Here is a 56,657-nt window from a genome sequence, read left to right as displayed (position 1 = left end):
GCCCAGGGAGGAGGCTGAGGACTGGATCGTGCACGCGTGCTTCGACGCGGACTCGACGCCACCCGGTCTCCTACAGCTCCCAGCACCACGACCTGAGCCGGTTCTCGGGCAAGGAGATCATCGTCGTCGGGGCGGGCCAGTCCGCCCTGGACACGGCGGCGCTCGCGGCCGAGGCGGGCGCGCGGGTGCGGGTGGTGTCCCGCGGCAAGGGCGCCGTCCGCTTCGGCGGACCGCCGTGGCAGCAGCCGAAGCTGCGCCCCGACTCGCCCTTCGGGCGCGCCTGGTCACTGTGGGCGCTGAGCTACCTCCGGGAAGCGTCAGATGACGTCTTCGGCGGCAGTTCGGAGATGCTGTTGGAAGAGGGTGGGAGGAGTCACAACTGCCCAACGTGGAGGAGGCGTTCGGATTGCGTCCGATCTCCCGGTGCCCTTCGAGAGCTGACCTCGTACGGGCCGTACCGCCCATATCGTCCATACCGTCCGTTCGGTGAACGGCGTTGCTGACGGGATACCGGACGTCGTCCGGTTCACGCCGGGCCGTTGTGTCGTTCGATCCGTATTCTTCGGATCATGGCCGCTCCGACTGCATATTCACTTATCGCCACTGACCTGGACGGAACGCTGCTGCGCGGCGACGACACACTCTCCGACCGGTCGCGGGCCGCGTTGGCGAGGGTGACCGAGGCGGGCGCCCAGCACCTCGTCGTGACGGGCCGCCCAGCGCCGCGCGTGCGACCGCTCCTCGACGAACTCGGCGGTGAGGGGCTGGCGGTGTGCGGGCAGGGGGCGCAGTTGTACGACGCCGGGGCGGACCGGATGCTGTGGTCGGTGACCTTGGACAGGGAGCTGGCGGAGACCGCGCTCGGCAAGATCGAGGCGGAGGTCGGGCAGCTGTACGCGGCGGTGGACCAGGACGGTGTGGACGGGCTGACGCTCATCGAGCCGGGGTATGTGATGCCGCATCCAACGCTGCCGGCGCTGCGGGTGCATCGGCGTGACGACCTCTGGACGGATCCGATCAGCAAGGTGCTGCTCCGTCACCCGTCCCTGTCCGATGACGAGTTGGCGTCGGCGGCGCGCGGGGTGGTCGGTTCGCTGGCGACGGTCACCATGTCGGGGCCCGGCACCGTCGAACTCCAGCCATGCGGCGTGACCAAGGCGACGGGCCTCGCCCTTGCCGCCGCCCACCTCGGTCTCACCCCCGCCACCACCCTCGCCTTCGGCGACATGCCCAACGACATCCCGATGTTCGACTGGGCCGCCCGGGGCATCGCCATGGCCAACGCCCACCCCGAGCTGAAGGCGGTGGCCGACGAGGTGACGCTGTCGAACGAGGACGACGGGATCGCGGTGGTGCTGGAGCGGCTGTTCGGGGCCGCCTAGGTGCTGTGCGGCCGGCCGCTTGGGTCCGTGGCGAATCGCCTTGCGGATCCGTCTCCGTGCGGCGCATTCGCCGCAATGCCGACGCATGCCGCGGGTCCGCGATGGCCAAGACCTCGATCTCGGCCGTCGCGGAGCCCGTGGCGGAGCCCGGCGGACCCTGTCGCGGACCGGTCAGTAGGGGCCGTTCACGTTGTCGATCGAGCCGTACCTGTCTGCCGCGTAGTTGCAGGCTGCCGTGATGTTGGCGACCGGGTCGTAGGGGTCCATCGAGGTGCCCGGTACGTGGTAGGCCTTGAAGGTCGGGTCGATGACCTGGAGGAGGCCCTTGGACGGGGTGCCGGCGGCGGCGTTGGAGTCCCAGTTGTTGATGGCCTTGGGGTTGCCCGAGGACTCGCGCATCACGTTGCGGTGGATTCCGTTATAGGTGCCCGGAATGCCCTCCTTGGCCATGATGTCCAGGGACTCTTTGATCCAGCCGTCGAGGTTGTCGGTGTACGTCTTGGTGGACGCGGCCGTTGCCGTGGTCGTCTTGGCCGCTTCCGTTGTCGCTGAGTTTGTCGTCTTTATGGTCTTTGTTCCCACCGTCAGCTTCAGGCCCGCGGGAAGCGCTGCCGGGTTCGAGCCGATCACCGCGCGGTTCGCCTCGTACAGCTTCTTCCAGCCGCCGCTCGAGGGGTACTTCTGCGCGATCGTGGACAGGGTGTCGCCCGCGGCCACTGTGTGCGTCACCAGTTGGACGTCCGTGGTCGTGGCCTTGGTCGACTCGGCGGCGTGCGCGCCGGTCGCGCCCATGAGCGGGAGGGCGAGTGCGGCTCCGCCGGTTCCCGCGGCGATCATGCCGCGGATGAGGCGGTTGTTCTTGGGGCGGCGATGGTTGCCTCGTGCGGGCATGGGGACGGTCCTCTCCGGCGCCTGCGAGGTGAGCTGTCGGGTTCGGGCGGGAGCGGCCCGGCCGCGCGCTGGGCGCGGCTTCACCCCTAGCCGTTCCGGGTGTCCGGATCGGCGGTTTGCCTGGGTCCCCCGCTCCTGCCGTGCGTGGGTGGGTGGGGTTTCCGGGCGGTGGCAGGATTCGGCGATCCGCCCGGATCGGGGCTGAACGTATGCGAGAGCACATGTCGGGAACAAGACCCGAATTCGTTGCTCAGTCCGCTTTAAGCCCGAAAAAGAAGGGTGGAAATTGCCCGATTAAGGCGGAATGTGATCCTCAACTTGCCTTTCGCAAAGGGGAAGTCGAGAGAGCGGGCTGGCGCGTCGGATCCGTCCGGGCGTGACCTAACTCACGTGCCCGCGGGGAATTAAGCGGCAATGCGCTCAACTCGGGCATTACGGCACCTGGTGTCCAGGCGGGTCAATGCCTGGGAGGGACCGGGCGCGCCTCCCGCACGGAGAGGTCGGTGTCGAGTCGTCGTCCCGGAGGCGGCACGCGTCGTGCTTGAGGTAGAGCCCGTTAGTCCCAGTATTCGGGGAGTTCATGGCACATCAGGTGTGGGCGGGCTCGAACTCCCGCCCCTCGTACGCCCTGTTGATCCGCGCCGCGGTCTCCGCGAGTACGCGAGTACGGCAGTCCGCGTCTCTAGCCCGCTGCTCGGGGGATTCTCTTCTTCCAGGTCCGGTGGAAGACCACCTCGTCGCCGTCCTTGCAGATCACCTCGCAGGACGTGATGAAGTCCTGGGCGTCGCAGGTGGTGTCGGACGTCGTCGAGACGCGCGCGTCCCAGGCCAGGTCGGGGCGGTGGAGGCGCACCGACCATGCCGAGCGGGCGCGGGCCGAGAGGGGGTCCGACGCGTCGATCGTGTACGTCTCCCGGGCGTCCTCGGTGAGTTCGAGGCCGTCGGGGTACACGCGGGTGCCGCCGATGGGGGTCCCCCCGCTCGAGTCCACCTCCAGGCGCCAGGTGCCGGCGCCCACGTCGCGGACGACCAGGCGTTCCGGCCGAGGCTCGTCCAGCGTCGTCGTGACGGCCACGCCCAGGGGCTCGGACTCCTCGGGTTCCTCGAAGCCGATGGATGGCGTCGAGGGCATCGACTCCCTTGCCCGTACGGTGAGTTCGAGCGTGCTGCCGGTCGGGTCCAGGACGAAGCCGGCCTCCGAGCCCGGCTGGGGCCAGATCCAGGGCCAGTACGCCGAGGAGACGGAAAGCCGGATGCGATGGCCTGGCGGGACGGCGTAACCGATGGCGTTCAGGTCGAAAACCACGTCCTCCGTAGAGCCCGGTTTCCAGGGAACGGCCTGGTCGCGGCCATGGCGCGCTGACAGGTTCAGTGCACCTCGGGTGACCAGCGTCGAGGCTCCGTCCGGTGCCACGTCACAGAGGCGGGCGGTCACCTGGCCCCGAGGGGTCGAAGACGTCAGCCGCAGGGTGACTCTCGGGCGGCCCAACACCCAGGTCTCCTCCGGTACTTCGAACTCGAAGCACGCCGAACGCGCGTCCTCCTCCCGCTGGTCCGGAGGCAGATCCGCGTCATTCCCGAGGGGGCGGAAGCGGCCCGCCTCCACGCCCGTGTGCTGGGGGGACCTGACCTGGACCGGTGCGCCCTGGAGCGCGTACGAGATCGGGGTCACGGAGGGGGAGGGCCAGGCGGGGTCGCCCACCCAGCGGCCGGGGAGCGAGGGGTACGTCGTCGCCGGGGGGTGCGCGTCCATCACGTACGAGCGGAGGGCGGGCTCCGACATCACGCCCGTGTCCCTGCCGCGAAGCCAGTGGTCCCACCATCTCAACGTCTCCTGGAGGAAGCCGATCGCCGGTCCCGGCGGCAGGCCCCGGTCGGGGTACTGGTGCGACCAGGGTCCGATCAGTCCCCGTACGCGATCGCCCGGAAGGTGCTCCACGAGCCGCAGCACGGTGTCCCGGTACGGATCGTGCCAGCCGCCCACCGCCAGGACCGCGGCCCGGATCGCGCCGTAGTCCTCGCAGACGCTGCCGTGGCGCCAGTACGCGTCCCGGGTCTGGTGGGACAGCCAGGTGTGGACGAAGGGGTCCATCGCCTCCAGGCGCTTCACCCACATGTCCCGCCACATGGCCTGGCCCACATGCGCCGGGTCCGGCGGCCGGGAGGCGAAGGTGAGCATCGTGGACGCCCAGGAGTGCATGCCGACGGCGAGGACGGAACCTCCCCTGTAGTGCATGTCGTTGTCGTAGCGATCGTCCGTCGAGCAGACGGTGACGATCGCCTTGAGCGGCTCGGGCGCGAGGGCCGCGATCTGGAGGGAGTTGAGGCCGCCCCAGGAGATGCCGAACATGCCGACCTTGCCGGTGCACCAGGGCTGGGCCGCCAGCCAGTTGACGACCTCGACCCCGTCGGCCAGCTCCACCTCCGCGTACTCGTCCGCCGGTATGCCCTCACTGTTGCCGTGACCTCGGATGTCGACGCGGACGGAGGCGTAGCCGTGACCGGCGTACCAGGGGTGGCGCTGCCAGTCGCGGGGTGCGGTCCAGTCCGTGAGGCGGTACGGGAGGTATTCGAGGAGGGCCGGTACGGGCTCGTCGGTCAGCGGGCGCCACACGCGCGCGTACAGACGGGTGCCGTCCGGAAGGGGGATGAGGACGTCCTCATGAGCCGTCTCGTAGGGGAAGGACGTACGGATGTGCATGCTCATCGGGCTCTCGGGCTTGTCGAACGCATGAGGTTCGTCGAACGCATCAGGTTCGTTGAACACATCGGGCTCATTGGGGTGACCTCAGTGCCGGGCCTTGCGGGCGCGGCCGGGCTCGGCTCCGACGGCGCTTCGGGGCGCGGATGGCTGCCTCTTCAGGGTTCACTTGGTGTGTCGCTTTGGACGGTGCCTCCGACGTCGTTTCGGGGCGTCACTTCGAACGTCACTTCGAACATTGCCTTGGGTGTCGCTTTCGAGTGTCTCCTCGGACGGCTCTTCGTGAATCGTGATATGTCCGTTCGTATCAGCTGATCAAGAACATACCGTCAGTAATCCGATACCGCCCAGGTGTGGAGTTGCGATCCGCTGGGGGGAAGTCGGGAGGGAAGTCGGCCGTGGGGACGGTGGGCGCTCGTGGTGATCGAAACGTGACCGGATACGCTGAGTTGAGTGATGGCAGCGACACATCGACAAACCGTGTCATCGACCGATTGATCGACCGAGTTCGCCATGTGATCGTCAGCAGACAGGAGAACCTCTCGTGACCGTCGTCGGGCCGTTCGGGCTGAGCGTGCGGGACCAGGCTCTCGAAGCCGATGTCCAGGCCGGATTGGCGGCTGTGGAGGAGGGCTTGCTCGAAGTCACCAAGAGTGAGGTCCCCTTCATCACGGAGGCCGCGCAGCACCTCCTGCGTGCCGGCGGCAAGCGGTTCAGGCCGCTGCTCGTGATGCTCGCCGCGCAGTTCGGTGACCCGTACGCGCCGGGTGTCGTGCCCTCGGCCGTGGTCGTCGAGCTGACCCATCTCGCCACGCTGTACCACGACGATGTGATGGACGAGGCGGACGCCCGGCGCGGCGTGCCCAGCGCGAACACGCGCTGGGGGAACTCGTTGGCCGTCCTCACCGGTGACTTCCTCTTCGCGCGTGCCTCGCGCACTCTGGCCGATCTCGGGCCCGAGGCCGTCCGGATCCAGGCCGAGGCGTTCGCACGGCTGGTGACCGGGCAGATCCTGGAGACCGCGGGGCCGCGCGACGGGCGTGACCCGGTCGACCACTACCTGGACGTGCTCGCCGGGAAGACGGGCTCGCTGGTCGCCGTCGCGTGCCGGTTCGGGGCGATGATGTCGGGGGCCGAAGAGACGGTGGTGGACGTGCTGACGCAGTACGGGGAGCGGCTCGGCGTTGCCTTCCAGCTCGCGGACGACGTGCTGGACATCGCGTCCGACTCGCACGAGTCGGGGAAGACGCCGGGGACGGATCTGCGCGAGGGGATTCCCACGCTGCCGGTGCTGCGGTTGCGTGAGCGGGCGGAACGGCTTGGGCTTGCCGAGGACATCGCGCTGTGCGAGCTGCTCGATTCCGACCTGACGGATGATGCCCGGCATGCCGAGGCGCTCTCCCGGCTGCGGGCGCATCCTGCGCTGGAGCAGGCACGGCGGGACACCGTGCGGTACGCGGAGGATGCGCGGGCCGCGTTGGCTCCGTTGCCGGAGTGCGGTGCGAAGGCTGCGCTGGTGGAGCTTGTGGACGCGGTGGTGCATCGGGCCGGGTGAGGTCCGGTGCACCGGGCCCCCGGGCGGTGTTTGTTGGGTGCCCCGGTGCTGGGGCTGAGCTCGCGACCGCGAACCCGGCGCCGGCAGGGGCGCCCGGCGTGGGTGCCGGCCGAGGGTGGGTTGCGCGACCCGGCGCTTACGGGTGCCGCTCTCTGTGGGATGGGCGCCGCCCCAGCGGCGCGATTGCCCACAGCTGCGACGCTGCTGCTCCCAGCGGCGCGATTGCCCACAGCTGCGATGGCTGCGCCCCCAGCGCCCCGCGTCCTCGCCGTGCATGTGACGGGCATCACATAGTTGGAATGAGTCCAGGCTCGGATTCTGTCCGTACTCATGCACAGAAGCTGACGCAGGGGGTGTCGGCTGAGATACGGGGAGAAAACAGAATCATGGGATCGAACGCCACGTTCAGCACGCGTCGCAAGGGCCTGATCCTGACCGGTGTCGCGGTGGCCGCCGCGGCCGGTGTCGCTGCCGCTGTCATTCCGGCGGTCGCCGACGGGGGCAACAGCCGGGGCGCGAGCCACGAGCACGACGACCGGACCATCGTCACGCAGAGCGGCGTCATGGCCGGCAGCGGCGGCACCATCCTCGCCGCCAGCCTCAACGGCGCGAACGAGGTGCCCGTCCAGGGCGGCCCCGCCGTCGGCGACAAGGACGGCGCGGCCCTCGAGTTCATCAAGGTCAAGGGCAACAAGGTGTCCGTCGCCGTGACCTGGCGCGGCACCGGCAAGCCGACCCTGCTCCACATCCACCAGGGCGCCAAGGGCACAAACGGCGGCGTCAAGGTCGACTTCACCAAGCTGCTCGACAAGATCAAGGGACGCAGCGTCGTCGGTACCGTCAAGGTCGAGGACGCGGCGCTGCTCAACGCCCTCAAGTCCGACCCCGGCGCGTTCTACGCCAATCTGCACACCGCCGAGTTCCCGGGCGGTGCCGTCCGCGGCCAGCTCCACAAGGTGACCAGCTCCTTCGACTTCCGGAACGCCCTGGACAACTTCCAGGCGTCGGTCGTCAAGGGCAAGCAGATCTACGAGTGCAAGCCGGCCGAGGGCGGCGGATTCGCCTTCGCCCAGCGCGACGTCACGGCCGTGCTCGGCGGCCACATCGCACACTCGTTCGTGAAGCCCAACTCCGGCACGCCGCAGTGGATCGCCCCCGACCGCAGCGCGGTCACCGGCGCGCTGATCTCCAAGACCCCGAACGGCGACAAGAACATCCCCGAGCTCGACCTCAGGGCCACCCAGTCCGGCAAGCACCGCGGCCTGCTGGCCGGGACGCAGGAGATCCTGCGCCTCAACACCGTGGGCGGCGTCGCCCCGGCCGGGTCCTGCTCCCCGGGCGCGATCGTAGGTGTCCCGTACCAGGCCGACTACGTGTTCGTGCAGCGCTGACCGCTCCATCGGAAAACGCTGTCCGCTCCACCGCTGATGCCGAGGCGGCGCCTTCCCCGCTACGACCCCTACGGGTCGGGGGAGGCGCCGTCCTCTCATGTCATACCGCAGGAGTACGTGGAGTTGAGTCCGGAGTCTGACGCTTCTTGTCGGCCGGTTTGGTCAGATGGAAAGCACCACTCCTCACCGATTCGGGTGAGAATGGCGGCTAGGGAGTGGCACAGCGCAGGGCACGGTAGGCCGCCGCCGACGACGGAGGTAAGGCACACATGGCACCGTACGAATCCGATGACACGCCGGCCGGCGAGGTCGACGACGTACGCACCGGGCGACGCAAGGCCGCGCGGTATGTCGTCCCGGTCGTGGTGGTGGGGGTGGCGGCGGCGACCATCGGGCTCGTCCCGGCGCTCGCCGACTCCGGCGACCCCGACCTGCCGAAGATCACCGCACAGGAGCTCATCGAGAAGATCGCCAAGTCGGACGTGCAGCAGCTGTCCGGCACGGTCAAGATCAGCACCGACCTCGGCCTGCCCGACCTGGGCGGCCTGGAGAGCGGCCTGATGTCCGGAGCCGCCCAGGGCGACGACGGATCCACCGCCGACCCGCAGTCCAAGCTTCTCGAACTGGCCTCCGGTACGCACACGCTGCGCGTCGCGGCCGACGGCCCGGACAAGGCCAAGATCTCCCTGCTGGACAACGCGTCCGAGTACAGCGTCATCCACAACGGCGACGACATCTGGGCGTACGACAGCAAGTCGAACGAGGTGTACCACGCGACGGCCCCCGAGTCCGAGCGTACGAAGGAGAAGACGCCCGACGACGTTCCCGCCACGCCCAAAGACTTCGCCGACGAGATCCTGAAATCGGTCGACGACACGACCTCCGTGACCGTCGACGGCACCGCGCAGGTCGCGGGCCGTGACGCGTACAAGCTGCTCGTCAAGCCGAAGCAGTCGGGCACCACGGTCGGTGCGATCAGCATCGCGGTGGACGCGAAGACGGGGCTGCCGCTGAAGTTCACGCTGACCCCCGCGAGCGGCGGCGCGGCCGTCGTGGACGCGGGCTTCACCAAGGTCGACTTCGCCAAGCCGGCCGCGTCGACGTTCGACTTCACTCCGCCGAAGGGCGCGAAGGTCACCGAGGAGAAGGACGACCACAGCGGCCACCAGGCGCCGAAGCCCGGGGAGGACTTCTCCAAGGATGGCCTCGAAGGCCTCACCACCATCGGCGAGGGCTGGAACGCCATAGCCGAGTTCGACACGGGCGGCGAGGGCCTGCCCACGGGCTCGTCCGGCAACGGCGACGTCGACGGATTCCTGAACTCCCTCGGCGACCCCGTCACCGGCAAGTTCGGCTCCGGCACGGTCTTCTCGACCCGCCTGGTCAACGCGCTGATCACGGACGACGGCAAGGTCTACGCCGGCACGGTCACCAAGGACGCGCTGGTGAAGGCGGCCAACGCCGACCAGTAAACACGTTACGCACCTGAGGAATTGAGGGAGCCCATGGAGGAGCCGTCCGCCGCGGAGCCCGATCCGGTGGACTCGGGAGGCGCTGCGCCCGCCGAGGACGCGGTGATCGCCACCCGTGCGCTCACCAAGCGCTTCCGCGGCGGACAGCTCGCCGTCGACGGCCTGGATCTGACCGTCCCGGCGGGCAGCGTCTTCGGCTTCCTCGGGCCGAACGGCTCGGGCAAGACCACCACCATCCGCATGCTGATGGGCCTGATCGAGCCGACCTCGGGCACGGCGCGTGTGCTGGGGCAGCCCATACCCCGCGCCACCCGCGCCGTGCTCCCGCACGTGGGCGCCCTCATCGAGGGCCCCGCGCTGTACGGCTTCCTCTCCGGGCGCGACAACCTCATCCGGTACGACGCCGCCGACCCGACCGCCGACCCGCGCACCCGGCGTACGCGCGTCGGGGCCGCCCTCGACCGGGTCGGACTCGGCGCCGCGGCCGGCAAGAAGGCGAAGGCGTACTCGCTCGGCATGAAGCAGCGGCTGGGGCTCGCGGCCGCGCTGCTCCAGCCCCGCCGCCTGCTCGTGCTGGACGAGCCGACCAACGGTCTGGATCCGCAGGGCATGCGCGAAATCCGGTCCCTGGTCAGGGGGCTGGCCTCCGACGGCACGACCGTCTTCCTCTCCTCCCACCTGCTCGACGAGATCGAGCAGGTCTGCACGCACGCGGCCGTGATGGCGCAGGGACGGCTCATCACGCAGGGCGCGGTGGCGGATCTCGCGGCGGGTGCGCGGGGCCGGCTGGTCGTGACCACCCCGGACGCCGGGGACGCGGCGCGCGTACTGAAGGAACAGGGCGTCGCGGATCTCGTGGTGACGGAGAGAGATGTGACCGCCGAGGTCCCGGACCGCGAACTCGCCGATCTGAACGCGGCATTGGTCACGGCGGGCGTCCGGGTCCGCGGCTTCGGAGTGGAACGGGCCTCGTTGGAGGACGCGTTCGTGGCGCTGACGGGGGAGGGCTTCGATGTCGCGGGCTGAGACCGTACCCGTACGCGTACCGGAGGAGCCCCCGCGGGCGCCGAGTCCCCTGTGGACGTTCGGACTCTTCCGCAGCGAGCTGGTCACGACCTTCCGGCGCTGGCGGACGATCGCGCTGCTCGGTGTGCTGGCAGCCGTACCGATCCTCATCGGGATCGCGATCAAGATAGAGACGAGCGACGGCTCGACAGCGGGCGGTGGCGGCGGCGAAGGGCCGGCGTTCATCTCGCAGATCACCAACAACGGCTTGTTCCTGGTGTTCACGGCGCTGGCGGCGACGCTCCCCTTCTTCCTGCCGATGGCGATCGGCGTCATCGCGGGCGACGCGATCGCGGGCGAGGCCAACAGCGGCACCCTGCGCTATCTCCTCGTCGCGCCCGCGGGCCGCACCCGGCTGCTGCTCACCAAGTACGCCACCACGATGACGTTCTGCCTGGTCGCGACCCTCGTCGTGGCGGCGTCCGCGCTCATCGTGGGCGCGCTGCTGTTCCCGCTGGGCGAGCTGACCACGATCTCCGGGACCCGGATCAGCTTCGCGGAGGGGCTCGGGCGCGCCCTGCTCATCGCCCTGGTCGTCGCCGCCTCACTGATCGGCGTCGCGGCGCTCGGCCTGTTCATCTCCACGCTGACGAACAGCGGCATCGCGGCGATGGCGACGACCGTCGGGCTCCTCATCACCGTCCAGATCCTCGACCAGATACCCCAGCTGCACGCGCTCCAGCCGTACTTCTTCTCGCACTACTGGCTGTCCTTCGCCGACCTCATGCGCGACCCGGTGTACTGGGACGACCTGGTCCGCAACCTCGGCCTTCAGGGGCTGTACGCGGTGGTGTTCGGGTCGGCGGCGTGGGCGCGGTTCGCGTCGAAGGACATCACGGCGTAGGGCTCTGGGCGTAGGGCATCGCCGCGTAGGACGTCATGGCGTTGGCGCGGCCTCGGTCTCGTACGGGAAGCGGGCGAACGGCGGGTCCTGTGCGAAGAACGTCTTCGCGCGGGCGAGAGCGGCCGTGTCCTCGAGTACCTTCCCTCGCTTGCTGCCGTTGCCGAGCAGGACTCCGCCGAAGCGCATGCCCATGTACGCGGCCGAGTGGTTGAGGGTGCCGATCAGCGGGTCGGCGACCACGGTGTCCCTGTCCGCCATCGACGTGATGCCCCAGAGGGTGCGGCCCGCCATCGTGGCTTTGAAGTCGATGCCGGGAGTGCGCAGCCAGCCCGACCAGTAGTCGAGGTAGCGCTTGGTGTGGGCGGAGACCGAGTACCAGTACAGCGGGGTGGCGAGCACGATGTCCGTCGCGGTGAGCGTCGCGTCCAGCAGCAGGCCCGCGTTGCCCTCGACCGGGCGGACATGATCGCTGTCGTGACGCAGGTCCTCGAAGTCGGGCAGCGGATGCGCCGCGAGGTCCAGCCAGCGCTGCTCGACGTCTCCGGGCAGCTGCTCGGCGGCCTTGCGGGCCAGCAACTCGGTGTTGCCGTCGCTGCGGCTGCTGCCGAGCAGGAACAGGAAGTGGCGGGTCATGGGTCCCCCTGGGGTGCGCGTGATGGGCGGCTGGCGCCGACTACCTGCGTGAACAATATGTGCACACGCATTTACTGCCAGGGTTACTGGTCGGACCAGCCGGTTCAGGAGGCGGGCGTCCTGCGTCCGGCGGCAGGCTCAGGCGTCCGGTGTCAAGCCTCAGGCCTCAGGCTTCGAGCAAGGCCGCCCGCGCTCCCAGGCCCAGCAGGAGGGGCTCGGCGCCGTGCCGGGCCACGCACTGGAGGCCGACCGGACAGCCGTCCGTACCGAAGCCCGCGGGGATGCTCGTCGCGGGGTGGCCGCTGAGGTTGAACGCCCAGGTGAGAGCGGTGGAGTAGCGGTCGCCGGGGCCTTCGTGACCGTGCGGTGCGTTCGGCGTGGCCGGGGTCAGCAGCAACGGGGTCTCGGCGAAGAGCCCGGCGAGCCGCCGGTCGTTGGCGTCCCGGAGCGGTTGAGCCGTGGCGGGATCGGCACCCGGCGTCCGCAACGCCAGCCAGGCGGGACCTGGGTCCTCCAGCCGCACGTCCCGTGAGACCAGCCGCACGATCCCGGCCTCGACGAGCCGCTCCACCGCGCCGTACGCGAGGGCCACGATGTCGGCGTCGGTGTCGGCGAAGCCGAGGTCGGGCGACCAGAGGGCGGGAATGGGGGGCCGGCCGGAGTCCGGGTGCGGGTCCGGCGGCGGCTCGCCCGCCACAACCCGCCAATACGCGGCCGCGTCCGACACGTGGCGGGTGAGGATGCCGGGTGCCGTGAGGCCCGTAGGGTCGGCGGACGGGAGACGGCCGTTCGTGGTCTTGAGGCCGAAGACGCCGCACCACGCGGCGGGGATCCGTACGGATCCCGCGCCGTCGCTGCCCGTGGCCATCGGTACCAGTCCCGCGGCCACCGCCGCGGCGGATCCGGCCGAGGAGCCGCCCGGGGTCCGGTCGATCCGCCACGGGTTGGCGGTCCGTCCGTGCGCCCCGAGCCCCCACGTCTGCCAGGCCGTGCCCGGACCGGGCACCGACGTGGCCCCCACGGGCACGCATCCGGCGGCGACCAGCACGCCCGCCGTACGCGTATGCAGGCCGCGGCGCCCCTTCACACCGATCGGAACACCCGCGAGCGGCAGCCACTCGCCCGCCGCGACCCGCGCGTCCACCTCGGCGGCCCGCCGCATCGCCTCCTCGCCCCACACCTCGGCGAACGCGGAGAGGACCGGTTCCACCCGCCCGATCCGCGCCAGCGAGGCGGCGACCAGGTCCACGGCGCGCGCGCTGCCCGTCCGGACGGACGCGGCGATCTCCTCGGCCGAAAGGGACTGATACTCGTCCGGTTCCGGATCCAGTTGCAGTTCCATTGCACGTTCCATCGGGTTCTCGGGGGCTCCCTCGGCAGACTCGTACGACTGACTCGTACGACTGACTCGTACGAGTGACTCATACGACGGGCTCGTACGAGTCTCAGCGGGCGGGACCCCCGCCGGCTCCCGGTGGCTTCGGCGGCTGGGGGAGCTGCGGGCGGACCGATGCGGAGGGGCCGGTCGCGGGCGGCCCACCCGGCACCCCGCCGGTGCCCGCCCCGCCGCCGCCCCCGCGAAGCCTCGCGGCCTGCGCCACGGGGTTGCCCGGAGCCGCGGTCGACTGCGGACCACCCGCGGACGCCGCCGAACCCGCAGAAGCCGCCGGTCCAGCCGATGCCCCCTGCGCCGCCGAAGCCCCCCGAGCCGCAGCCGCCACCGAAGCCCCTTGTGTCGCCGTCGCCCCCTGGGCCATCTGCTCCTTCGTCAGGTAGGGGCGCGGCTCGACGTTCCAGGACGGGGCGTTCGGGTCGACCTCCTTGCGGACCACGCGTTCCATGAGGGTCGCCATCTCCACCGGGCCGATGCCGCCGGGCACGGGGGTGAGATGCTGCGGGATGCCGTACGCCGCGCGCTGGACGTCTCCGCGGACGCTCCCGTCCGGCTGCGGTACGAAACCGGAGTCCACGACGAGCCGGTGGTGCGGCCGGAGGTGGTCGGGGCTGAGGATGCCCGGGTTGCCGGTGACGGACACGACGATGTCGGCGTCCCGTACCCGTCGCAGGTCGTCACCGGCGTCGAGTTCCATCAGCCGGTGGCCCTGCTCGCGCAGGGTGTTCACCACGCCCTGGCCCACGAAGCCCTTGCTGCCCACGACCGCGATCGTCGGGTCGTCCCGCGCGAACGGTTCCACGACGCGGCAGATGCCCTCGGCCGTCGCGCACGCGTTGTACTGCGAACGTCCCTTGAGCAGGGCGTCGATGTCCTTGGCCGGGTCCATCCGCTCGACGAGCGGGCGCAGATGGGCGGGCGGCGGGAACTGGACGATGATCGCGCGGGTCGCGGGATCCTGGTTGGCGCGGTCGAGGACCTCGGCGAACTGCGCACGCGTGGTCCCCGGCGGCATCACGACGTGGTCCGCCGTGAAGCCGAGGTGCTCGAAGCTCTTCACCTTCTGCTCGGCGGAGACCTTGGAGGCCTCGAGGCGCACACGCCAGTCCGGCGGATCGGTGGCGGCGGGTTCGAAACGGATGATCGCCACCCGCTGCCCCGTGGGCTCCACGGCGTCACGGTAGGGCTGGTAGAGCTCCCTGGCCTGGCGCAGGACGTCGCGTCCCGACACATGCTCGGTCATCGTCGGCTCACCCGGCCCGGTCGATCCGAGCGAGCACCTGGGCGACGGGTTCGAGCGCGCGGCCCAGCAGCTCCTCCACCTCCCGCGCCGACAGCGGCTGGTCGCCGCTCAGGTCGTCGTGGTGCCCTGCCGGTCCCGAGGTCACGGTGATCCGGGTGAAGGTCTCGGGTCCCGTCGGGTCGTGGTACGAGAAATCCCCGAAGTGGGCGATCCAGTCGACCTGTTCGAGCTCCGCGCCGAAGCTGCGGCGCAGCACCGGCAGTACGGCGTTCGCCACTCCGCCGAAGTCGTCCGTGATGCCGCGGTCGTCGGGGTTGCTGGCCAGTTCGGACACGACGGCCACCGCCCGGCGGCCGTCCGCGGAACGGACCGCGCGCACCAAGGCGTGCGCCCGGCCGGCCCGGTGATGACGCCAGTCGACGACGTCCTCGAAGTACGGGGAGTACGGGGACGGGGAGTGCCGGTGGTTCATACGTACTTCTCCTCGAAACGTCATGACGATGAGACTCGGTAAAGGACGACGAGACTCAGTGAGTGTCGTACGTCTCCACGGCTGGCGCCGTCTTCGGGCGGTGGCTGCCCGCCTTGCACCCCGCGAAGGGGCCGCTGGGGGACCGGAGTTCGTTGAGAACGGGGCCGAGGTGGTCGCGGTGCCAGACGGCGGGCCCGGACGCGCCGGCCGCCGGGTCCGTGTACTCCTGCCAGGCGAGCCACAGCCCGTGCAGCCGGGCCACCGCCTCCAGGTGCTCCCACCAGCGCGGGCACCAGGGCTGCTGCGAGGTGACTTCACGGCCGTACACCGGAAGCAGCAGGTCGGCCACCCAGACGGCGAGCCCGCGCATCTCCTCGGCGTAGGCCTCGCCGTCGAGGTAGAGGATGAACGGTGGTGCGGAGACGGGCTGTTCGGCGGCTGCGGTGGTGGTCGTCATCTGAGCGTGTTCCGTTCGTCGGCGGCGGAGGTCGTCCCATGGGTCATCCGAGCGTGATCCCTTCGGCGGCGCGGGCGGTGATGGCTTTGACCTCGGCCTGCGCCGCGGTCGCGATGCGGTCGGCGCCGGGTTCGGCGTACCAGGGGCGCAGTCTGACCAGGGCGGGCTTGATGCCGGTGGCCAGGAGGAGCGCGGTGCCCTTGGGCAGGGCGCGGATGCGGTCGGCGGGCAGGATGCGTTCGAGGCGGTACGAGGTCGAACGGGACCGCCCTTCCTTGTTCTTGGACCAGCTGACCGTCGACACGTCGTGCTCGCCGACCAGCCGGGAGATCTTCTCCACGAAGTCCGCGTCGTCCAGACCCGCGCCGAGCAGCTTGATCGTGGCGGCCGACCAGAGCGCGTCCATGCCGGCCTCGCCCCACACCCGCGCGCCCTGCCGGTAACTCTGCAGCAGCGTCACGACGTTGATGCCGCGCGAGCCGAAGTGCGAGTACAGGTCGGGGAGATCGGAGATCCGGCAGACGTTGGCGGCCTCGTCGAGCACCGCCGCCATCGGCGGGTCGAGGCGTCCGCCCATCCGCTCGGCGGCGACGACTCCCGCACGCAGTACGGAGTCCGCGGCCGCCGCGATGACACCGGCCGCCGAGCCGCCGCCGTCCTTTGAGAGGAGGTAGAGTGTGTCGGTGGACAGGACGTGGTGCTCGGGGAGGAACTGCGGCAGGTCCGGGTCCGGTGTCACCCAGGCCGCGATGTTCGGGTCGAGGAGGCAGGCCACGCACTGGCGGGCGGTCTCGTAGATGCCGTCCCTCGTTTCCACGGCGCCCTGCACGGTGCCTTGCAGCTGGTCCGCGAGGGCCGCCATTCCGGCGTCCCGCAGCAGGTCGACCGGTGTGCGGTCCGCCGGGTCGGCCAGCCACGCGAGTACCTCGGGGATCTGCCGCTTGCCGCGGTGGGCCGCGTGGAAGAGGGCGGTGAGGGTGTTCTGCGCCGCCGAGATCCAGAAGTCGCGCTTCGAGGCGTCGTCGTTCACCGCGCCGACGAAGTGGCCCGCCAGGCGGCGGGCGCCCTCGATCGTGGCGGCGTCGGCCAGCATGTCCCACCACAGGGTGCGCGGGCTGTGGGCGATGCCCTGAGGGTCGAACGTCCAGACCCGTCCTACGCGTTCGCGCTCCGCTCGGGTCACGCTGTACACGTCCGCCTTGTTCGACGTCAGCAGCACGCTGCCGCGGGCGCGCAGGACGCGGGGGACCGCGATGCCGGTGGACTTGCCGGCCCGGGGGGCCATCAGGTCCAGCTCCACGTCCTCGTAGCTCGAGCGGAGCTCGGGGCCGCCCGGCTCCAGGTTGCCGAGCAGATTGCCGGTGTCGTCCGGGGTGATCTTGCCCGACTTGGCGAGGGACGGGCGGAGTTGGCGTGCCCGCTGGGCGGCGCCCTTGGGGAGGAGGCCTGCCAGTTCCCTGCGGCCGGCCAGGCCGGTGGGCCTGGTGACGCGGCGTCGTCCGAGGGCGATGAGTACGACGACGAGGGTGACGACCGTGCCGAACACGACCGCCATGCCGGTCGTGACCGCCGTGGCCGGCGCCGTCGGCCACACCGTGGCCGGGCCCTCCTTGATCAGGGTGGCGAGGGTGGACAGGCTGAACGGGGGTGGGTCCCAGCCGGCGCCGCTCGCTGCCGCGCCGATCGTCCCGCCCAGCCAGGCCCCGAAGAACAGGGTGCCTATGAGGAAGGCGGCACCTGGCACGATCCAGGGGAGGAAGTCCTCGCCGCTGCCGTGCGTCGTCTTACGTGTGCTGCTCATCTGCGGTCTCCCGTTGAATGTTTTTCGCCCCCGCCGCCCCTACCCGTCCCGTACCTGGGCCCGCGGCGGAGCCGCTGATGGATGCAGCGCCCCAGACCCCGCTCCTCGAACGCCGGAGGGGCTGACATTTCCAGCGCCGGAGATCATTCAGCCCGTCCGGCGTTTGAGGACGAGCGCGAAGCGCGACGCCTCGTCACCCCTTCGAAAGCGACGGTGCCTCCGACCACCGCGTGTTCGTGTTGTGCAGCGCCCGCTCCGTGTCCGTGATGGACACCTTGATCGGGATGCCGGGGCGACCGCCCACCTTGATCAGAAACCGGCCGCGGCCCGGCGGCTCCTCGTTGCCGCCCGTACTCGCCCACCCGGGCGGCGACGACCACGACGAGACCAGTTCGATCTCCCGCTCGGACATGCCCACGATCTCGCCGAGTTCCTTCATCTCCGTGCGGGGAAGCCCGGCGCAGACCACCATCCCCGCCCGCTCCACGAACCCGCGCGCCTTGGCGCGGTCGGACTCGGAGCCCAGCGCCTCCGCGTCCTTCAAGGTGTGGGTGATCTTCGCGTCCCCCAGGCCCAGCGACCGGTTCAGCCGGGTCAGCGCGTCGATCCGCTCGACGATGCCGGAGGCGGCCCGCAGGGGACGCCACAGCTCGTCGAGGACGGTGAAGAACCACCGCTGCGGAGCGAGCCCGGCATCGGCCAGCGCGTGCGCGGCGGCCACCGTGCCGAGACCGTCCGACCAGGCGGCGAGCATCGCGGCGGCGGTCAGCTGGGTGTCCGCCTCGCCGATGCGGGAGATGTCCACGCAGACGGCGGGCGAGGCCGGGTTGATCCGGGTCGAGGTCTCGGCGGCGAAGGTGTCGCCGAGGGGACCGTCCAGGACACCCAGAAGCGACCGGTGCAGGGGGTCCACCGCCTCCTGGTAGCGGGCCACGTTTCCCCGGTCCAGGGTCACCGCACGAACCCGGTCGGGGCCCTCGTCCAGCACCTTCAGCAGGTCCGGCAACAGCGGCGCCCGCCCCGGCTTCGTACGTTCCGCGAGGTGGTGCAGACAGGCGGAGAGGACGGACTGCTCGTGGTCGTCCATCGGACGGCCGCGGACGATGGTGATGAGCGCGGCGACCATGTTCAGCACGCGGCCGTGGGCCTCCGCCGCGAGCACACGCCCCCGCTCGCCCCCGATCCGTACCGCCGCCTCGCCCATCGCGCCCGGGTCGAGGACATTGATGCCCCCGACGCCACGGCCGATGGAGATCACCTGGCCGCCCAGCGCCCTGACCGTGTCGGCGTAGTCGGGCTTCAGGTCCCCAAGGACCAAGGGAGTGATGCCCGTTGCCGCCATGCCGATCAACATGCGGTTGACCAGCGTCGACTTGCCGAGGCCCGGCATGCCGAGCATGAACAGGGACGGGTTGGAGATGTAACGGGCCCGCGTGAACCAGGAGATGGGGTCGCCGCAGACCGTCGCTCCGGTGTGCAGATGCTGCCCGAGCGGGACCCCGGTCATCGGCGCGCCGGAGCCTGCCGCGAAGGGCCACAGGCCGCACGCCTGAACCGTGGTCGCGCGCCACATCGCGGGCGGGTCCACGTTCCCGACCTGGCCCCCGGCGGGGCCGTACCAGCCACGCGGCGGTGCGACCCGCTGCCTCTGTTCTGCGACGCTCACAGCGCCTCCCTGATCTGGTACGGAACGAGGGTGTGCTCCCACGGCAGCAGGCCGACCGGCAGCGTGCAGGTGAAGGCCGAGGCCTGCATGCGGTCCGCGGGGCGCATCAGGATGCGGGACGACGCCTGGAGGTTGCGCACGGTGATGCCCGCGTCCTGCAGCTGCTCCTTGTCGTCGACGGTGACCGTCACCATCAGCGAGAACTCCACGAGCCCGGCACCCGCCGCCTCCTCGGCCGCGGTCTGCTCGGCGGCCTGCATCTCCGAACTGGCCCGCGCCTGCACGAGACCGCGCCGCGAGCCCGCCATGAAGTGCGCGGAGCGACGGTCGGACTCCACGATGCGGGCGGAGGTCGCCGGGTCGATGGGACGGTAGATGAGGGAGACCCGCTTGCGCCGGGTTCCAGGAGCCGGCTCCAGCAGCCCGCGCAGGACGCTCGACCGGACCGTGCCGCGCGGCGCCAGCGTCAGCATCCATGTGCGCGAGACACCCGAGTCGTGCTGGTACGAGGTGACGGTCTCGACGGCGGCCGCCGGGCCCGCGTCGGCCCACTCCAGGCCGGTGGTGGCGTGTTCGGCGCGGGCGCTGAGCACATCGGGGGCGATGGCCGGGTCGTACGCCACCCGTACGATCTCGGCGAGCCGCTCGGCCGCCAGCGGATACGCGGAGCCGCCGCCCGCCGCGACCAGCCCGGACAGCAGGCCCGGCAGCCGCATCGACAGCTCGGTGATGATGTCCTCGATGTCGCGCTTGGGGCCGCCGGTCGGGCCGTATGTCAGCGCGATGTAGGTGTGCATCTCCGAGGACGCCGACGGATAGCGCTCGACGACCTCCTCCATCACGGCGCGGGCCGCGGCCGGGGCGTCGGGCGCGATGCGGGGGAGGACCTCGGACGCGAGGCGCGTCCCCGTGTCCGGGGCGGTCTCGACGACCACCTGGGCGCCGCGCAGACCCGGCTCGTGCGAGAGCCGCGCCAGCCAGTCGCCCCAGGACGCCACCCAGATGTCGACCTGCTCCGGGTCGACCAGCGAACCGCCGTCCGGCTCACAGGCCAGGACCACGGTGTACAGGCCGCGGCCCGGGTGGTGCAGCACGCCGAAGGAACGGTTGTAGGCGTCGCGGCCCTCGTACATCTTGGTGCGCGCGAGCAGGCCGGGCGGCTGGTAGCGGCCGCCGGGGCGCTTGGACAGCGGCCCGGAGACGTAGGTGTGCGAGCCGTTCGCCTTCCGCTTCATCCAGCCGATACGGACCGCGACGACCTGGTAGACGTTGCGGCCGTCGACCGTGCGCAGCGCCAGCGGGGCGAGGAACAGCCCGACCGGCACCAGCACGACGACCGCGGCCGCCAGCGAGACCAGTGACGCCAGCAGCGCCACCAGCAGTCCGCCGAAGGCGACGACGGTACCGAGCAGACCCAGGGGGCCGAGTCCGGGACGGCGGGGCCTGCGCCAGTTCCCGTACGTGGGACGCGTCAGGGCGTCGGTGGACATGGGGTTCCTTCTTCCGGCTCAAAGCGTGTGGTACGTACGGGGGTTGACGGGCGCCGGGGTTCGGGGCGGTCGCCCGCCCCGAACCCGTACGGCTGCCGGCCCAGTGGTTCACGAGGCCGGCGGCCTACTGGTTGTGGCCCTTCATGCCGTCGTTGTCGTTGAGCGAGTTGGCGACTTCCGACGCCGCCGCGACGCCGGTCTGTACGGCGACCGCCGCGGCCTGCACCGCGAGCGCCGCGCCACCCGTGGCCGCACCCGCGGCGGCGGCTCCGCCACCGGCGGCCGCGCCACCGGCGCCGCCCGCGCCTCCGGCTGAAGCGCCGCCACCGGCCGGGGCACCGGCACCGGTGGACGGGGAGCCCTGAGGACCGGATGCCTTACCGCCGCCCCCGCCTCCACCGCCCCCACCGCCCCCTCCGGCACCGCCCGCGGCGATGCTCACGGCGCCGGTGGCGATGTTGTTGGCCGCGTTGAGCGCGACCGTGCCGCCGGACGTGCCGCCGAGCGCCGCCGTCGCCGGAACGATCAGCTTGAGCAGCGCGGGCAGCGCGAAGACCGAGAGGATCAGCATGCCCATGCCCGCGATGTTCGCGTTGAGCTCCGAATCGCCGTGCGCGTTCTTGCTGTTGGTCATCGCCGTCGCCGAGTAGATGATCAGGGCTGCGGCGGGCTTGTAGAGCATCCACGCCGCAAGCCAGCCGATGTGCTTCTTCCACCAGCCCTCGCCCCACCCGGTCATCGAGGAGGCGGCGGCGAGCGGCAGGGTGCCGATCAGCATGATCATGACGCCGATGCGGATGTACATCAGACAGATCTGCACGAAGCTCGACAGCATCACCAGCAGGCCGAAGATGAGCACCAGGCCGGGCTGGCTGAGCGTCATCACCCCGAGGATCTCGGCCGCCTTGTCGCCGAGATGGGACTTGGCGTAGACGTCCGCGGCGTACGCGTCCGACGCCGCGCTGAGCGCCTGCGCGACGCCCACGGCGATCCCGCTGACCAGGATGACCTTCCACATCCCCATGAACGCCTGCTTCATGGGCTGGCCCTTGCGGTCCAGCGCCATGCGGATCGCGGCGAACAGGATCGAGGCCACGGCGACATAGCCGACCAGCCAGCTGGTCTCGTTGATGATGAGCGTGGCCGGGCCCTTGGCATCGTCCACCTTGATGCCGATCCAGACGCCGTTGAGCGCCTTGAGGACCTCCGAGGCGCCCTCGCCGATCGCCTTGGCGAAGGTCTCGACGGCACCGTTGGCGAGTGCCTCACCGGTCTCCCCGAGGCCCCATTTCAGGCCCTCGCCCACACAGTCGTAGACCTTCCAGGTGCACGCCATCTCACGCCTCCCAGGTGACGAAGCCCGAGGTGCCGCTGACCTGCGCCATCCCCGAATAGACGGTGCCGTCCGTGTCGGGCGCGAGCTTCCAGTCGCCGTCCTGCCAGCGCACGGTCACGGACGCGGATCCGTACGTACCGGCGCTGGGGCCGCGGAGCAGGAACATCACGGTGGCCTCCTCCTTGTCGTACGAGAGGACGGAGAACCCGGCGTACCCGCCGGCGTCGGCCTTGCCCGAGGTGGGCTTGTCCTCGTCCTGGGAGCGGCCGGCGATCAGCGCGTCCCGGCCCTCGCCGGGGACGACCTGACGCTCGACGACCTCGCGCCAGCCCGGGTAGCTGAGGTGGTCGGTGATCGAGTGGGCGGCGAGCACCGCCCCCATCGGCGTGTGTGCGTAGCAGGACCAGACAGGGCCGTCGTACGTGAGCGGGCCCGCGGACTTGGAAACCGGCACCAGGCCGGTGCCGTCGGCCTTCCAGCGGAAGTCCGCGGGCGCCTTGGCCGGCTTGGCCTGGTCACTGTCGTCGGTACGGCAGCCGGCGGGCCGGGCGTCCGAGCCGCCGCCACCGCCACCGCGGTCCGGGGTGGCGCTCGACGTCGGGCTCGGGTCCGCCGACGCGCCCGCCGGCTCCTCGTTGCCGTCGGTCACCAGCGTGAAGACGGCGAGGACGAGCAGCACCAGCAGGAACCCGGCCGACAGGATCCAGCCTCGCTGCTGCCAGAACGGCTGCTCCCACTCTCCGCTGCCCCCACGGGACCGGCCGGAGTTCAGCATGGGTACGCTCCCTTCGAATCAGTTCTGATCGGTTGCGGGTCGAGTCGGATCAACTGCCGGTCAGGCGAAGACGAAGGTGACGACGGGTCCCGCGGTGGCCACCAGGACACAGCCGCCGAGGACCATGCCGAGGCGGCCCATGTGCTCCGAGCCCTCGCCGCGGCGCATCGAGATCGCCATCATGGCGCCGGTGATCAGCACACCCGCGACGCCCGCCGCGGTGCCGGCCCAGGCGAGGATGCCGAGGACGTCGTCGACCTTGCCGGTCAGCGCGCCCGGCGCGTCGCGCGCGGGGTTGGGGACCTTGCCGTCCGCCAGGTAGATGTGCTCTTGGGCCTTGGCTGCTATCGCCTTGAACATGGCTTCTCCCCGATGTGGTCGGCTGCCGGCCGACAACGTGCGTGTCATGAGCGGTGCTCGCGGGTGAGTGGGGGCGCTGTGACGCCCGAGTTCCCGGTTGCACAGTGAGCTTGGCGACTGCTGTGAGTTCCAGCCAAGCGATGTAGTGATCCAGCACCTGTCGGTGACGTGTCCGTGACAGACGGGAACAGATCGTCATGACCGGGGTACTGACGGGACATCAGCCCTTGCCGACGTGGCGTCAGGTAGATGAACACGCGAGAACCCCCGCCCGGTGGGCGGGGGTTCGGCCGACGCGCCGGGTACGCCGGCTCAGTACACGAACGACACAATCGGCCCGGCGGTAGCGCCGATGATGCACGCGCCCATCACGACAGCGAACTGGGTCAGATGCTCGGAGCCCTCGCCGCCGCGGAGGGAGATCGCCATGCGTGAGCCGATGATCAGCAGCCCGGCCACGGCGGCGACGGTGACGAACCAGGCCATGTAGCCGAGGACCTGGTTGAGCGGTCCGGTGACATCGGAGTCGGGCACGTAGGGGGCGGCGAGCAGCGTCGCACTCGCCGCGTGGACAGCGTTCACTGAGTTCTCCTTGGGGACTAGGGCCTGTCCGGCGGATCAGGTCGCAGGGAAGCAACGGCACCTCATAGGCGCCGGTGAGCGGGGCTTGGTGCGTGCAGCTGCAAGGCGGAGGAGGGCGGCGACGCGATGGGGGTGCCCCCGCGGTGGGGGTACCTCCCGCGCGAGCGAAGCCGAGCGTGGGGGAGCATTCGAGCGTCGGGGAGTCGGCAACCGACGACAACGCCGCAGATGGGCGTGCCAAGCCCCGCGTCTGCGGCATGATCCGCCGGACAGGCCCTTAGGCCGCGCCTCCGGTCAGCCGGGCCAGCGGTGCGGTCTCGCGCGGCAGCGGCACGGTGAGGTCGCCGGTGCGCCACGCGGGCATCCACGGCACCCGGTAGACGTCGATGACCGAGCCGATCACCTTGATGCGCTGGGTGAGTTGACGGGGGAGCCGGCCGGGCGCGTCCGCGACCAGCACGATGGCGTCGAGATCGAGTCCCGGGGGTGCGTCGCCGCGCCGGAAGATGTCGAGGGTGTGTGACACGGCGTCAAGTCCGGCCGCGTGCGTACGCCCGACGAGGAGGACGGACCCCGGCTCGCCCTGATCCGGGCGGGGCCAGCTGCGGCCCGCGTCATGGCCGCCGAAGACGGCGGCGAGCGTCGAGGCCCCGGCTCCGCCGTGCGTGGCGACCCAGGCGAACCGCCGCGCGCTGACGGCGCCGCGGCCGGGCCGCTCCTCCTCCTGCGGCCGACGGGCCTCCGTCTCGCCGCCGACGGGCCCGCGCACCCAGATCTCGGGCCCAACCGGCCCAACCGCCTCAACAGGCCTGTCAGATCCGTGCCGTTCGTTCCGTTGCATCGCCACGCCCTGCATCGCCGCCTCCTGCATCGCCACTCTCATCCGCCATCTCCTCGTCGCCCACCGATCTTCACGGCGCCCGAACAGGTTAGGTAACGGGGCGTGAGTTCCTGGGACGAGCCTGTGACGTCGTGGTGACGCGGGAAACGGGTGTGAGCCGAGAGACTCAACTGCGTGAACACGACGGGATCTTGAGGCTGAGGGGAGCCGATGTCCAACGGGGGCGGAAGCACCATGACCTGGGTGGTCGGCGGCTGTCTGGCCGCGGTGATCATGCCGGTGGTGATGATGGTCGCGGTGAGCGGATCGCCGAGCGAGGCGGATACGGGGTCGGGCGCGGGGGGCGGTCTGAAGGACGGTGCCGTTCCGGAGGCGTACGTGCCCTGGGTCCTCAAGGCGGGCGCCCTGTGTGACGTCATCAAGCCGGCGGTCGTCGCCGCGCAGATCGAGGCCGAGTCGGGCTGGAACCCCAACGCCCAATCCCCGGTCGGCGCCGAGGGGTTGTCGCAGTTCATGCCGGGCACCTGGAAGACCTGGGGCCGGGACGACGACGGAAACGGCCGAATATCGCCGTACGACCCCGGAGACGCGATCATGGCGCAGGGCCGTTACGACTGCGCCCTCGCCAAGCAGGTCGAGGGCTACAAGAAGCGCGGCGAGGCACACGGCGAGACACTCGACCTCGCGCTCGCCGCGTACAACGCGGGACCGGGCGCGGTGCACCAGTACGGCGGCATACCCCCGTACACCGAGACCCAGAACTACGTCGCCCGCATCAAGTCCCTGATTCCCAAGTACGAGTCGGTGGACGACCCGCCGGGCAAGATCCCGGCCGGGCAGCAGATGGCGATGCCGCTCCCGGGCAACCCGCCCGTGACGTCGCCGTACGGCATGCGCATGCATCCGACCCTGCACGTCTACAAGCTGCACACCGGCATCGACTTCAGCGCCCCGGCCGGCACGCCGCTCAAGGCGGCCCGGGACGGCGAGGTCACCTTCGCCGGCTGGTCCAACGGCTACGGAAACCGTGTGGTGATCTCCCACGGAACCATCCATGGCGACCAGATTTCGACGACCTACAACCACATGTCGGCCATCAGCGTCAGTGACGGGCAGAAGGTGAAGGTCGGCCAGCGGGTCGGCGCGGTGGGCTCCACCGGATTCTCGACGGGACCGCACGCGCACTTCGAGGTCATGCAGAACGGCAAGTACGTGGATCCGGCACCCTGGCTGGGGCTGAAGTGAGGAGGGGGGCGAGGATGAGGACGAGTACGAGTACGAGTACGAGTACGAGGACGAGCGCGAGTACGAGGACGAGCGCGAGTACGAGGACGAGCGCGAGTACGAGGACGAGCGCGAGTACGAGGACCAGCGCGGGTACGAGGACCAGCGCGGGTACGAGGACGAATACGGGGATGCGTACTGGGGTGCGTACCGCGACGCGTACGAGGACGATCGTCGCGGTGGTCGTGTCCGTCACCGGGCTGCTGGCGTTGACGGGCTGTGGCTTGCGGGACCAGCGTGACGCGGTGGGCGCGCCCGGTTCATCACCCTCGGCCGAGCCGTCGGTGGCGCCCAAGGCCCCCCTCCCGTCGGGGAAACCGCTGGGCGCGGACGCGCGGGTGCCGAGCCCGTCGGGAGTCGACGGGGCGGACGCGACGGAGGTGGCGGAGGCGTGGGCGGAGGTGGCGTACGGCCATGACACCAAGTACGACTCCGGTCCGCACGACGCCATGCTGCGCTCCGCGCGCTGGTTCACGGCGAAGAAGGCCGCCGCCGAACGGTCGTACCGGCCGGCGAGCGGGGCCGGCGAGGAGTGGAACACCTGGGCCGACCACAAGGCGTGGACCACGGTGGGCGTAACGTCGGACGACGACGGCGACGGCCCCGTCGACACGGACGTCCTGGCCTACCGCGCCCTCTTCGTCGAGGGCACGGCCCACGGCCGCGACGGCTGGACGGGTACGGGTCCACGGGCGAACGTCTTCCTCAAGCTCACGCGCGCGGGCCGCGGGCAGCCGTGGCGCGTCGCCGACGTGACAGCGGTGGAGGCCGCGGTTCCGCCGTCCCCGACCCTGTCCCCGTCCACCTCTGCCTCGACTGCCTCCCCTGATCACCCCGAGTGAGGGAACCATGTCTCGACTCAGCCGCGAACAGAAGCGGGAACTCAAGCGGCAGCGCTCGGCCGGTGCCGTCCCCGGGGGACAACCGGCCGCCGGGGTGACGCCGATCGAGGTGCGTGTACCGGCGTCGGGCGGTGCGAGTGGCGCCGGCGGGGCGGTGTCCCCTGCGGACGGTGCGGCCACGGTCGGCGGTATGCCGGTCGTCGCCGCTCCCGGCGAGACCCTCCAGACCGCCGTCCTGAACTACCTCCACCGCCTGGCCCTCGCCACCGGCCACCCCGTCCTCGCCACCGTCCACGACGAACGCATCGGCTTCGTCGTACCGCTCCAGGTACAGGTGGACGGCTCCAGCCGGTATGCGGGGGAGCCGGTACGGGTGGGGAGTCCGGCGGAGCCGCGGGCGCGGGACCGAGTGCAGCAGCGGCAGCCGCAGGCTGAGGCTGAGGCGCCGGTTCCGCCCGCTCCGGTGTCCGGTGAGCGGGAGTCGGAGACGCCGACGGTCCGGCGCCGGGACAAGGCGACGTATGTGCTGCGCGCGGTCCCGGAACCGACACGGGAATCTGAGCCCGCGCCCGCAGCGGCACCTGCCCCTGCCCCTGCCCCTGCTCCCGTGCCCCGTGAGTGGGCGCGTGAGGGCGGCCCGGCGGAGACGGGCGTGCCCGCGGCGCCCGAAACGCCGTCGGCTCCGCGCCGGGACAAGCCGACGTACCTGCTGCGCGCGACCCCGGAACCGACACCGAGCCCTGAGCCCGCGTCGCCGCCAACGTCCGCACCCGCGCCAGCGCCAGCGCCCGCGCCAGCGCCAGCGCCCGCGCCCGCGCCAGCGCCCGCGCCAGCGCCCGCGCCAGCGCCAGCGCCCGCGCCAGCGCCCGCACCCAAGCCCCAGCCCCAGCCCCAGCCAGAACACCAGCCCGAGCCGTTCCCGGCACCGGAGCCGGTGAGGCCCGCGCCCGGCAGTCCCACCCCATCCACCTTCGTACTGCGGGCGGTGCCCGAGTCGGCGGCCGGGGCCGTGGCGGCTCCGAAGGGGGAGTTCGGGCCCGCTCCGGCCGCCCATGCGGCACCCGCGGCGGAGGAAGTGCCCGTGCTGGAGCCCGAGCCCGAGCCCGAGCCGAAGCCCGCTCCCGTACGCGGCTTCGACGCCGTCGCCGAGGCGGTGCTGGCGCCGGAGCCGGTCGCGGAAAGGGAGGGTGCGGGGGCGTTCCTCGCGGAGCCCGTGGCGCGGATCAACGAGGCCGTGAAGATGGGCCGGATCGAAGCGGCGGCGGGCATGGCGGAGCGTGCCGTCGCAGAGGCGGCGCAGTCGCTCGGCGAGGAGCACCCTGAGGTGCTGAAGCTGCGCGAACTGACCGCGTACATTGCCTACTTGGCCGGTGACGCCCTCAGGTCGTTCCACCTGTCGCTGGACCTCGCCAGGGTCCGCCGACGCCACCGCGACCCGCGCGCCGCGTACGGCAACGTACAGAGCGCGGCCGCGGCCTGGCGCGCCGTCCGCGACCCCCTGCAGGGCCTGAACCTGGGACGCGACCTGATCGGCGTATGGACCGAGCTCACGGCCGACGGCGGCCCCGCAGCCGACGACATCGAGCAACTCGAATCGGCCCGCACCCGCATGGGCCGCCTCGCGGAACGCGCCCGCGCACTGGCCGACAACCCGTACACGCAGAGCCCCCGAGCCCATGGCCAGTAACGACCGCACCCCCGAACGAAGGGCGCAGACAGCGCAGAGGACGGGTACGGCGCGGAAGGCGGGGGCGGCACAGCAGGCACAGAGCAACGCCCCCGGCGACCGGGCCGACGCCGCCCGCCGTCGCTCATCAGGCCGGCGCGAGCCGCGCCCACGCACCGAGGTGCACGTCAACGAGCTGACGGGCACGATGAGTTGGCGGACGGTCAAGCCCGGCGGTGCCGGCCGGAGCGGCCCGCACAGCCCCCGCACGCGCGCCGCGTCGCACGCGGGACCCCGGGGCGCCGCACCCATCCCGACGCACCCGGCCGCCGTACGGGCCGCGGTGAGCGTCCGGCCCGAGACGCTCACCCCGGACCAGTTGCACCATCACCTGGCCCAGGTCGGCGCCCTGCGCTCCCGCGTCGCGGCCGACGTAGCCATCGCCCCGCGCCTGCCGACGGCCGTGGCGGCCCGTATGCGCTCGGGCTCGACACCGGCAGCGGCGCACGCCCTCACCGCGGAACGCTCCTCTGCGGCAAGGGAGTTGACTCGCCAGGCCCCCTCGATGCGGCCTGCGCCCAGAGCCCCGGGCCGCTGAGAGGATCCGGCTCCGGCCTGCCCGTACTACTGCACGCAGAACTCGTTCCCCTCCGGGTCCGCCATCACGACCCACTCACCGCCCGGTTCCTTGACGTGCCGCAGCACGCTCGCCCCCAGCCCCTCCAGCCGCTCGACCTCGTCCGCTCGCCGCCCGTCGCCCGGATGCAGGTCGAGATGGAGGCGGTTCTTGACGGTCTTCGGCTCTGACACGCGCTGGAAGAGCAGCCGTCGCCCGAGTCCGGTGCCGCTGGCCTCGTCGTACGGGTCGTCGGGATGCCGTACGGCGACCAGGTCCCGGAAGGCGAGGCGGGCGTGGAACTCGACGGTGGCTTCGCGGGGCAGCGCGCCGAGCTCGAGGAGCCGCTCGATGAAGGCGCCGTTGTCCTCGGCCTCGTAGTGGAGCGCGGCGGCCCAGAAGTCGGCCTGCGCCTGCGGGTCGGCGCAGTCGATGACGAGCTTCCAGTGCACCGGTGCGGGTGTCTTCTCAGTCATGCCACCAGTACATCGCCTCAGTCCGGGGCCCGGGCGTCTATGCGGAAGCAGCTTCGGTCTCCCGGGCGTCATACGCCGCCCGCGCAGCCGCGATCTCCCCTTGGTGCTCCTCCGTCCACGTCACCAGGGACTGGATCGTCGCGTGCAACGTCCCGCCCAGCGGCGTGAGTTCGTACTCCACCCGCGGTGGCACCACCGGATGCACGGTCCGTTTCACCAGCCCGTCCCGCTCCAGCTGCCGCAGGGTCACGGTCAGCATCCGCTGGCTGACGCCGTCGATCTCCCGGCGCAGCTCGGTGAAGCGCAGGCGCCGGTTCTCCAGCAGCGCGATGACGAGCAGCGACCACTTGTCGGCCACCCGGTCGAGGATCTGCCGTACCTCGCAGTCCTCCCGGGTATCCCACTGGAAGGGGTCGGCGTCGCCGTAGTCCACGGTGCTCGCGCAGTTACTCGGTGACTTAGAAGTGCCTTCTTCCATGTCTATCGATGCTGCCGCAGGCTGGAGTTGGTTACAAGAGGGAACCGACCCTCACTTTCGTAACCGACTCTTGCCTTCACCTACCCGAGGAGAGTCCCTATGGGCACCCGTGCCTGGGCCCTGCTGCTCGTCCTGTGCGGCACGATCTTCCTGGAGGGCATCGACGTCGCCATGATGGCGGTCGCGATCCCGTCGATCAGATCCGATCTCGACCTGTCCACGGGCACCGCGGCCTGGGGCATGAGCGCGTACGTGCTCGGCTACGCCGGTTTCACCCTGCTCGGCGGGCGGGCCGCCGACCTGCTCGGCCGCCGCCGGATGTTCCTGCTCTGGCTCACGGTCTTCCTCGCCTTCTCCGGCCTCGGCGGCTTCGCGACCGAGGGCTGGATGCTGGTCGTCGCCCGGTTCGTCACCGGTGTCGCGGCCGCGTTCATGACACCGGCGGCGCTGTCACTGATCACGACGTCGTACGAGGAGGGTCCGCAGCGCAACAAGGCCCTGCTGGTCTTCGCCGGAACGGCAGCCGGCGGCTTCTCGCTCGGCCTCGTCATCGGCGGCCTGCTGACCGAGCTGGGCTGGCGCTGGGTGTTCTTCGCCCCGGTCCTGCTGGCGGCAGCCCTGCTGCTCGCGGCCGTACGGCTGATCCCCGCGCAGGACGCACCGCCGAGGACCGGCGGCGGCTTCGACCTGCCCGGCGCGCTGACCGCCGCCGGCGCGATGCTGCTGGCCGCCTACACCGTCGTACGGCTGGAACACGGTCTGCACGACTGGCCGCTGACCGCCGTTTCCGCCGTGGCCGCCCTGCTGCTCGCCGCGGCCTTCGTCACCGTCGAACGCCGTACCGCCGCGCCGCTGGTGCGCCTCGGCATTCTGCGCCAGGGGTCCGTCGTCCGGGCCGACCTCGGGGCGCTGCTGTTCGTCGGGGCCTTCTTCGGTTTCCAGTTCGTCGTGACGCTCTATCTCCAGGAGCTGCGCGGCTGGTCCTCGCTCCAGACCGCGATCGCACTGGTGATCATGGGCTGCGACGCCGTGCTCGCGCCGACCCTCACCCCGAAGCTGGTCGCCCGCTACGGCAACGCGCGCGTGATCGTCGGCGGCTTCGCGCTGGCCGTCGTCGCGTACGGGCTGTTCCTGCCGGTCGGCATGGACTGGTCGTACGCCGCGATGTTCCCGACGCTGATCATCGCGGGCACGGCCTTCGCGCTGGCATACGGGCCGCTGACCATCGCGGCGACGGACGGGGTCGCCGAGGAGGAGCAGGGGCTCGCGAGCGGGCTGCTGAACACGGCGACGCAGTTCGGCTCGGCGATCGGGATCTCGGCGGTGACCGCGGTCTACGGCTTGGCGTCGACCGGCTCGGGACCGGCGGCCACGCTCTCCGCGTTCCGTGCGGCGCTCATCGTGCCCGTCGGGATGGTGACGCTGGGCCTGCTGATCTCGGCCCTGACCCTGCGCGCCGCCCGCCACGCGTCGGCCGTCAGCAGCGTCAGCGCCAGCCAGACCAGCGCGAACCCGGCCCAGCGCTCGGGCGGCATGGCCTCGCGGAAGTAGAGGATGCCGAGCAGGAACTGGAAGACCGGGGCGAGGTACTGCAGCAGCCCCAGCGTGGACAGCGGCACACGGATCGCCGCGGCGCCGAAGCAGACGAGGGGAAGCGCGGTGACGACACCGGTGGCGGCGAACAGCGCCGCGTGCCCCGCACCCTGCGTGCCGAAGGTCGCGTCCCCCGAAGTCCCGAGCCACACCAGATAGACCAGCGCCGGCAGGAACTGCAGCGCGGTCTCGGCGGCGAGCGACTCGATGCCGCCGAGATTGACCTTCTTCTTCACCAGCCCGTACGTGGCGAAGGAGAAGGCGAGGATCAGGGAGACCCAGGGCGGGCGGCCGTATCCGAGCGTCAGGACGAGGACGGCGGCGAAGCTGACGCCGACGGCCGCCCACTGCACCGGACGCAGCCGCTCCTTCAGCAGCAGCACGCCCATCGCGATGGTGACGAGGGGGTTGATGAAGTAGCCGAGCGACGCCTCCACCACATGGCCGCTGTTCACGGCCCAGATGTAGACGCCCCAGTTGACGGTGATGACCGCCGCCGCGACCGTCACGAGCCCCAGCTTGCGCGGCTGCCGCAGCAGTACGCCCGCCCAGGCCCACCGTCGCAAGACCAGCAGCACGGCGCCGACCAGGACGAGGGACCACACCATCCGGTGGGCGAGGATCTCGACCGCCCCGGCGGGCTTCAGCAGAGGCCAGAAGAGGGGGACGAGCCCCCACATGCCATACGCCGCGACGCCGTTCAGCAGGCCTATGTGCTGCTCGCCCCTCGACTTCCCGGCCACCGGCGCCTCCCTCTCGTGTGACAGCCGCTCCCGAGTGGCGGAGCAGCCTGGAAGAAGGTAGCGCCGAGCACCCCCGCGTGTCATGCCCGTATCGCTATACGGTCATGACAGGCGGGGCGGTGTGCTCACAGCCGGCGGAGGAGTTCAGCCCTTCAGCGCGGCGGCGATCGACTCGGCGATCGGCGTGGTCGGCCGGCCGGCCAGACGGGACAGGTCGCCGGTGGTGACGGCCAGCTCGCCTTTCTCGATAGACGCGTCGACGCCCGCGAGGATCGCGGCGAGCGGCTCCGGCAGGCCCGCGCCGGTCAGCATCCCGGTGTAGACCTCGGCGGGAACGGCGTTGTAGACGATCTCCTTGCCCGACTGCTCGGCCAGCTCGGCCGCGTACTCGGCAAAGCCCCACGCGGTGTCGCCGCTCAGCTCGTACGTCGTGTTCTCGTGCTCCTCGCCGGTCAGTACGGCGACGGCGGCGGCCGCGTAGTCGGCGCGCGAGGCGGAGGCGACGGTGCCCTGGCCGGCGGCCTGGACGACGGCGCCGTGCTCGAGGACGGGGGCGAGGTTCTCGGTGTAGTTCTCGTGGTACCAGCCGTTGCGCAGCAGCGCGTACGGCACCTCGGACTCCAGGATCGCCTTCTCGGTGCCGCGGTGGTCGTCGGCGAGCGCGGCCGTCAGGCTGCCGGGAGCGCTGGTGTACGCGAGAAGCGCGACCCCGGCCGCCTTGGCGGCGTCGATGACGACCTGGTGCTGGCCGACACGGCCCTTGTCGAACTCGTTGCCGGAGATGAGCAGCACCTTGTCGCCCGCCGAGAGGACTCCGTCGAAGGTCTCGGGAGCGTTGTAGTCGGCGACCGCGATCTTCACGCCGCGGGCGGCGAAGTCGGCGGCCTTCTTCTCGTCGCGGACGACGGCGGTGATGTGGTCGGCCGGAACCTTCTCCAGCAGCTGCTCGACGACGTGACGGCCGAGGTGTCCGGTGGCTCCGGTGACGACGATGCTCATGACTGAACTCCTTGTGGGGTGGATATGCCACTCACCCTAGGAGGTGCACTAACTCTCCGAAAGTACCCACTTTGAAGTAAGGTACTGGCATGGCCGTAAGTGACAAGGCAATCGGTACGTCCGTCACCGACAAGTACGACATCGGCGAGGCGATGTGCCCGTACCGCCTGGTTCTGGAGCACGTCACCAGCCGCTGGGGCGTGCTCGTGCTCATCGAGCTCCTCGAGCGCCCGTACCGCTTCAGCGAGCTGCGCCGCGCGATCGGTCGCGTCAGCGAGAAGATGCTCACGCAGACCCTCCAGACGCTGGAGCGCGACGGCTTCGTCCACCGCGACGCCAAACCGGTCATTCCGCCGCGCGTCGACTACTCGCTCACCGACCTGGGCCGCGAGGCAGCCGAGCAGGTGAAGGCGCTGGCGATCTGGACCAGCGAGCGGATGGCCGACGTGGACAAGTCCCGCCGGGCATACGACGAGGCCCGGGCACTGAAGGCCCGGGCCTAGGACGTACTGGGGCGTACTCAGCCGACGACCGTCCAGGTGTCGCCGCCCGCGAGCAGTGCGGCGAGGTCGCCCTTGCCGTTCTGCTCGATGGCCGTGTCCAGCTGGTCCGCCATCTGCGTGTCGTAGACCGGCCGGTCCACGGAGCGGAACACGCCGATCGGCGTGTTGTGCAGCGTGTCCGGGTCGGCGAGGCGGGAGAGCGCGAAGGCGGTGGTCGGAGACGCGGAGTGGGCGTCGTGGACCAGGACCTCGGCCTCGTTGTCCGGGGTGATGGTGACGACCTTCAGGTCGCCGGTCCGCTGATCCCGTACGACGCCGCGCGCGCCTCCCCCACTCTCGGCTTCGCTCGAGCGGGAGGTGCCCCCACCGCCGAAGCGGATGGGCTGCCCGTGCTCCAGCCGGATCACCGCTTCCTGGGCCTTCTGCTTGTCCTTGAGCACCTCGAAGGCGCCGTCGTTGAAGATGTTGCAGTTCTGGTAGATCTCCACCAGGGCCGTGCCGGGGTGGGCGGCGGCCTCGCGCAGCACGCTGGTGAGGTGCTGCCGGTCGGAGTCGATGGTGCGGGCGACGAAGGACGCCTCCGCGCCGATCGCCAGGGACACCGGGTTGAAGGGCGCGTCCAGAGACCCCATCGGCGTCGACTTCGTGATCTTCCCGACCTCCGAGGTCGGGGAGTACTGGCCCTTGGTGAGGCCGTAGATCCGGTTGTTGAAGAGCAGGATCTTCAGGTTCACGTTGCGGCGCAGGGCGTGGATGAGGTGGTTGCCGCCGATGGACAGCGCGTCGCCGTCACCGGTCACGACCCACACACTCAGGTCGCGCCGCGACGAGGCGAGTCCTGTCGCGATCGCCGGCGCGCGGCCGTGGATGGAGTGCATGCCGTACGTGTTCAGGTAGTACGGGAAGCGGGACGAGCAGCCGATGCCCGAGACGAAGACGATGTTCTCCTTGGCGAGGCCCAGCTCCGGCATGAAGCCCTGGACCGCCGCGAGGATCGCGTAATCACCGCAGCCGGGGCACCAGCGCACTTCCTGATCGGACTTGAAGTCCTTCATGGACTGCCTGGCCTCGGCCTTGGGAACGAGCGAAAGCGCCTCGATCGTGCCCGTGCCTTCCATGGACGTCTCAGCCATCGATGGCCTCCTTGAGAGCTTTGGCAAGCTGCTCAGCCTTGAACGGCATGCCGTTGACCTGGTTGTACGAGTGCGCGTCCACCAGGTACTTCGCCCGGATGAGCGTGGCGAGCTGACCGAGGTTCATCTCGGGGATCACCACCTTGTCGTAACGCTTCAACACCGTGCCCAGATTCCGCGGGAAGGGGTTGAGGTGGCGCAGATGGGCCTGCGCGATGTGCTCCCCGGCGGTGCGCAGCCGCCGAACCGCCGCGGTGATGGGGCCGTAGGTCGAACCCCAGCCGAGGACGAGCGTATGGGCCTGGCCGTCCGGGTCGTCGACCTCGACATCGGGGACCTCGATGCCGTCGATCTTGGCCTGGCGGGTGCGGACCATGAACTCGTGGTTGGCCGGGGCGTAGGAGATGTTGCCGGTGCCGTCTTCCTTCTCGATGCCGCCGATGCGGTGCTCCAGGGCGGGCGTGCCCGGGATGGCCCACGGCCGGGCGAGGGTCTGCGGATCACGCTGGTAGGGCCAGAAGACCTCGGTGCCGTCGTCCAGCGTGTGGTTGGGTCCCTGGGCGAACTGCACGCGTAGATCCGGGAGTTCGTCGGTGTCCGGGATGCGCCACGGCTCGCTGCCGTTGGCCAGGTAGCCGTCGGAGAGCAGCATGACCGGGGTGCGGTAGGTCAGGGCGATCCGGGCGGCCTCGAGGGCGGCGTTGAAGCAGTCGGCGGGCGTGCGCGGCGCGACCACCGGCACCGGGGCCTCGCCGTTGCGGCCGAACATGGCCTGCAACAGGTCCGCCTGCTCGGTCTTGGTGGGCAGGCCGGTCGAGGGGCCGCCGCGCTGGATGTCGATGACAAGGAGCGGCAGTTCCAGACTCACCGCGAGGCCGATGGTCTCCGACTTCAGCGCCACACCCGGACCGGAGGTCGTCGTGACGCCCAGCGAGCCGCCGAACGCCGCGCCCAGCGCCGCGCCGATCCCCGCGATCTCGTCCTCGGCCTGGAAGGTCCGTACGCCGAAGTTCTTGTGCTTGCTGAGCTCGTGCAGGATGTCCGAGGCCGGCGTGATCGGGTACGAGCCCAGGTACAGCGGCAGGTCCGCCTGCTGGGAGGCCGCGATCAGGCCGTACGACAGCGCCAGGTTCCCGGAGATGTTGCGGTAGGTGCCGGTCGGGAAGGTCTGGGCGGCAGGAGCGACCTCGTACGAGACGGCGAAGTCCTCGGTGGTCTCGCCGAAGTTCCAGCCCGCCCGGAACGCGGCGATGTTGGCGGCCGCGATGTCCGGCTTCTTGGCGAACTTGCTCTGGAGGAACTTCTCGGTGCCCTCGGTGGGCCGGTGGTACATCCAGCTCAGCAGGCCCAGCGCGAACATGTTCTTCGACCGCTCGGCCTCCTTGCGGGAGAGCGCGAACTCCTTGAGGGCTTCGACGGTCATCGTCGTGAGCGGGACGGGGTGGACGCTGTAGCCGTCCAGGGAGCCGTCCTCCAGCGGGCTGGCCGCGTAGCCGACCTTGGCCATCGCTCGTTTGGTGAACTCGTCCGTGTTGACGATGATCTCCGCGCCGCGCGGCACATCGGCGATGTTCGCCTTCAGGGCGGCCGGGTTCATGGCGACCAGGACGTTCGGCGCGTCGCCGGGGGTGAGGATGTCGTGGTCCGCGAAGTGCAGCTGGAACGACGAGACGCCCGGCAGGGTGCCCGCGGGTGCGCGGATCTCGGCGGGGAAGTTGGGAAGGGTCGAGAGGTCGTTCCCGAAGGAGGCTGTCTCGGAGGTGAAGCGGTCGCCGGTGAGCTGCATGCCGTCACCGGAGTCGCCCGCGAAGCGAATGATCACTCGGTCAAGGCGGCGGACGTCTTTCACCCCGGCCGCTCTGCGCTGTTCTCCTACGACGGCTTCGTCGGCCTGCTCCGCTGGGCTACTGACCTGGCTCGTCACTGAACTGGACCTCCCTCGAGGCGGCTGTCTGGGAGAGGCCTTTCCGCAGGCCTTCCCCTTTTCAACCCTACGTCGGTGAGGGTCGCCTTCTTGTGGTCATTCGCATAATGGACACCCTTTTGAGATGGCCCGACGCCCTGACTTGTCATGATTTACCCGCCCCCCGGTCCTTCCCTGAAAGACGCTCCCGGCTCATCCTTGGTTCTGGCTTCTGGTCGTGGCTGCTGGTCCTGGGTTTCTGGGCTTCGGCTCTGGAATCTGGGTTTCGGGGCCTCGGCTCTGGGCTTCTGGGTTTCGGTTCTGGGCTTCTGGGTTTCGGCTCCGGAATCTTTACGGGCGCTCATTGACTGACACGGTGTCAGGTGGTCAGGAGTTCAGGTAGGTGAGCACCGCCAGGACACGCCGGTGATCCCCGTCGCTCGGAGACAGGCCCAGCTTCAGGAAGATATTGCTGACGTGCTTCTCCACAGCGCCGTCGCTGACCACGAGCTGCCGCGCGATCGCCGAATTCGTCCGCCCTTCGGCCATGAGACCCAGGACCTCCCGCTCCCGGGGGGTGAGCCCCGCGAGTACGTCCTGTTTGCGGCTGCGGCCGAGCAGCTGCGCCACGACCTCCGGGTCGAGCGCGGTACCCCCCTGGGCCACCCGCACCACGGCGTCCACGAACTCGCGTACCTCGGCCACACGGTCCTTGAGCAGATAGCCGACGCCGCGACTGGAACCGGCCAGCAGTTCGGTGGCGTACTGCTCCTCCACATACTGCGACAGCACGAGCACGCCGACGCCGGGATGCGCCTTGCGCAGCTGCACCGCGGCCCTGACCCCTTCGTCGGTGTGCGTCGGCGGCATCCGCACGTCGGCGACGACGACGTCCGGCAGCGCGTCCTGGGCCGCGAACTCGGTGATCGTCTTGATCAGCGCCTCGCCGTCGCCGACACCGGCCACGACGTCATGCCCACGGTCGGTCAGCAACCGGGTCAGGCCCTCCCTGAGCAGCACTGAATCCTCGGCGATGACCACCCGCACCCTGTCCTCCACGATTCTCGGCCCCCCGCGGTTCCCGGCCCGCGCCGGTTTCGTCCCCGCTCGTACGTCAGCATCCAGCATCCCAGCATTCGGACCGGCGTGCCGCTGTTTAGCCTGTACGGCTATTCAGCCTGTCGGGCTGTTTCAGCCCGTCCGGCGTTTGAGGACGAGCGCGAAGCGCGATACGGGGGGTCTGGGGAGCGGAGCCCCCCGGGTACGGGACGGGTAGGGGCGGAGGGGGCGAAAAAACCTCCCCAACCCCACCCCGCACAGAATCAGCGCGCCGGGGCAGCCCCGCGGTAAATCAGCCTCGCCAGGGCAGCTCCGCGGTAACCCGGGTAGGCCCGGCCACGGGCGAGTCCACCACCAGAATCCCGTCCACGGCATCCAGCCGCTCCGCGAGCCCCGCCAGCCCCGACCCCCGGGAAACATCGGCCCCACCCACACCGTCGTCCACTACCTGGATCATCAGCCGGTTCTCGACCCGCCAGACATCCACCGTGGCCCGCGAGGCCCGCGCATGCTTGCTGATGTTCTGCAGCAGCTCGGAGACGGTGAAGTACGCGATCCCCTCGATCGCGGCCGCGGGCCGCGACGCCAGATCCACGTCGACGTCCACGGGCACCGTGCACCGCGACGCCACCGCGGACAGCGCGGCGTCCAGCCCCCGGTCGGTGAGGACCGCCGGATGAATCCCGCGCGCCAGATCCCGCAGTTCCTGCAACGCCGTCTTCACCTCACCATGGGCCTCGTCCACCATCCGCGCCGCGGCCTGCGGATCCTCGGTCAGCTTCTCCTTGGCCAGCCCCAGGTCCATCGCCAGGGCGACCAGGCGTGCCTGCGCCCCGTCGTGCAGATCGCGCTCGATGCGGCGCAGGTCGGCGGCGGCCGTGTCGACCACGACCCCCCGGTCGGACTCCAGCTCGACCACCCGCGTCGCCAGCCGCGACGGGCCGAGCAGCCCCCGCACCATCAGCCCGTCCACGGTCGTCAGCGCCCGCACGATCCACGGCGTGGCCATCGTGAAGAGCAGCCCCACCAGCGCGGTCACGGCGATCTCGAAGGGGTTGTCCAGGTAGATGGCGTGTGTCTCGTCGCCATACACCTGGAGGCCGTCCTGGCCCGCGTACATCGGGAAGACCCAGAACCACAGCGGATACGCCAGCAGCGCCCACCCGTAGGCCCAGAAGTTCAGCGCCACCACGAACGAGAACACCGACCAGGGGAGCTGGATCACGGCGTACAGCAGATGCCGCCACGACGTGCCGCTCTTGAGCATCGCCCCCATCCACGCCATCGCCCCGTGCTTGCGCATCCGCAAGGGTTCCGGCTCGGACACCTCGACGCCGAGCAGGCGACGCGCCCGCGCCCGCTCCAGGGTGCCGAACCCGCGGCAGCCGGCCAGGGCGGCGGCGAGCACCGGTATGCCCAGGAAGGTGATCAGCAGGCCCGCGCCGAGCGAGAACATCGTGATGGCGAACGTGAACATGGCGACCCCGAGCGGCAGGCTCAGCATCACATAACCGAACTCACGCAGGCTGCGGGCCTCGACCGGCGTCCGCAGCGGGGCCGGGAGACGGTGCCTGCGGTCCCCGGCACCCGCGCCGTGGAACCCGGACCCGCTCCCGTCGCCGCGCGGGTGCCCGTATCCCTGTCCGTACTCCGTGGCCATCGGTCCCGTCCGTTCTACTCGTCCTGCTCGTCGGCTCGTACCCCGACCCTGCTGTGCACGGCGCCCACGAGCCATGGAGCGGGTCGGCGTCTTGGGGCGGGGGTTTTCCCTACCTCTCGGGATTTCGCACGTGGCGGGCGCGGCGTACGCGTGGTGTGTGCCGGAGTACGCACGGTGTGTGCCGTACATGCGGGAGCGGTCCGTACGTACATGCAGTTGCGGCCCGTACGTGTCGTATGACGCGTACGGGCCGCTACCTCGGGGGCCGTGTGTGTCGGCTAGCCCAGCCGATCGCGCCACGGCAGCTCCGCCGTGACGACCGTCGGACCGCCGACCGGCGAGTCGACGACGAACAGCCCGTCGACCGCGCCGAGCCGTTCCGCGAGCCCCGCCATCCCCGTACCGCCGCCGAGGTCGGCCCCGCCGCGGCCGTCGTCCCACACCTGTATGAGCAGCCGTTCGTCCGCCCGCCACACATCGACGGACGCGGACCGCGCCCCGCTGTGCTTGCTCACGTTCTGCAGCAGCTCGGAGACGGTGAAGTAGGCGATGCCCTCGATGGCCGCGGCCGGTCTGCTCTCCAGCTCGGCCGTCACCTTCACGGGTACGGTGCACCGCGAGGCGACCGCGGACAGCGCGGCGTCGAGACCCCGGTCGGTGAGGACCGCCGGATGGATGCCACGGGCCAGATCGCGCAGCTCCCGCAACGCGAGCTTCACCTCGCCGTGCGCCTCGTCGACCATCGCGGCCGCCGCGTCGGGGTCCTCGAGGAGCTTCTCCTTGGCCAGGCCGAGCCCCATCGCGAGGTTGACCAGCCTGGCCTGCGCCCCGTCGTGCAGGTCGCGCTCGATGCGGCGCAGGTCGGCGGCGGCCGTGTCGACCACGACCCCCCGGTCGGACTCCAGCTCGGCGATCCGCCGCTCCAGTTCGTCGGAGGGCGACAGCAGGCCGCGCACCATGGCCCGGTCCACGTTCGTCAGCCCCCGCGCGATGTACGGCAGCACCGGCCACAGCACGAACAGCGACGTGAGCGTGATGGTGAAGGTCGCGACGCCCCACGGCAGCCGGATGAAGTCGTACAGCACCGCCCGCCAGCCCACCGGGTCCTTCAGGCTCGACCAGAGCCAGCCGAAGAAGCTGGTCCGGCGCACCGGGAGCGGGCTCGGTTCGTCGATCCGCAGGCCGAGCAGCCCTCGCGCTCGCGCCCGCTCGGCCTTGCCCAGCAGGCGCGAGCCCCGCAGCCCGCCCGCGAGCAGCGGCAGCCCGATGACCGTCACCGCGAGCCCCGCGCCCGTGAACATCAGCGTCGCCACATACACGAAGCCGGCGATCGCGAGCGGCAGGTTGGCCAGCAGATGCGCGATCTCCTTCCACGTCTGCCGGTCGTAGGCGAAGCGCGCGGGAGGCAGCCGGTCGCCGTCGGACGTCTCGTCCGGCGGATCGGTGGGCGTAATGCGTTCGGTCATGCCCGCCAGCCTGCCGGGCCGCGCGCCTCGGCGCCATGAGGTGGACCGCCACGATCCCCTGGGGAAAACCCCACCCCCGCAAGGCGGAGACGGGCGAGCGCGGGGTGAAGAGAGGGGCAACCGCGGGGTAAAGAGGAGAACCCCGCGGCGCGTGAGCCGGACGGTCCGAGAGGCGTCCACCGTTGATCGAGGCTTGACGGGCTGCTTACCGTCTCTTTAGCAGGCCCTAGACTCCCGACCGTACAGATCGTCGAACACGGCGCATCACAGAGTGCGCGACGGCGCAGTCTGGGGCGTAACGAGGTCAGGGAGTGAGGGGCTGACGTGCCGGAACCGACCGTTGTCACGGCGACCGGGGCCGTCGTCGCGGCGGACTACTTCCAGTCCTACTCGGTTGTCGGACTGCTCGCCGTCATGGGCGTGCTGTTCGTCGCCGTCGCCTTCGGGGCGGGACGCCTGCTGCGGCCGGTGGTCCCCACCCCCGAGAAACTGCTCACCTACGAGTGCGGTGTCGACCCCGTCGGCGAGGGCTGGGCCCACACTCAGGTCCGCTACTACGTCTACGCGTTCCTGTACGTGATCTTCGCCGTCGACTCGATTTTCCTCTTCCCCTGGGCGACGGTCTTCGCCGCGCCCGGCTACGGCGCCACGACGCTCGTCGAGATGTTCATCTTCCTCGGCTTCCTCGCCGTCGGCCTGCTGTACGCATACAAGAAGGGCGTCCTGACATGGACGTGACCCCCTCGACTCCCTCGATCCCCGAGGCCTCCGCGACTGCCGAGCCCGTGCGGTCCGTGGAGCCCGTCGGGCCTGTGCAGCCCGTGCTGCTCCCGGAGCCGAAGCGGCTGGGCGCGCTCGCCCGCCTGGCCCCCGAGCCCATGAAGGTGGTCCTGAACTGGGGCCGCCGCTACTCGCTCTGGGTCTTCAACTTCGGCCTCGCCTGCTGCGCGATCGAGTTCATCGCCGCGTCGATGGCCCGCCACGACTTCATCCGCCTCGGCGTGATCCCCTTCGCGCCGGGCCCCCGCCAGGCCGACCTGATGGTCGTGTCCGGCACGGTCACGGACAAGATGGCTCCGGCCGTCAAGCGTCTGTACGAGCAGATGCCCGAGCCGAAGTACGTCATCTCCTTCGGCGCCTGCTCCAACTGCGGCGGCCCGTACTGGGACTCCTACTCCGTGACGAAGGGCGTCGACCAGATCATCCCCGTCGACGTATACGTCCCCGGCTGCCCGCCCCGCCCGGAGGCCCTGCTCCAGGGCATCCTGAAGCTCCAGGAGAAGATCGCCCGCGAGTCGCTGGGCGAGCGTTACGGGTCCGGGGCGGCGCCGTCCGCTGCCGTGCGTCCGTCCGCGGCCGGGCGTCCGTCCACGGCGGCGCTCCAGAGCGGCCTGGTGCAGCCCCCGACCACAGGGGAGGGGCGATGACGGTCGTCGGCTGGCTCCCCGCCCCCGCCGAGGAACTCTTCGGCCCAGAGGCCACGGCCGAGGAGTCGTACGAGGTCCTGACGGTGGACGTACCGCCGGCTTCCTGGATCTCCGCCCTGGAGACCGCGCGCGATGACCTGGGCTGCACCTACTTCGACTGGCTGAGCGCCGTCGACGAGCCCGGCACCGGCTTCCGCGTCGCTGCCCACGTCGTGGCGCTCTCGCCGGTACGCCGCCTCCTCATCCGTACGACGGTCCCGCACGCGACCCCGGTCCTCGCCTCGGCGGTCCCCGTGTACGCGGGCGCCGCCTGGCACGAGCGCGAGACCCACGAGATGTTCGGCGTGACCTTCGAGGGTCACCCGGGGCTGGCCCCCCTGCTGTTGCCGGAAGGCTTCGAAGGCCACCCCCTCCGCAAGGACTTCGTCCTGGCCGCCCGCGTCGCCAAGGCCTGGCCCGGCGCGAAGGAGCCCGGCGAGTCCGAACACGGCGGCCCGAAGCGCCGCCAGATGCTCCCACCCGGCGTCCCTGACCCCAACGAGTGGGGCCCCCTCAGGGGCCAGCTCCCCCCGGCCCCGGCCCGCCCGGCACGCAGGACCCGCACGGCGGGCGAGGGCTCGGCCAGCCAGACCGCGGGCGCGGGCGCTGCTGCTAGGACGGCTGGGGCTGCCGGTGCTGGTGCCGGGACCCCGGTGCCGCCGCGCCGTACTCGCAGCGCGAGTGAGGGCTCGGCGAGCCAGCAGGCTGGAGCCGTGGCGCCGGACGCGCATGCGCCGGGTCAGGCTGGAGCCGCGGCGCCCGGTCGGCAGGCGATGCCGCCCGCCGACCGGCCGACCGCACCTTCCGGACCCCGCCGAGCACGCACCGCAAGCCAGGGCTCGGCTTCACAGCGCGCGGGCGACACGGGGGAGACAGGGGACACGGCGGAGGGCACTGGGCCGACGCCTCCGGCTGCCGAGGCCGCAACGCCTCGCCCCGAGCCAACGGCCCCGACTGCTCTGACCCCGACCACTCCGGGCACGACGGCTCCGGCCGTCCCCGCGAAGGCCACCGCGCCCCGCAGCTCGGACGCTCCGTGGCACCACGCCCGGCCCGCTTTCGACGAGCCGAAGCCGAAGCCGGAGCCGGAGCCGAAGCCGAAGAGGCAGCGAGACTCTGAGGGCACCCCGGCGGCTGAGACCACCTCGGAATCGGGGGCGAGCCCGGAGCGCGAGGCGAGCCGGGATGCCGAGGGGACCCCGACGCCTGGGACCACCCCGGAATCCGGGGCTGCCGCGGGGTCCGACGCGACTTCGGGCCGCCCCGAAGCGAGCCGGGACGCCGAGGCCGGACCTGAGCATGAGGACACTCCGGAAGCCGGGACTGGCCCGACGCGCGAGGCGAGCCCGGAACATGGGGCGAGCCCGGAGCGCGAGGCGAGCCCGGACGCCGAGGTGACCCCGAAGCCTGGGGCCACTCCGGAAGCCGGGGCTGCCGCGGGGTCATACACGACCTCGGCCCCTGGGGTGAGCCCCGACTCTGAGGCGAGCCCCGATCCCGAGGTGAGCCCCGCCCATGAGGCGAGCCCCGACCCCGACGCGACCCCGAACCCGGAAGTCACCCCGAAACCCTCAGCCGCCCCCGAGGCGACCTCCACCCCCAACCCCGAGTCCGACCCGAACTCCACCGACCAACCCGACGCGACCCCCGGAGGCCCGCAGTGAACGACGCCCTCGACGTCGCCCTGCGACTCCTCGTCGTCTTCGTCGTGTTCCTGACGTTCCCCCTGATCGTCGGGCAGACGGAGCACAAGGTCATGGCCCATATGCAGGGCCGCCTCGGCCCGATGTACGCCGGCGGCTTCCACGGCTGGGCCCAGCTCGTCGCGGACGGCGTGAAGTTCGCGCAGAAGGAAGACGTCGTCCCGGCGGGCGCGGACCGCCGTATCTTCCAGCTCGCCCCCGCCGTAGCCCTCCTCCCGTACCTCCTGGTCCTCCTCGCCATCCCCATCGGCCCGGGCGAAGGCGCCGTCGGCGAGGTCGTCGACGCGGGAATCTTCTTCGTCCTGGCCGTCATGGGCGTAGGCGTCCTCGGCTCGCTCATGGCGGGCTGGGCCTCGGCCAACAAGTTCTCCCTCCTCGGCGGCCTCCGCACCGCCGCCCAGCTCCTCGCGTACGAACTCCCGATGCTGCTCACCGCCGCCTCGGTCGCGATGGCGGCGGGCACGGTCTCCCTCCCCGGCATCCTCGACGCCTTCGAGTGGTGGTGGCTGCCCTGGCAGATCGTCGGCGCGATCGTCTTCTTCGTGGCAGGTCTCGCCGAACTCCAGCGCCCGCCCTTCGATATGCCCGTCGCCGACTCCGAGATCATCTTCGGCGCGTACACCGAGTACACGGGCCTGCGCTTCGCCCTCTTCCTCCTCGCCGAGTACGCCGGAATCGTCGTCCTGTGCGGCCTGACCACCGTCCTCTTCCTGGGCGGCTGGCACGGCCCGTGGGGTGCCGACGGCCTCGGCTGGGTCTGGACCCTGCTGAAGACCGCGATCCTCGCCTTCGTCGTCATCTGGCTGCGCGTGACCTACCCCCGTCTGCGCGAGGACCAGCTCCAGAAACTCTCCTGGACCCTCCTCGTCCCCCTTTCCCTCGCCCAGATCGCTCTCACCGGCATCGTGAAGGTGGTGATCCAGTAACCATGGCTCCGATCCCTGGCAGTGGCCTCGCCAAGGGCCTGGCCGTCACCCTCCGCACGATGACGAAGAAGACCGTCACCGCGCAGTACCCGGACGCCCAGCCCGAACTCCCGCCCCGCACCCGCGGCGTCATCGGCCTCTTCGAGGAGAACTGCACGGTCTGCATGCTGTGCGCCCGCGAGTGCCCGGACTGGTGCATCTACATCGACTCCCACAAGGAGACGGTCCCGCCCGCCGCCCCCGGTGGCCGCGAGCGCAGCCGCAACGTCCTCGACCGCTTCGCCATCGACTTCTCCCTGTGCATGTACTGCGGTATCTGCATCGAGGTCTGTCCTTTCGACGCGCTGTTCTGGTCCCCGGAGTTCGAGTACGCGGAGACCGACATCCACGAACTCACCCACGAGCGCGACAAGCTCCGCGAGTGGATGTGGACCGTCCCGGCCCCGCCCGCCCTCGACCCCGGCGCCGAGGAACCGAAGGAGATCGCCGCCGCCCGCAAGGCCGCCGAGAAACTGGCGGCCGAACAGGCGGCGCAGACCGAGCCCCCGGCTCCCGCCGAGCCCCCGGCTCCCGCCGAGGCTCCGGCTCCGACCGACGCTCCGGCTCCCGCGGAAGCCGAGCCCCCGACCGCGGACACCCCGGGTCCCTCCGACACCCCGGAGGGCAAGTCGTGACCCTCGCAGCAGCCACGGCCGCCGCGGCGCGGGCCACGACCACCGCCGCCGAAACCCACGGCTTTCTCTCCCCGAACGGCGTCGAGATCGCCTTCCTCCTCGTCGGCCTGGTCACCTTCGGCGCCGCGATCGTCACCGTCACCACCAAGCAGCTGGTGCACGCCGCCCTGTGGCTGGTGGTGACCCTCGGCGGCCTCGCCGTCGAGTACCTCCTGCTCACGGCCGAGTTCATCGCCTGGGTGCAGGTCCTCATCTACGTCGGTTCCGTCGTCGTCCTCCTCCTGTTCGGTCTGATGCTCACCAGGGCCCCCATCGGCCGCTCCCCGGACGCCGACTCCGGCAATCGCTGGGCCGCCCTGACCGTGGCCATCGCCGCTGCCGCCGCCCTGGTCTGGGTCGTCGTCGACGCCTTCCGCACGACCTGGATCGACCTGGACGGCCCCGCCGTCGGCTCCACCAAGGTGACCGGAGCGAGCCTCTTCCAGAGCTGGGTCCTCCCCTTCGAAGCGCTCTCCGTTCTCCTCCTCGCCGCCCTGGTGGGCGCGATCGTCCTCTCCCGCAAGGCGGCGGCGGACGCGGCCACCCCTGCGAGCGCCCCCGCCGACGGGACGGTCCCGAGCGGCACCCGGAGCGGCGGCACCGTCCCGGGCACCGGGAGCGGCCCAGCCCTCCCGAGCGGCAGAACCGTCGCACGCGGCCGGAGCGACCAGGAAGGGACCCGCTGATGCACCTCGCCTATCCCGCCGTGCTTTCCGCCCTCCTGTTCTGCACGGGCCTGTACGGAGTCCTCGCGCGCCGCAACGCGATCCTGGTCCTGATGTCCGTCGAGCTGATGCTCAACGCCGTCAACCTGAACCTCGTCGCCTTCGACGTCTGGCTTTCCAGGACCGCCCGGGACACGCTCCACTCCGGCCAGGCACTGACCCTGTTCACCATCGCCATCGCGGCCGCCGAGATCGGCATCGGCCTGGCGATCGTCCTCGCCGTGTACCGGAACCGCGGCACCTCGGACATCGACAAGCTCCGCGATTCCGCCGAGCCGCACGGCCCCGACGAAGCCACCGTCACGGCAGACGAGAAGGCTGAGGCCACCGCGTGACCACGACCACCCTCGCCGTCCTCGTCCCCCTCCTTCCGTTCCTGGGCGCCGTGGCCGGACTTCTCCTCGGCCGCACCGCGCCCGGCTTCGTCCGCCCGCTCGCCGTCCTGCCGACCCTCACCTCGCTCGTCCTCGCCGTACTGGTCGCCGTACGCCAGGGCGGTGGCCAGGCCGTCGACGCCGCCACCGAACTGACGCCCACCGGCTCGATCCCCATCGAACTCGCCCTGCACATCGACGGCTTCGCCGCCCTGGTCGCCGTGCTGGTCGGCGTCGTCGCCTCCTGCGTGCAGATCTACTCGACGGGCTACCTACGCGACGACCCGCGCTACCCCTCGTACGCCGCTCTCGTCTCCCTCTTCACCTCCGCGATGCTGCTCGTCGTCTACTCCGGCGACCTGATCGTGCTCCTGGTCGGCTGGGAGATCATGGGCATCTGCTCGTACTTCCTGGTCGGCCACTACTGGGAGACCCCCGAGGCCCGCGCCGCCTCGATCAAGGCCTTCCTGGTCACCAAGCTCGGTGATGTCCCCTTCCTCATCGGTCTGTTCGCCCTCGCCACCGACGCCGGGTCCTTCCGCATCACGCGCGTCCTCGGCGCCGTCGCGAGCGGCGGGCTCGACCACCCGACGCTGATCGCCCTGCTGCTCCTCGCCGGTGTGGCGGGCAAGTCGGCGCAGTTCCCGCTGCACACCTGGCTGCCCGACGCGATGGCGGGCCCCACGCCCGTCTCCGCGCTGATCCACGCCGCGACGATGGTCGCCGCCGGTGTCTACTTCATCGCCCGGCTCCTCCCCGTCTTCCAGGCCTCCTTGGCCGCGATGGTCATCATGGCCGTCATGGCCGCGATCACGATGGCCGGTTCGGCGCTCGCCGCGCTCGCCCAGGACGACATCAAGCGCGTCCTCGCGTACTCGACGATCGGCCAGCTCGGCTACATGACCGGCGCCCTCGCCGTCGGCGACCGCGGTGCCGCCGTCTTCCACCTCCTGTCCCACGGCGCCTTCAAGGCGCTGCTGTTCCTCGCCGCCGGCGTGATCATCCACGCCTCCGGCACCAACTCGCTGGCCGTCATGTCCCGCATGAAGGACCTGCGCGCCCGGGTCCCCGACGCCTACTGGACGATGACCGTGGCGCTGCTCGCGCTCGCCGCGATCCCGCCGTTTAGCGGCTTCTTCTCCAAGGAGGCCGTCCTCGGCGCCGCCGAGCACGTCGCCACAGGGCACACCGAGCACGCCCCCGGCGCCGCGGGCTGGATCGTCCTCGTCGCCGGTCTGATCACCGCCGTCCTCACCGCCGCGTACGCCACCCGCCTGTGGCTGCTGACCTTCCGTGGCCAAGGCGCCGAGGCCCCGGATCACGGCAGGCAGCCGCTCGCCATGAACGCCGTGCTGTGGGTGCTCGCCCTCCCGTCGCTCGCCTTCGGTCTGGCGTACGGCCCGCTGCCCGACTGGTTCGACGGCCGCGATCTGACACCGGTCCTCACCACCTCCGTCCTGGGCACTGGACTCGCTCTCATCGGCGGCCTCGTCACCTACGGCGCCTGGCGGCACACGAGCGCACTCGCTGCCCGTGTACCGATGGGCGCGGTGGTTGCCCACCCGGACGCCGAAGGCGGACTGGTCGAGGCCGAGGCCATCGCACTCCACGGGCCGGCGTTCGGAAACGTGGCCTACGCCCCCGACCCGGCGGACCCGGGCCGACTCCTGCTCGGCCCGCTGCACCGCCACGCTGCCGTGGGCTTCCACCTCGACGCCGTGTACTCGGCATTGTTCGTCCGCCCGGTCCAGGCAGGAGCCACACTCGTCCAGTTCGTGGACCGCGAGGTCGTCGACACCTATGTACGCGGTGCGGGCGCCCTACCCCGCTGGCTCGGCGCGGCCGTACGGCGCGCGCAGACCGGCAATGTGCAGACCTATGTGAGCGCGCTGCTCGCCGGCACCGTCGTCCTGGTGGTCGCCGCCCTCCTCGTCGCCACGGGAGCGTGAGCAGGCGTGATCGATATCAGTGAATCCGTGATGCAGATCCTTCTCGCGTTCATCGTCGTCGGCCCGCTCATCGGGGCCGCCGCGGCTCTCCTGCCCGCCCCGCCCGGGCTGAAGGGGAAGTCGCCGGAGCAGGCCGTACTGCGGCACGGCGTGATCGTCACCGGGGCGGTGCTCATCGCCGCGATCGTCCTCGCGCTCGGCTTCGACCACGACCACCCGTCGAAGATGCAGGCCACGACGGACATCAGCTGGATCCCCGCACTCGACGTGCGGATCCACCTCGGCATCGACGGCATTTCCCTCCCCCTTCTGGTCCTGACCGCGCTGCTGACCTTCCTCTGCGCGCTGTACTCCTACTTCAAGATGCCTGCGGGCCCGACCCCGAAGGCCTTCGTCGCCCTGCTGCTCGTCCTCGAGTCCGGCACCCTCGCGACCTTCGCCGTCCTCGACCTGCTGCTGTTCTTCCTTGCGTTCGAGATGGTGCTCATCCCGATGTACTTCCTCATCGCCCGGTGGGGCGGTGCGGAACGCCAGGCCGCGGCCTGGAAGTTCATCCTTTATACGCTGCTCGGTTCGGTCGTCATGCTGTTGGGCCTGCTCCTGATCGGAATCAACGCGGGCACATTCGACATGGTGGCACTCGCCACTGACAACGGCCGGTCGCTGACCACATCCGTGCAGGTCATCGCCGTTTTGGCGATCGGAATCGGGCTCGCGGTCAAGACGCCGATGTGGCCGCTGCACAGCTGGCTGCCGGATGCCCACACCGCCGCGCCCACCGTCGGCTCGGTCCTGCTGGCCGGCGTGCTGCTGAAGATGGGTACGTACGGGTTCGTCCGGATTCTGCTGCCGATCACACCCGAGGGGATGCGGACCTTCGCGCCGTACCTCGCGGCCTTCGCCGTGGTCGGCATCATCTACGGATCCCTGGCCTGCCTCGCCCTCGCCAAGCAGGGGGCGAAGGGCGACCTCAAGCGCCTCATCGCCTACTCCTCCGTCGGCCACATGGGCTTCGTCCTGCTCGGCATCGCGACCATGACCCCGACCGGCGTGAACGGCGCCCTGTTCGCCAACATCGCCCACGGCCTCATCACCGGCCTCCTCTTCTTCCTCGTCGGCGCGCTGAAGGACCGCACGGGCACGACCGACCTCGACGCCCTCGCCGACAAGACCGGCGCCGCGCTCTACGGCAAGGCCCCGCGTTTCGGCGGCCTGCTCGCCTTCGGCGCGGTCGCCTCGCTCGGGCTGCCGGGCCTCGCCGGGTTCTGGGGCGAGATGCTGGCGCTGTTCGGCGCGTTCGAGCCCGCCCACGACCTCAGCCGCCCCGCATATCTGACGTTCATGGCGATCGCGGCCTTCGGCACGCTGCTCACCGCCGCGTACATGCTCGTTGTCGTACGCCGCGTCTGCATGGGCGCCACCCCGCAGCAGGGGAGCCCGAAGCTCGCCGACGTCCAGGGCTACGAGTTCGCGGCCTGGACGCCGCTCGTCGTCCTCACCGTCGTCGCCGGACTGTGGCCCAAGGCCCTCCTCAGCCTGACCGACCCGGCCGTACAGCAGCTCCTCGCAGGAGGCACCCGATGAGCTCCCTGGTCCAGTCCGTCGACTGGCTCGCGATCGCGCCGCCCACCCTCGCCGCTGTCGTCGGACTCGTCGTCCTTGTCTCCGACCTCTTCATCGGCGACGAGAAGAAGGCGGTGCTCGGCTGGGTGTCGGTGGCTGGCCTCGCTGCGTCCACGTTGTTGCTGCTGCCCCTCCTGGACGGCGACCGCGCCACCTTCTGTCTGACCGGCGACGCCGACGTCTGCAGCTACACCGCGGACCGGTTCACGCTCGTGATCCAGTTCCTGGTCCTGGGCGGCGCCCTCCTGGCGGCCCTGCTCTCGGTCACCGCCCTGAAAGACGCCAACAAGGAACTCCCCGAAGGGGAGTTCTGGTTCCTGCTGCTCTCCTCGGCCGCGGGCGCCGCCCTGCTGCCCGCCTCCCGCGATCTCGCGACCCTCATCGTCGCCCTGGAGGTCGCCTCGCTGCCCGCCTTCGCGCTCGTCGGCATCAGGCGTGGCGACAAGAAGTCCTCGGAAGCGGCACTGAAGTTCTTCCTGTCCTCCGTCACCGCGACTGCCGTGAGCCTGATGGGCGTCAGCTTCGTCTACGGCGCGACCGGCACCCTCTACCTCACCCAGATCGCGGACAAGATCCAGCAGGTCGACGGACAGTTCCACACGCTCGCCCAGGCAGGCGTCGTCCTCACCCTCGTCGGCTTCGCCTTCAAGACGGCCGCCGTGCCCTTCCACTTCTGGGTGCCCGACACCTACGTAGGGGCGCCTTTGCCTGTCGCCGCCTACTTGTCGGTCATCGGCAAGGCGGTCGGCTTCTCCGGCCTGATCCTCGTCACCGTCGTCGCCCTCCCCTCGTACGCGGACGTCTGGGGCCCGGCACTCGCCGCGCTGGCCGCCCTCACCATGACCGTGGGCAACGCCGGTGCCCTGCGGCAGCAGGCCACGCGCGCGTACAGCGCGGTACGGCTGCTCGCCTGGTCCTCCGTCGGCCAGGCCGGCTACCTGCTGGTGCCGATCGCGGCCGCCGGCTACACCAAGGACGCCGAGAAGGCCATCGGCTCCACCGTGGCGTACGCCCTGATGTACGGCGTGGTGAACCTCGGCGCCTTCGCCGTGGCCGCGCTCGTCGCCCGCAGGAGCCCCCTGAACCGCATCAGCGACTACCGGGGCCTGTACGCCGCCAGCCCCCTGTCGGCGCTGGTCCTCGGTTTCTTCCTGCTCTGCCTCGCGGGCCTGCCGCCGGGCATCATCGGCCTCTTCGCCAAGGTCACCGTTTTCTCGGCGGCCGTCGACGCAGGGCTCGGCTGGCTGGCCGTGGTCATGGCCGTCAACGTCGTGATCGCGCTCTTCTACTACCTCCAGTGGACGACGCTGCTTTTCCGCGCCCCCGAAGGCGAGCCGGGGGAGCACCGAGTCCCCGCCCCGCTCACGGCGGCGATCGCCCTGACAGCCGTCCTGGGCATCGCCCTCTCCGGGGCACCCCAGCTGGTGCTGCGCTTCTCGGCGACCGGCCTCTTCTGACATCCACATGGGCACGCCCCCGCCATCCACATGTGCACGCCCCCGCCATCCGCTGGGGGCACGCCCCCGCCATCCGCGAGGGCACGCGCGTGTGGCCGCCGTCCGCCATCACCCGGACGGCCCACGCGCGCCGCTGTGCGCACAAGGGAACTAGTGCTCCCCGTCTGGCGTTGACCAGTGCGGGAGGGTCCACTGAAGCGTGGAAGCAGAGCCTCAGCAAGCAAAGGGTTCCCCTGCCGCACCACTTGGAGGGCGTACCGTGCACCGCCGGCACAACGGGCTAAGGACCGCCGTACTCCTCGGGGGACTGTCCGCACTTATCATCATCATCGGCAGTTTCTTCGGGCGTACGGGCCTCGTCGTCGCACTGTTCATCGCGATCGGGACGAACGCGTACGCGTACTGGAACAGCGACAAGCTGGCTCTACGCGCGATGCGCGCGCGCCCGGTGAGTGAATTCGAGGCCCCGGCCCTGTACCGCATGGTCCGCGAGCTCTCCACCCAGGCCCGCCAGCCCATGCCCCGCCTGTACATCTCCCCGACCGAGGCGCCGAACGCCTTCGCTACGGGCCGCAACCCACGCAACGCCGCCGTGTGCTGCACTGACGGCATCCTGCGCCTGCTGAACGAACGCGAGCTGCGCGGCGTCATCGGCCACGAGCTCAGCCATGTCTACAATCGGGACATCCTGATCTCCTCGGTCGCCGGAGCCCTCGCCTCCGTGATCATGTTTCTGGTCAATTTCGCCTGGCTGATCCCGGTCGGCCGCTCGAACGACGACGACGGCCCCGGCATCCTCGGCATGTTGCTGATCATGATCCTGGGCCCGCTCGCCGCAACCATCATCCAGCTCGCCATCAGCCGCTCCCGGGAGTACGAGGCGGACGCGTCCGGCGCCCAGCTCACCGGTGACCCCCTCGCCCTCGCCAACGCGCTGCGCAAGCTCGACGCGGGCACCAAGCAGCTGCCGCTGCCCCCGGAGCCACGCATCGAGACCGCAAGCCACATGATGATCGCGAACCCCTTCCGCCCGGGACGGGGAATGTCGAAGATGTTCTCTACGCATCCGCCCATGGCGGAGCGCATCGCCCGGCTCGAGCAGATGGCAGGCCGTCAGCAATGAAGACAATTCTGAACGTCATCTGGCTCGTCCTGAGCGGCTTCTGGCTGTTCCTCGGGTACCTGCTCGCTGGCGTGCTGCTGTGCGTCACGATCATCGGCATCCCGTTCGGCATCGCCGCCTTCCGCATCGGTATCTTCGCCCTGTGGCCGTTCGGCTATACGACGGTGGAGCGCCGCGACGCGGGCGCCCCGTCCTGCATCGGCAACGTCCTGTGGCTGGTCCTCGCGGGCTGGTGGCTCACCCTCGCTCACATCGTCACGGGTATCGCCCTGTGCGTCACGATCATCGGGATCCCGTTCGGCATCGCCAACTTCAAGCTCATCCCGGTTTCGCTGCTTCCTCTGGGGCGCGAAATCGTGCGCACGGACCAGCCGTTCGCGTCGCGCTAGCGGATGGCACGGGGGTGGGGCCGCCGAGGTACGTTCTCCTTTCGTACGACGCCGAGGCCGAGTTCAACGGCGAGGACGGGTACGAGGAGACCTGGGCCACGTGCGCGGACACCGAGAACCTCTTCGGCGATCCGCCACGTCCCGCGCGCGGGAGGTACGAACTGCTCGGATGCGCGGTGGAGGGCGAGTTGAGTACGGCCCTCGCACGCGCGCGTGCCGAGGGTTCGGCGCCGCTCGGCTCCTTCGCCCTGGAGACCCTCGACAAGAAGGGCGAGCGTGTCGATTGGTGGCCATGGCACCTGGAGGACGTACGGATCCTCGGTGACCGCCCGTGCGCGCGCGACCTGTCACTTCGCGACATCACCGTCGAGGCGTCTGAGTCCGAGGACAACGGGTCCGACTACCCGCAGTGCCCGCCGCTCTCTCCGGGATACCGACTGCTCAGCGCAGAGGAAGCCCCATGGGGCACCTGCAGGGACTTGGCGCACGTCCGACACGCACCACAACCCGAACCGACGGAACCCCCGGTGCGGCTGCTCGGCTGCTCCCCCAGCGGAGCCCTCCAGGTGGCCCTGAACGCGGGCGAGGAAGTGCTGGGGCACGCGAAGGTGCTCCGCCTCGACGCGCACGGCCGCACCGTCCAGCCGGCCGTCGAGGGCGAACTCACCGCGTGGATCCCCTCCGCACGCGGAACGGGCCTGATCGACCTCACCCTCGAACCCTGGTCGGAGCGCCCGCCGACCGGGGCCGCCGAGGTCTGGGACCTGTGGTGGAAGGGGCGCCCGTCCGTGCCCAACCTCTGGGCGCGCTGCGGTCCCGAAGGCCGTGAGTTCTGGCTCAGTACCGCCCTGGAGAATCGCCTGCACGGCAGACCCGACGATCCCTCCGGCGCCGTCTACCACCTCGACGGCCGCCATATCACCGACGAGCGTGGCTTCTTCTGCGCGTCCGGTGAAGCGGTGAACGGTCCCGGCGGGTATTTTGGCTGTGGTCTGGATGCCCTCAACGACTGCCTGCGCGGTCGCTGGGGTGCCGAGCCACCGTTCACACTCGTCTGGCACGACGCGGACCTTGCCCGCACCTGCCTCGGCGTCACGCCGCACGCCGGCTACCGCCCGCTGACCTTCGAAGAACTGCTCGGCTTTCTCGCCGAAAGGCGCGTCGACGTCCGTCTCGCCTGAGGGCGGTCCAGCTGACGTACGCGCCGGACTCGGGGTTTCCCAGCCGACGTCCGTCTCGTTCTTGGGGTTATCCACAGGCCGCCCGATTGTCAGTGGCGCGCGGCATCATGAGCCCATGACCGAAATCGAGCAGTTGCTGGTACGGGTGGCCGCAGAGGCCCGCAACACCCGCCCGTGGGGCTGGCCTTCGCTCCCGGAGCCCGTGGACGCCGCCGCGCTCACCCGAGCGGAGGCCGCTCTGGGCTTCGCCCTGCCCCGACTGCTGGCCGCGCTCTACGTGCGGATAGGGGACGGGGGATTCGGTCCGGAATACGGCCTGCTGCCCCTGCTCGACGGCCCTCCGTCAGGAGAGCCGGCGGTCGTTCCGCAGTACCTCTCCAACCGCGAGGGCGGCCGCAAGGACCCCGACTGGCCCTGGCCCGAGGGCGTCCTGCCGATATCCCACTGGGGCTGCGGAATGTACGCGTGCGTGGACTGCCGCAGCCCCGAGGGCACGGTCCTGCTCTTCGAGCCGAACGCCGACGACGCCGACCACGCCTGGTATGTGGACGCACCCGACCTCGCGACCTGGCTGCACGCCTGGCTCGACGGCACGGGCTGGTACGAGGAGTCCAACGAGGGCATGGACATGGCTCCTTGGCCCGACTTCCGCATACGCACGGCTGCGGCACAGGCCTCCTAGCCCACAGCCCTGCCGCGGAGTCCGCGTCCGACCTACAGAGCCCGCGTCCGACCGCAGGAAGTCCGCGGCCGAGCGGGCACGGAGCCCGCGGCCGAGCGGGCACGAAGCCCGCGTCCGACCGTACGGAGCCCGCCGCCGACTGCCCTGCCGCGGAGTCCCTGGCGGTTCGCCCTTCAACGGAGTCGACGTGCCCCGCCCCGTCGTCGGCTACCGCGCAGCCAGCCGCCGTCGTACGCCGTACGCCGCCGCACCCACCGCCAGCACAGCCGCGCCCACGACCACGGAAACCACCGGCAGCGCGAACGCCAGCGTCAGGCACCCGACGAGTCCGAGCACGGGCACTGCCCGCGATGCCGGAGCCGAACTAAGCGTCCAGGCGGACGCGTTGGCCACCGCGTAGTACGCCAATACACCGAAGGAGGAGAAGCCGATAGCGCCCCGCACATCCACTGTCGCGGCCAGCGCGGCAACCACCGCGCCCACGGCCAGCTCCGCCCGGTGCGGCACCTGGAAGCGCGGATGTACGGCGGCCAGGGCGCCCGGTAGATGACGGTCACGGGCCATGGCCAGCGTGGTCCGCGAGACGCCCAGGATCAGGGCGAGGAGCGAGCCGAGCGCAGCCACGGCGGCGCCCACCCGCACCACCGGCACCAGCCCCGGCACACCGGCCGCCCGCACCGCGTCGGCCAGCGGTGCCGAGGCATGCCCGAGCCCACCCGACCCGAGCACGGAAAGGACGGCCACCGCCACCGCCGCGTACACCACGAGCGCGATGCCCAGGGCCAGGGGGATCGCGCGCGGGATGGTGCGCGCCGGATCCCGTACCTCCTCACCGAGCGTCGCGATCCGTGCGTACCCGGCGAACGCGAAGAACATCAGCCCCGCCGCCTGGAGCACACCGCCCGCGCCGGCTGAGATCCCGATGTCCAGCCGCCCGGTGTCGGAGGTGTCCGAGGCGAGGCACACGACCGCCACGGAAGCGAGGACCGCCAGGACCACCGCCACGATCGCCCGCGTCAGCCAGGCTGACTTCTGTACGCCGCCGTAGTTCACCGCGGTCAGGGCCACCACAGCCGCGACCGCCACCGCGTGCGCCTGCTCCGGCCAGACGTACGCGCCCACGGTGAGCGCCATCGCCGCACAGGAGGCCGTCTTGCCGACGACGAACGACCAGCCCGCCAAGTACCCCCAGAAGTCGCCCAGCCGCTCGCGCCCGTAGACGTACGTGCCGCCCGAGGCGGGATACAGGGCGGCCAGGCGCGCCGAGGAGATCGCATTGCAGTAGGCGACCACGGCGGCGACCGCGAGTCCGAGCAGCAGCCCGGACCCGGCCGCCCGCGCCGCGGGGCCCAGGGCCGCGAAGATTCCGGCACCGATCATCGAGCCGAGCCCGATGATCACGGCGTCCCCGACGCCCAGGGTGCGCCGCAATTCGGAACCGGACTGTGTCATGTCCCGCACCCTACTGATCAGTGCAACCGACAGACATCGCGATGACGTCCTGTTCATCAACACGGCACCAACACACGCGCAACCCGCGGCGCAGGCACTGCAAGCGCAGACGCAAGCAGAGTG

At 70.8% G+C, this 56,657-nt stretch carries 51 protein-coding genes and 3 pseudogenes (1 of these 54 cut by a window edge); 28 read left to right on the top strand and 26 right to left on the bottom strand.

Annotation, left to right across the window (positions count from 1 at the left end):
* From C4B68_RS16710 to C4B68_RS16700, 3 genes and pseudogenes are all read left to right on the top strand, one after another.
* Positions 1-70: pseudogene (locus C4B68_RS16710) on the top strand (ATP-grasp domain-containing protein); its annotated part reaches 631 nt to the left of the window's first position; the annotation flags it as partial.
* Positions 63-305, top strand: a pseudogene (locus tag C4B68_RS16705) (NAD(P)-binding domain-containing protein); the annotation flags it as partial. The pseudogenes C4B68_RS16710 and C4B68_RS16705, both read left to right, overlap by 8 nt.
* Before the next feature lie 264 nt (positions 306-569).
* On the top strand, positions 570-1,382 hold the full coding sequence (locus C4B68_RS16700; RefSeq protein WP_099500551.1) for an HAD family hydrolase: 813 nt from the start codon (positions 570-572) through the stop codon (positions 1,380-1,382).
* Positions 1,383-1,553: 171 nt separating this feature from the next.
* Here the strand turns inward: C4B68_RS16700 and C4B68_RS16695 are convergent, their stop codons facing one another.
* Complete coding sequence (locus C4B68_RS16695; RefSeq protein WP_099500552.1) at positions 1,554-2,273, bottom strand: transglycosylase SLT domain-containing protein; 720 nt, start codon at positions 2,271-2,273, stop codon at positions 1,554-1,556.
* A 682-nt stretch (positions 2,274-2,955) separates the two neighbouring features.
* A complete protein-coding gene (locus C4B68_RS16690) occupies positions 2,956-4,974 on the bottom strand; it encodes a CocE/NonD family hydrolase (RefSeq protein ID WP_099500767.1) in 2,019 nt (672 codons plus the stop codon).
* Between the two features lie 544 nt (positions 4,975-5,518).
* Here C4B68_RS16690 and C4B68_RS16685 point away from each other — a divergent pair.
* The 5 genes from C4B68_RS16685 to C4B68_RS16665 all read left to right on the top strand — a co-directional run bounded on the left by C4B68_RS16685 (position 5,519) and on the right by C4B68_RS16665 (position 11,301).
* Positions 5,519-6,529 carry a polyprenyl synthetase family protein gene (locus tag C4B68_RS16685; RefSeq protein ID WP_099500553.1) on the top strand — a complete coding sequence of 337 codons (1,011 nt, stop codon included), beginning with the start codon at positions 5,519-5,521 and terminating at the stop codon, positions 6,527-6,529.
* A 386-nt stretch (positions 6,530-6,915) separates the two neighbouring features.
* On the top strand, positions 6,916-7,920 hold the full coding sequence (locus C4B68_RS16680) for a CHRD domain-containing protein (RefSeq protein WP_099500554.1): 1,005 nt from the start codon (positions 6,916-6,918) through the stop codon (positions 7,918-7,920).
* A gap of 269 nt (positions 7,921-8,189) precedes the next feature.
* Positions 8,190-9,392, top strand: a complete 1,203-nt coding sequence (locus C4B68_RS16675; protein WP_099500555.1) for a LolA family protein — start codon at positions 8,190-8,192, stop codon at positions 9,390-9,392.
* A 33-nt stretch (positions 9,393-9,425) separates the two neighbouring features.
* Positions 9,426-10,418 carry an ABC transporter ATP-binding protein gene (locus C4B68_RS16670; RefSeq protein WP_099500556.1) on the top strand — a complete coding sequence of 331 codons (993 nt, stop codon included), beginning with the start codon at positions 9,426-9,428 and terminating at the stop codon, positions 10,416-10,418.
* Complete coding sequence (locus C4B68_RS16665; RefSeq protein WP_099500557.1) at positions 10,405-11,301, top strand: ABC transporter permease; 897 nt, start codon at positions 10,405-10,407, stop codon at positions 11,299-11,301. The genes C4B68_RS16670 and C4B68_RS16665 overlap by 14 nt, the downstream gene beginning before the upstream one ends.
* 33 nt (positions 11,302-11,334) lie before the next feature.
* Here C4B68_RS16665 and C4B68_RS16660 read toward each other — a convergent pair whose 3' ends face one another.
* From C4B68_RS16660 to C4B68_RS16600, 13 genes are all read right to left on the bottom strand, one after another.
* Positions 11,335-11,934 carry a flavodoxin family protein gene (locus tag C4B68_RS16660; RefSeq protein ID WP_099500558.1) on the bottom strand — a complete coding sequence of 200 codons (600 nt, stop codon included), beginning with the start codon at positions 11,932-11,934 and terminating at the stop codon, positions 11,335-11,337.
* Positions 11,935-12,100: 166 nt separating this feature from the next.
* Complete coding sequence (locus tag C4B68_RS16655; RefSeq protein WP_099500559.1) at positions 12,101-13,276, bottom strand: amidase; 1,176 nt, start codon at positions 13,274-13,276, stop codon at positions 12,101-12,103.
* 103 nt (positions 13,277-13,379) lie between these two features.
* The gene (locus C4B68_RS16650) at positions 13,380-14,570 is read right to left on the bottom strand and encodes a tetrahydrofolate dehydrogenase/cyclohydrolase catalytic domain-containing protein (RefSeq protein ID WP_099500560.1); all 1,191 of its coding nucleotides are present in this window, start codon (positions 14,568-14,570) and stop codon (positions 13,380-13,382) included.
* A gap of 7 nt (positions 14,571-14,577) precedes the next feature.
* On the bottom strand, positions 14,578-15,042 hold the full coding sequence (locus tag C4B68_RS16645) for a hypothetical protein (RefSeq protein ID WP_099500561.1): 465 nt from the start codon (positions 15,040-15,042) through the stop codon (positions 14,578-14,580).
* Positions 15,043-15,097: 55 nt separating this feature from the next.
* Entirely contained in the window at positions 15,098-15,499 is a 402-nt protein-coding gene (locus C4B68_RS16640; RefSeq protein WP_099500562.1) for a DUF4913 domain-containing protein, read from the bottom strand.
* Between the two features lie 43 nt (positions 15,500-15,542).
* Positions 15,543-17,300, bottom strand: a complete 1,758-nt coding sequence (locus C4B68_RS16635; protein WP_099500563.1) for a type IV secretory system conjugative DNA transfer family protein — start codon at positions 17,298-17,300, stop codon at positions 15,543-15,545.
* Between the two features lie 193 nt (positions 17,301-17,493).
* On the bottom strand, positions 17,494-18,966 hold the full coding sequence (locus tag C4B68_RS16630; protein WP_240634381.1) for an ATP/GTP-binding protein: 1,473 nt from the start codon (positions 18,964-18,966) through the stop codon (positions 17,494-17,496).
* Positions 18,963-20,456: an SCO6880 family protein gene (locus tag C4B68_RS16625; protein ID WP_099500564.1), complete on the bottom strand. Its 1,494-nt coding sequence runs from the start codon at positions 20,454-20,456 to the stop codon at positions 18,963-18,965. The genes C4B68_RS16630 and C4B68_RS16625 overlap by 4 nt, the downstream gene beginning before the upstream one ends.
* Positions 20,457-20,580: 124 nt before the next feature.
* The gene (locus C4B68_RS16620) at positions 20,581-21,792 is read right to left on the bottom strand and encodes a hypothetical protein (protein ID WP_099500565.1); all 1,212 of its coding nucleotides are present in this window, start codon (positions 21,790-21,792) and stop codon (positions 20,581-20,583) included.
* A gap of 1 nt (position 21,793) precedes the next feature.
* Positions 21,794-22,567, bottom strand: a complete 774-nt coding sequence (locus C4B68_RS16615; protein WP_099500566.1) for a DUF8175 domain-containg protein — start codon at positions 22,565-22,567, stop codon at positions 21,794-21,796.
* A gap of 60 nt (positions 22,568-22,627) precedes the next feature.
* The gene (locus C4B68_RS16610; RefSeq protein ID WP_099500567.1) at positions 22,628-22,927 is read right to left on the bottom strand and encodes a hypothetical protein; all 300 of its coding nucleotides are present in this window, start codon (positions 22,925-22,927) and stop codon (positions 22,628-22,630) included.
* A gap of 312 nt (positions 22,928-23,239) precedes the next feature.
* Entirely contained in the window at positions 23,240-23,509 is a 270-nt protein-coding gene (locus C4B68_RS16605) for a hypothetical protein (protein ID WP_099500568.1), read from the bottom strand.
* Positions 23,510-23,786: 277 nt separating this feature from the next.
* Entirely contained in the window at positions 23,787-24,350 is a 564-nt protein-coding gene (locus C4B68_RS16600) for a DUF6668 family protein (protein WP_099500769.1), read from the bottom strand.
* A gap of 234 nt (positions 24,351-24,584) precedes the next feature.
* On the opposite strand from C4B68_RS16600, the gene C4B68_RS16595 reads away from it, so the two are divergent.
* Entirely contained in the window at positions 24,585-25,595 is a 1,011-nt protein-coding gene (locus tag C4B68_RS16595) for a peptidoglycan DD-metalloendopeptidase family protein (RefSeq protein WP_240634380.1), read from the top strand.
* On the opposite strand, the gene C4B68_RS42450 is transcribed toward C4B68_RS16595, so the two are convergent.
* Complete coding sequence (locus C4B68_RS42450) at positions 25,543-25,929, bottom strand: hypothetical protein (protein WP_180289204.1); 387 nt, start codon at positions 25,927-25,929, stop codon at positions 25,543-25,545. The two genes, C4B68_RS16595 and C4B68_RS42450, sit on opposite strands and share 53 nt — an antisense overlap.
* On the opposite strand from C4B68_RS42450, the gene C4B68_RS16585 reads away from it, so the two are divergent.
* From C4B68_RS16585 to C4B68_RS16575, 3 genes are read left to right on the top strand one after another with little or no spacing between them, the layout of a single operon-like run.
* Positions 25,919-26,476: a hypothetical protein gene (locus C4B68_RS16585; RefSeq protein WP_180289205.1), complete on the top strand. Its 558-nt coding sequence runs from the start codon at positions 25,919-25,921 to the stop codon at positions 26,474-26,476. The genes C4B68_RS42450 and C4B68_RS16585 overlap by 11 nt on opposite strands.
* A gap of 7 nt (positions 26,477-26,483) precedes the next feature.
* Positions 26,484-28,163, top strand: a complete 1,680-nt coding sequence (locus C4B68_RS41880) for a hypothetical protein (protein ID WP_099500570.1) — start codon at positions 26,484-26,486, stop codon at positions 28,161-28,163.
* Positions 28,153-28,740: a hypothetical protein gene (locus C4B68_RS16575; RefSeq protein ID WP_143674301.1), complete on the top strand. Its 588-nt coding sequence runs from the start codon at positions 28,153-28,155 to the stop codon at positions 28,738-28,740. Before C4B68_RS41880 ends, C4B68_RS16575 begins: the two co-directional genes overlap by 11 nt.
* 26 nt (positions 28,741-28,766) lie before the next feature.
* Here the strand turns inward: C4B68_RS16575 and C4B68_RS16570 are convergent, their stop codons facing one another.
* Entirely contained in the window at positions 28,767-29,234 is a 468-nt protein-coding gene (locus C4B68_RS16570) for a VOC family protein (RefSeq protein WP_099500572.1), read from the bottom strand.
* Between the two features lie 37 nt (positions 29,235-29,271).
* On the bottom strand, positions 29,272-29,712 hold the full coding sequence (locus tag C4B68_RS16565) for a winged helix-turn-helix transcriptional regulator (RefSeq protein ID WP_099500573.1): 441 nt from the start codon (positions 29,710-29,712) through the stop codon (positions 29,272-29,274).
* A gap of 99 nt (positions 29,713-29,811) precedes the next feature.
* On the opposite strand from C4B68_RS16565, the pseudogene C4B68_RS16560 reads away from it, so the two are divergent.
* Positions 29,812-30,966, top strand: a pseudogene (locus C4B68_RS16560) (MFS transporter); the annotation flags it as partial.
* A gap of 80 nt (positions 30,967-31,046) precedes the next feature.
* Here C4B68_RS16560 and rarD read toward each other — a convergent pair.
* Together rarD and C4B68_RS16550 are read right to left on the bottom strand one after the other, a co-directional pair.
* Positions 31,047-32,048, bottom strand: a complete 1,002-nt coding sequence (gene rarD, locus C4B68_RS16555; RefSeq protein WP_240634379.1) for an EamA family transporter RarD — start codon at positions 32,046-32,048, stop codon at positions 31,047-31,049.
* Between the two features lie 144 nt (positions 32,049-32,192).
* A complete protein-coding gene (locus C4B68_RS16550) occupies positions 32,193-33,047 on the bottom strand; it encodes an SDR family oxidoreductase (RefSeq protein ID WP_099500575.1) in 855 nt (284 codons plus the stop codon).
* Between the two features lie 89 nt (positions 33,048-33,136).
* On the opposite strand from C4B68_RS16550, the gene C4B68_RS16545 reads away from it, so the two are divergent.
* The gene (locus C4B68_RS16545; protein ID WP_099500576.1) at positions 33,137-33,550 is read left to right on the top strand and encodes a winged helix-turn-helix transcriptional regulator; all 414 of its coding nucleotides are present in this window, start codon (positions 33,137-33,139) and stop codon (positions 33,548-33,550) included.
* A 17-nt stretch (positions 33,551-33,567) separates the two neighbouring features.
* Here C4B68_RS16545 and C4B68_RS16540 read toward each other — a convergent pair whose 3' ends face one another.
* The 5 genes from C4B68_RS16540 to C4B68_RS16520 all read right to left on the bottom strand — a co-directional run bounded on the left by C4B68_RS16540 (position 33,568) and on the right by C4B68_RS16520 (position 40,771).
* Complete coding sequence (locus C4B68_RS16540) at positions 33,568-34,683, bottom strand: 2-oxoacid:ferredoxin oxidoreductase subunit beta (RefSeq protein ID WP_099500577.1); 1,116 nt, start codon at positions 34,681-34,683, stop codon at positions 33,568-33,570.
* Positions 34,676-36,607, bottom strand: coding sequence for a 2-oxoacid:acceptor oxidoreductase subunit alpha (locus C4B68_RS16535; protein ID WP_099500578.1), 1,932 nt, complete (start codon positions 36,605-36,607; stop codon positions 34,676-34,678). The genes C4B68_RS16540 and C4B68_RS16535 overlap by 8 nt, the downstream gene beginning before the upstream one ends.
* 366 nt (positions 36,608-36,973) lie before the next feature.
* The gene (locus C4B68_RS16530) at positions 36,974-37,633 is read right to left on the bottom strand and encodes a response regulator transcription factor (RefSeq protein WP_276311622.1); all 660 of its coding nucleotides are present in this window, start codon (positions 37,631-37,633) and stop codon (positions 36,974-36,976) included.
* Between the two features lie 304 nt (positions 37,634-37,937).
* Positions 37,938-39,305 carry a sensor histidine kinase gene (locus C4B68_RS16525; protein WP_099500580.1) on the bottom strand — a complete coding sequence of 456 codons (1,368 nt, stop codon included), beginning with the start codon at positions 39,303-39,305 and terminating at the stop codon, positions 37,938-37,940.
* A gap of 278 nt (positions 39,306-39,583) precedes the next feature.
* Positions 39,584-40,771, bottom strand: coding sequence for a sensor histidine kinase (locus C4B68_RS16520; RefSeq protein WP_099500581.1), 1,188 nt, complete (start codon positions 40,769-40,771; stop codon positions 39,584-39,586).
* A gap of 324 nt (positions 40,772-41,095) precedes the next feature.
* Here C4B68_RS16520 and C4B68_RS16515 point away from each other — a divergent pair, with 324 nt between their 5' ends.
* The 14 genes from C4B68_RS16515 to C4B68_RS16450 all read left to right on the top strand — a co-directional run bounded on the left by C4B68_RS16515 (position 41,096) and on the right by C4B68_RS16450 (position 55,082).
* Positions 41,096-41,509: an NADH-quinone oxidoreductase subunit A gene (locus C4B68_RS16515; RefSeq protein WP_099500582.1), complete on the top strand. Its 414-nt coding sequence runs from the start codon at positions 41,096-41,098 to the stop codon at positions 41,507-41,509.
* Positions 41,500-42,198: an NADH-quinone oxidoreductase subunit B gene (locus C4B68_RS16510; protein WP_099500583.1), complete on the top strand. Its 699-nt coding sequence runs from the start codon at positions 41,500-41,502 to the stop codon at positions 42,196-42,198. Before C4B68_RS16515 ends, C4B68_RS16510 begins: the two co-directional genes overlap by 10 nt.
* Positions 42,195-43,901, top strand: coding sequence for an NADH-quinone oxidoreductase subunit C (locus C4B68_RS16505; protein WP_099500584.1), 1,707 nt, complete (start codon positions 42,195-42,197; stop codon positions 43,899-43,901). Before C4B68_RS16510 ends, C4B68_RS16505 begins: the two co-directional genes overlap by 4 nt.
* Positions 43,898-44,866 carry a complex I subunit 1/NuoH family protein gene (locus C4B68_RS16500; protein WP_099500585.1) on the top strand — a complete coding sequence of 323 codons (969 nt, stop codon included), beginning with the start codon at positions 43,898-43,900 and terminating at the stop codon, positions 44,864-44,866. Before C4B68_RS16505 ends, C4B68_RS16500 begins: the two co-directional genes overlap by 4 nt.
* A gap of 2 nt (positions 44,867-44,868) precedes the next feature.
* Positions 44,869-45,540 carry a NuoI/complex I 23 kDa subunit family protein gene (locus tag C4B68_RS16495; RefSeq protein WP_099500586.1) on the top strand — a complete coding sequence of 224 codons (672 nt, stop codon included), beginning with the start codon at positions 44,869-44,871 and terminating at the stop codon, positions 45,538-45,540.
* A complete protein-coding gene (locus C4B68_RS16490) occupies positions 45,537-46,265 on the top strand; it encodes an NADH-quinone oxidoreductase subunit J family protein (protein WP_099500587.1) in 729 nt (242 codons plus the stop codon). The genes C4B68_RS16495 and C4B68_RS16490 overlap by 4 nt, the downstream gene beginning before the upstream one ends.
* Positions 46,265-46,639: an NADH-quinone oxidoreductase subunit NuoK gene (gene nuoK, locus C4B68_RS16485; protein WP_099500588.1), complete on the top strand. Its 375-nt coding sequence runs from the start codon at positions 46,265-46,267 to the stop codon at positions 46,637-46,639. Before C4B68_RS16490 ends, nuoK begins: the two co-directional genes overlap by 1 nt.
* Positions 46,636-48,627: an NADH-quinone oxidoreductase subunit 5 family protein gene (locus C4B68_RS16480; RefSeq protein ID WP_099500589.1), complete on the top strand. Its 1,992-nt coding sequence runs from the start codon at positions 46,636-46,638 to the stop codon at positions 48,625-48,627. Before nuoK ends, C4B68_RS16480 begins: the two co-directional genes overlap by 4 nt.
* A 6-nt stretch (positions 48,628-48,633) precedes the next feature.
* Complete coding sequence (locus C4B68_RS16475) at positions 48,634-50,211, top strand: NADH-quinone oxidoreductase subunit M (protein ID WP_099500590.1); 1,578 nt, start codon at positions 48,634-48,636, stop codon at positions 50,209-50,211.
* Entirely contained in the window at positions 50,208-51,707 is a 1,500-nt protein-coding gene (locus tag C4B68_RS16470) for an NADH-quinone oxidoreductase subunit N (protein ID WP_099500591.1), read from the top strand. Before C4B68_RS16475 ends, C4B68_RS16470 begins: the two co-directional genes overlap by 4 nt.
* A 259-nt stretch (positions 51,708-51,966) precedes the next feature.
* Entirely contained in the window at positions 51,967-52,830 is an 864-nt protein-coding gene (gene htpX / locus C4B68_RS16465; protein ID WP_099500592.1) for a zinc metalloprotease HtpX, read from the top strand.
* On the top strand, positions 52,827-53,219 hold the full coding sequence (locus tag C4B68_RS16460) for a YccF domain-containing protein (RefSeq protein WP_099500593.1): 393 nt from the start codon (positions 52,827-52,829) through the stop codon (positions 53,217-53,219). Before htpX ends, C4B68_RS16460 begins: the two co-directional genes overlap by 4 nt.
* Positions 53,220-53,233: 14 nt before the next feature.
* A complete protein-coding gene (locus C4B68_RS16455; RefSeq protein ID WP_099500594.1) occupies positions 53,234-54,400 on the top strand; it encodes a barstar family protein in 1,167 nt (388 codons plus the stop codon).
* Positions 54,401-54,515: 115 nt separating this feature from the next.
* Entirely contained in the window at positions 54,516-55,082 is a 567-nt protein-coding gene (locus C4B68_RS16450) for an SMI1/KNR4 family protein (RefSeq protein ID WP_099500595.1), read from the top strand.
* A 207-nt stretch (positions 55,083-55,289) separates the two neighbouring features.
* On the opposite strand, the gene C4B68_RS16445 is transcribed toward C4B68_RS16450, so the two are convergent.
* On the bottom strand, positions 55,290-56,534 hold the full coding sequence (locus C4B68_RS16445; protein WP_099500596.1) for an APC family permease: 1,245 nt from the start codon (positions 56,532-56,534) through the stop codon (positions 55,290-55,292).
* Between the last annotated feature and the right edge of the window lie 123 nt (positions 56,535-56,657).

It is taken from the genome of Streptomyces dengpaensis (genome assembly GCF_002946835.1).
GTDB lineage: Bacteria > Actinomycetota > Actinomycetes > Streptomycetales > Streptomycetaceae > Streptomyces > Streptomyces dengpaensis.
Note: the sequence above shows the minus strand (reverse complement) of the source record. Positions and strands in the feature narration are given on the sequence as shown.

Coding starts and splice junctions, on each gene's coding strand:
- C4B68_RS16700 (WP_099500551.1), top strand. CDS start 570: ATGGCCGCTCCGACTGCATATTCACTTATCGCCACTGACCTGGACGGA.
- C4B68_RS16695 (WP_099500552.1), bottom strand. CDS start 2,273: ATGCCCGCACGAGGCAACCATCGCCGCCCCAAGAACAACCGCCTCATC.
- C4B68_RS16690 (WP_099500767.1), bottom strand. CDS start 4,974: ATGCACATCCGTACGTCCTTCCCCTACGAGACGGCTCATGAGGACGTC.
- C4B68_RS16680 (WP_099500554.1), top strand. CDS start 6,916: ATGGGATCGAACGCCACGTTCAGCACGCGTCGCAAGGGCCTGATCCTG.
- C4B68_RS16675 (WP_099500555.1), top strand. CDS start 8,190: ATGGCACCGTACGAATCCGATGACACGCCGGCCGGCGAGGTCGACGAC.
- C4B68_RS16670 (WP_099500556.1), top strand. CDS start 9,426: ATGGAGGAGCCGTCCGCCGCGGAGCCCGATCCGGTGGACTCGGGAGGC.
- C4B68_RS16665 (WP_099500557.1), top strand. CDS start 10,405: ATGTCGCGGGCTGAGACCGTACCCGTACGCGTACCGGAGGAGCCCCCG.
- C4B68_RS16660 (WP_099500558.1), bottom strand. CDS start 11,934: ATGACCCGCCACTTCCTGTTCCTGCTCGGCAGCAGCCGCAGCGACGGC.
- C4B68_RS16655 (WP_099500559.1), bottom strand. CDS start 13,276: ATGGAACTGCAACTGGATCCGGAACCGGACGAGTATCAGTCCCTTTCG.
- C4B68_RS16650 (WP_099500560.1), bottom strand. CDS start 14,570: ATGACCGAGCATGTGTCGGGACGCGACGTCCTGCGCCAGGCCAGGGAG.
- C4B68_RS16645 (WP_099500561.1), bottom strand. CDS start 15,042: ATGAACCACCGGCACTCCCCGTCCCCGTACTCCCCGTACTTCGAGGAC.
- C4B68_RS16640 (WP_099500562.1), bottom strand. CDS start 15,499: ATGACGACCACCACCGCAGCCGCCGAACAGCCCGTCTCCGCACCACCG.
- C4B68_RS16635 (WP_099500563.1), bottom strand. CDS start 17,300: ATGAGCAGCACACGTAAGACGACGCACGGCAGCGGCGAGGACTTCCTC.
- C4B68_RS16625 (WP_099500564.1), bottom strand. CDS start 20,456: ATGTCCACCGACGCCCTGACGCGTCCCACGTACGGGAACTGGCGCAGG.
- C4B68_RS16620 (WP_099500565.1), bottom strand. CDS start 21,792: ATGGCGTGCACCTGGAAGGTCTACGACTGTGTGGGCGAGGGCCTGAAA.
- C4B68_RS16615 (WP_099500566.1), bottom strand. CDS start 22,567: ATGCTGAACTCCGGCCGGTCCCGTGGGGGCAGCGGAGAGTGGGAGCAG.
- C4B68_RS16610 (WP_099500567.1), bottom strand. CDS start 22,927: ATGTTCAAGGCGATAGCAGCCAAGGCCCAAGAGCACATCTACCTGGCG.
- C4B68_RS16600 (WP_099500769.1), bottom strand. CDS start 24,350: ATGCAACGGAACGAACGGCACGGATCTGACAGGCCTGTTGAGGCGGTT.
- C4B68_RS16595 (WP_240634380.1), top strand. CDS start 24,585: ATGACCTGGGTGGTCGGCGGCTGTCTGGCCGCGGTGATCATGCCGGTG.
- C4B68_RS41880 (WP_099500570.1), top strand. CDS start 26,484: ATGTCTCGACTCAGCCGCGAACAGAAGCGGGAACTCAAGCGGCAGCGC.
- C4B68_RS16575 (WP_143674301.1), top strand. CDS start 28,153: ATGGCCAGTAACGACCGCACCCCCGAACGAAGGGCGCAGACAGCGCAG.
- C4B68_RS16570 (WP_099500572.1), bottom strand. CDS start 29,234: ATGACTGAGAAGACACCCGCACCGGTGCACTGGAAGCTCGTCATCGAC.
- C4B68_RS16565 (WP_099500573.1), bottom strand. CDS start 29,712: ATGGAAGAAGGCACTTCTAAGTCACCGAGTAACTGCGCGAGCACCGTG.
- C4B68_RS16550 (WP_099500575.1), bottom strand. CDS start 33,047: ATGAGCATCGTCGTCACCGGAGCCACCGGACACCTCGGCCGTCACGTC.
- C4B68_RS16545 (WP_099500576.1), top strand. CDS start 33,137: ATGGCCGTAAGTGACAAGGCAATCGGTACGTCCGTCACCGACAAGTAC.
- C4B68_RS16540 (WP_099500577.1), bottom strand. CDS start 34,683: ATGGCTGAGACGTCCATGGAAGGCACGGGCACGATCGAGGCGCTTTCG.
- C4B68_RS16525 (WP_099500580.1), bottom strand. CDS start 39,305: ATGGCCACGGAGTACGGACAGGGATACGGGCACCCGCGCGGCGACGGG.
- C4B68_RS16520 (WP_099500581.1), bottom strand. CDS start 40,771: ATGACCGAACGCATTACGCCCACCGATCCGCCGGACGAGACGTCCGAC.
- C4B68_RS16510 (WP_099500583.1), top strand. CDS start 41,500: ATGGACGTGACCCCCTCGACTCCCTCGATCCCCGAGGCCTCCGCGACT.
- C4B68_RS16505 (WP_099500584.1), top strand. CDS start 42,195: ATGACGGTCGTCGGCTGGCTCCCCGCCCCCGCCGAGGAACTCTTCGGC.
- C4B68_RS16495 (WP_099500586.1), top strand. CDS start 44,869: ATGGCTCCGATCCCTGGCAGTGGCCTCGCCAAGGGCCTGGCCGTCACC.
- nuoK (WP_099500588.1), top strand. CDS start 46,265: ATGCACCTCGCCTATCCCGCCGTGCTTTCCGCCCTCCTGTTCTGCACG.
- C4B68_RS16470 (WP_099500591.1), top strand. CDS start 50,208: ATGAGCTCCCTGGTCCAGTCCGTCGACTGGCTCGCGATCGCGCCGCCC.
- C4B68_RS16460 (WP_099500593.1), top strand. CDS start 52,827: ATGAAGACAATTCTGAACGTCATCTGGCTCGTCCTGAGCGGCTTCTGG.
- C4B68_RS16450 (WP_099500595.1), top strand. CDS start 54,516: ATGACCGAAATCGAGCAGTTGCTGGTACGGGTGGCCGCAGAGGCCCGC.
- C4B68_RS16445 (WP_099500596.1), bottom strand. CDS start 56,534: ATGACACAGTCCGGTTCCGAATTGCGGCGCACCCTGGGCGTCGGGGAC.